This window comes from Stenotrophomonas maltophilia complex sp. Om-AH-Sm3 (genome assembly GCF_059337855.1).
This window is the reverse complement of sequence record NZ_JBYBLQ010000013.1, coordinates 55,076-110,538: the sequence shown is the minus strand read 5'-3', so window position 1 is coordinate 110,538 and position 55,463 is coordinate 55,076. Positions and strand designations below refer to the sequence as shown.

At 66.8% G+C, this 55,463-nt stretch carries 51 protein-coding genes, 1 other RNA gene and 1 pseudogene (1 of these 53 cut by a window edge); 25 read left to right on the top strand and 28 right to left on the bottom strand.

Annotated features, from left to right (window positions below; all coding sequences use genetic code 11):
• Window positions 1–148 precede the first annotated feature (148 nt).
• The 3 genes from AC10QF_RS15740 to AC10QF_RS15730 form a co-directional block, all read right to left on the bottom strand.
• Window positions 149–1,714, bottom strand: a complete 1,566-nt coding sequence (locus tag AC10QF_RS15740; protein ID WP_197598880.1) for a protein adenylyltransferase SelO — start codon at window positions 1,712–1,714, stop codon at window positions 149–151.
• Window positions 1,715–1,746: 32 nt separating this feature from the next.
• Entirely contained in the window at window positions 1,747–2,436 is a 690-nt protein-coding gene (locus AC10QF_RS15735) for a glutathione S-transferase family protein (protein WP_053500891.1), read from the bottom strand.
• A gap of 155 nt (window positions 2,437–2,591) precedes the next feature.
• Entirely contained in the window at window positions 2,592–2,801 is a 210-nt protein-coding gene (locus AC10QF_RS15730; RefSeq protein ID WP_005416210.1) for a cold-shock protein, read from the bottom strand.
• A 302-nt stretch (window positions 2,802–3,103) separates the two neighbouring features.
• Between AC10QF_RS15730 and AC10QF_RS15725 the strand changes: the two genes are divergently transcribed.
• The gene (locus AC10QF_RS15725; RefSeq protein WP_111097299.1) at window positions 3,104–3,592 is read left to right on the top strand and encodes a YaiI/YqxD family protein; all 489 of its coding nucleotides are present in this window, start codon (window positions 3,104–3,106) and stop codon (window positions 3,590–3,592) included.
• Window positions 3,593–3,605: 13 nt separating this feature from the next.
• On the opposite strand, the gene AC10QF_RS15720 is transcribed toward AC10QF_RS15725, so the two are convergent.
• On the bottom strand, window positions 3,606–4,475 hold the full coding sequence (locus tag AC10QF_RS15720; RefSeq protein ID WP_494542483.1) for a pseudouridine synthase: 870 nt from the start codon (window positions 4,473–4,475) through the stop codon (window positions 3,606–3,608).
• Between the two features lie 124 nt (window positions 4,476–4,599).
• Between AC10QF_RS15720 and AC10QF_RS15715 the strand changes: the two genes are divergently transcribed.
• From AC10QF_RS15715 to AC10QF_RS15705, 3 genes are all read left to right on the top strand, one after another.
• Window positions 4,600–5,148 (top strand): YaeQ family protein, encoded by a 549-nt coding sequence (locus AC10QF_RS15715; RefSeq protein WP_058981770.1) that lies wholly within the window; start codon window positions 4,600–4,602, stop codon window positions 5,146–5,148.
• Window positions 5,145–6,329 (top strand): BaiN/RdsA family NAD(P)/FAD-dependent oxidoreductase, encoded by a 1,185-nt coding sequence (locus AC10QF_RS15710; protein ID WP_005416206.1) that lies wholly within the window; start codon window positions 5,145–5,147, stop codon window positions 6,327–6,329. The genes AC10QF_RS15715 and AC10QF_RS15710 overlap by 4 nt, the downstream gene beginning before the upstream one ends.
• A gap of 91 nt (window positions 6,330–6,420) precedes the next feature.
• Window positions 6,421–8,490 (top strand): EAL domain-containing response regulator, encoded by a 2,070-nt coding sequence (locus AC10QF_RS15705; protein ID WP_005416205.1) that lies wholly within the window; start codon window positions 6,421–6,423, stop codon window positions 8,488–8,490.
• Between the two features lie 108 nt (window positions 8,491–8,598).
• Here the strand turns inward: AC10QF_RS15705 and fabV are convergent, their stop codons facing one another.
• From fabV to tgt, 5 genes are all read right to left on the bottom strand, one after another.
• Window positions 8,599–9,858: an enoyl-ACP reductase FabV gene (gene fabV / locus AC10QF_RS15700; RefSeq protein WP_353074947.1), complete on the bottom strand. Its 1,260-nt coding sequence runs from the start codon at window positions 9,856–9,858 to the stop codon at window positions 8,599–8,601.
• Window positions 9,859–10,590: 732 nt separating this feature from the next.
• Window positions 10,591–11,571 carry a protein translocase subunit SecF gene (secF, locus tag AC10QF_RS15695; RefSeq protein WP_049413603.1) on the bottom strand — a complete coding sequence of 327 codons (981 nt, stop codon included), beginning with the start codon at window positions 11,569–11,571 and terminating at the stop codon, window positions 10,591–10,593.
• Between the two features lie 16 nt (window positions 11,572–11,587).
• Window positions 11,588–13,444, bottom strand: a complete 1,857-nt coding sequence (secD, locus tag AC10QF_RS15690) for a protein translocase subunit SecD (protein WP_072168294.1) — start codon at window positions 13,442–13,444, stop codon at window positions 11,588–11,590.
• 61 nt (window positions 13,445–13,505) lie between these two features.
• Complete coding sequence (gene yajC, locus AC10QF_RS15685; protein ID WP_005416201.1) at window positions 13,506–13,850, bottom strand: preprotein translocase subunit YajC; 345 nt, start codon at window positions 13,848–13,850, stop codon at window positions 13,506–13,508.
• Window positions 13,851–13,982: 132 nt separating this feature from the next.
• Window positions 13,983–15,113 carry a tRNA guanosine(34) transglycosylase Tgt gene (gene tgt, locus AC10QF_RS15680; RefSeq protein ID WP_014646826.1) on the bottom strand — a complete coding sequence of 377 codons (1,131 nt, stop codon included), beginning with the start codon at window positions 15,111–15,113 and terminating at the stop codon, window positions 13,983–13,985.
• A 166-nt stretch (window positions 15,114–15,279) separates the two neighbouring features.
• Between tgt and AC10QF_RS15675 the strand changes: the two genes are divergently transcribed.
• On the top strand, window positions 15,280–16,353 hold the full coding sequence (locus tag AC10QF_RS15675) for a type VI immunity family protein (protein ID WP_494542482.1): 1,074 nt from the start codon (window positions 15,280–15,282) through the stop codon (window positions 16,351–16,353).
• Between the two features lie 174 nt (window positions 16,354–16,527).
• Here the strand turns inward: AC10QF_RS15675 and queA are convergent, their stop codons facing one another.
• A complete protein-coding gene (gene queA, locus AC10QF_RS15670; protein ID WP_065185185.1) occupies window positions 16,528–17,595 on the bottom strand; it encodes a tRNA preQ1(34) S-adenosylmethionine ribosyltransferase-isomerase QueA in 1,068 nt (355 codons plus the stop codon).
• Between the two features lie 210 nt (window positions 17,596–17,805).
• Here queA and AC10QF_RS15665 point away from each other — a divergent pair, with 210 nt between their 5' ends.
• Window positions 17,806–19,302, top strand: coding sequence for an aminotransferase class III-fold pyridoxal phosphate-dependent enzyme (locus AC10QF_RS15665; protein WP_005416198.1), 1,497 nt, complete (start codon window positions 17,806–17,808; stop codon window positions 19,300–19,302).
• Window positions 19,303–19,484: 182 nt separating this feature from the next.
• Entirely contained in the window at window positions 19,485–20,078 is a 594-nt protein-coding gene (locus AC10QF_RS15660) for an LOG family protein (protein WP_005416197.1), read from the top strand.
• 19 nt (window positions 20,079–20,097) lie between these two features.
• On the opposite strand, the gene AC10QF_RS15655 is transcribed toward AC10QF_RS15660, so the two are convergent.
• A complete protein-coding gene (locus tag AC10QF_RS15655; RefSeq protein ID WP_494542481.1) occupies window positions 20,098–22,938 on the bottom strand; it encodes a bifunctional diguanylate cyclase/phosphodiesterase in 2,841 nt (946 codons plus the stop codon).
• 247 nt (window positions 22,939–23,185) lie between these two features.
• Between AC10QF_RS15655 and AC10QF_RS15650 the strand changes: the two genes are divergently transcribed.
• The 5 genes from AC10QF_RS15650 (at window position 23,186) to AC10QF_RS15630 (ending at window position 27,363) form a co-directional block, all read left to right on the top strand.
• Window positions 23,186–23,704 (top strand): RNA polymerase sigma factor, encoded by a 519-nt coding sequence (locus AC10QF_RS15650; RefSeq protein ID WP_229298559.1) that lies wholly within the window; start codon window positions 23,186–23,188, stop codon window positions 23,702–23,704.
• A complete protein-coding gene (locus tag AC10QF_RS15645; RefSeq protein ID WP_494542480.1) occupies window positions 23,701–24,696 on the top strand; it encodes a hypothetical protein in 996 nt (331 codons plus the stop codon). The genes AC10QF_RS15650 and AC10QF_RS15645 overlap by 4 nt, the downstream gene beginning before the upstream one ends.
• 40 nt (window positions 24,697–24,736) lie before the next feature.
• Window positions 24,737–25,333 carry an IMPACT family protein gene (locus AC10QF_RS15640; RefSeq protein ID WP_494542479.1) on the top strand — a complete coding sequence of 199 codons (597 nt, stop codon included), beginning with the start codon at window positions 24,737–24,739 and terminating at the stop codon, window positions 25,331–25,333.
• The gene (locus AC10QF_RS15635) at window positions 25,326–27,098 is read left to right on the top strand and encodes an ABC transporter transmembrane domain-containing protein (protein WP_494542478.1); all 1,773 of its coding nucleotides are present in this window, start codon (window positions 25,326–25,328) and stop codon (window positions 27,096–27,098) included. The genes AC10QF_RS15640 and AC10QF_RS15635 overlap by 8 nt, the downstream gene beginning before the upstream one ends.
• Before the next feature lie 70 nt (window positions 27,099–27,168).
• Complete coding sequence (locus tag AC10QF_RS15630; RefSeq protein WP_005416191.1) at window positions 27,169–27,363, top strand: hypothetical protein; 195 nt, start codon at window positions 27,169–27,171, stop codon at window positions 27,361–27,363.
• 259 nt (window positions 27,364–27,622) lie between these two features.
• Here AC10QF_RS15630 and AC10QF_RS15625 read toward each other — a convergent pair whose 3' ends face one another.
• The 3 genes from AC10QF_RS15625 to AC10QF_RS15615 all read right to left on the bottom strand — a co-directional run bounded on the left by AC10QF_RS15625 (window position 27,623) and on the right by AC10QF_RS15615 (window position 31,477).
• Window positions 27,623–28,747 (bottom strand): prephenate dehydrogenase, encoded by a 1,125-nt coding sequence (locus AC10QF_RS15625; protein ID WP_494542477.1) that lies wholly within the window; start codon window positions 28,745–28,747, stop codon window positions 27,623–27,625.
• Window positions 28,744–29,652, bottom strand: a complete 909-nt coding sequence (pdxY, locus tag AC10QF_RS15620) for a pyridoxal kinase (RefSeq protein ID WP_111177245.1) — start codon at window positions 29,650–29,652, stop codon at window positions 28,744–28,746. The genes AC10QF_RS15625 and pdxY overlap by 4 nt, the downstream gene beginning before the upstream one ends.
• Window positions 29,653–30,277: 625 nt before the next feature.
• A complete protein-coding gene (locus AC10QF_RS15615; protein ID WP_494542476.1) occupies window positions 30,278–31,477 on the bottom strand; it encodes an MFS transporter in 1,200 nt (399 codons plus the stop codon).
• Window positions 31,478–31,549: 72 nt separating this feature from the next.
• On the opposite strand from AC10QF_RS15615, the gene AC10QF_RS15610 reads away from it, so the two are divergent.
• Entirely contained in the window at window positions 31,550–32,347 is a 798-nt protein-coding gene (locus AC10QF_RS15610; protein WP_494542475.1) for an AraC family transcriptional regulator, read from the top strand.
• Between the two features lie 122 nt (window positions 32,348–32,469).
• Here AC10QF_RS15610 and dnaJ read toward each other — a convergent pair whose 3' ends face one another.
• The 4 genes from dnaJ to hrcA form a co-directional block, all read right to left on the bottom strand.
• Complete coding sequence (gene dnaJ / locus AC10QF_RS15605; RefSeq protein WP_021202054.1) at window positions 32,470–33,591, bottom strand: molecular chaperone DnaJ; 1,122 nt, start codon at window positions 33,589–33,591, stop codon at window positions 32,470–32,472.
• A 154-nt stretch (window positions 33,592–33,745) separates the two neighbouring features.
• Window positions 33,746–35,668 carry a molecular chaperone DnaK gene (dnaK, locus tag AC10QF_RS15600; RefSeq protein ID WP_005416183.1) on the bottom strand — a complete coding sequence of 641 codons (1,923 nt, stop codon included), beginning with the start codon at window positions 35,666–35,668 and terminating at the stop codon, window positions 33,746–33,748.
• Between the two features lie 180 nt (window positions 35,669–35,848).
• Window positions 35,849–36,364, bottom strand: a complete 516-nt coding sequence (gene grpE / locus AC10QF_RS15595; protein WP_005416181.1) for a nucleotide exchange factor GrpE — start codon at window positions 36,362–36,364, stop codon at window positions 35,849–35,851.
• Window positions 36,365–36,427: 63 nt separating this feature from the next.
• Window positions 36,428–37,492, bottom strand: coding sequence for a heat-inducible transcriptional repressor HrcA (hrcA, locus tag AC10QF_RS15590; RefSeq protein ID WP_005416180.1), 1,065 nt, complete (start codon window positions 37,490–37,492; stop codon window positions 36,428–36,430).
• 115 nt (window positions 37,493–37,607) lie between these two features.
• Here hrcA and recN point away from each other — a divergent pair, with 115 nt between their 5' ends.
• Entirely contained in the window at window positions 37,608–39,269 is a 1,662-nt protein-coding gene (recN, locus tag AC10QF_RS15585; protein ID WP_069137859.1) for a DNA repair protein RecN, read from the top strand.
• A gap of 110 nt (window positions 39,270–39,379) precedes the next feature.
• On the opposite strand, the gene AC10QF_RS15580 is transcribed toward recN, so the two are convergent.
• The gene (locus AC10QF_RS15580; RefSeq protein WP_069137860.1) at window positions 39,380–40,297 is read right to left on the bottom strand and encodes a LysR family transcriptional regulator; all 918 of its coding nucleotides are present in this window, start codon (window positions 40,295–40,297) and stop codon (window positions 39,380–39,382) included.
• A 97-nt stretch (window positions 40,298–40,394) separates the two neighbouring features.
• Here AC10QF_RS15580 and AC10QF_RS15575 point away from each other — a divergent pair, with 97 nt between their 5' ends.
• Window positions 40,395–41,651 carry an SGNH/GDSL hydrolase family protein gene (locus AC10QF_RS15575; RefSeq protein WP_494542474.1) on the top strand — a complete coding sequence of 419 codons (1,257 nt, stop codon included), beginning with the start codon at window positions 40,395–40,397 and terminating at the stop codon, window positions 41,649–41,651.
• Between the two features lie 63 nt (window positions 41,652–41,714).
• Here AC10QF_RS15575 and fur read toward each other — a convergent pair whose 3' ends face one another.
• The gene (fur, locus tag AC10QF_RS15570) at window positions 41,715–42,122 is read right to left on the bottom strand and encodes a ferric iron uptake transcriptional regulator (protein WP_005409235.1); all 408 of its coding nucleotides are present in this window, start codon (window positions 42,120–42,122) and stop codon (window positions 41,715–41,717) included.
• A gap of 103 nt (window positions 42,123–42,225) precedes the next feature.
• On the opposite strand from fur, the gene AC10QF_RS15565 reads away from it, so the two are divergent.
• Window positions 42,226–42,618, top strand: coding sequence for an outer membrane protein assembly factor BamE (locus tag AC10QF_RS15565; RefSeq protein WP_005409234.1), 393 nt, complete (start codon window positions 42,226–42,228; stop codon window positions 42,616–42,618).
• 34 nt (window positions 42,619–42,652) lie between these two features.
• On the opposite strand, the gene AC10QF_RS15560 is transcribed toward AC10QF_RS15565, so the two are convergent.
• A complete protein-coding gene (locus tag AC10QF_RS15560) occupies window positions 42,653–42,910 on the bottom strand; it encodes an RnfH family protein (protein WP_494542473.1) in 258 nt (85 codons plus the stop codon).
• Window positions 42,911–42,913: 3 nt separating this feature from the next.
• Window positions 42,914–43,339, bottom strand: coding sequence for a type II toxin-antitoxin system RatA family toxin (locus AC10QF_RS15555; protein WP_005416175.1), 426 nt, complete (start codon window positions 43,337–43,339; stop codon window positions 42,914–42,916).
• Window positions 43,340–43,396: 57 nt separating this feature from the next.
• Here AC10QF_RS15555 and smpB point away from each other — a divergent pair, with 57 nt between their 5' ends.
• Together smpB and AC10QF_RS15545 are read left to right on the top strand one after the other, a co-directional pair.
• The gene (smpB, locus tag AC10QF_RS15550) at window positions 43,397–43,900 is read left to right on the top strand and encodes an SsrA-binding protein SmpB (RefSeq protein ID WP_005416174.1); all 504 of its coding nucleotides are present in this window, start codon (window positions 43,397–43,399) and stop codon (window positions 43,898–43,900) included.
• The gene (locus AC10QF_RS15545; RefSeq protein ID WP_138953728.1) at window positions 43,897–44,328 is read left to right on the top strand and encodes a GNAT family N-acetyltransferase; all 432 of its coding nucleotides are present in this window, start codon (window positions 43,897–43,899) and stop codon (window positions 44,326–44,328) included. The genes smpB and AC10QF_RS15545 overlap by 4 nt, the downstream gene beginning before the upstream one ends.
• A gap of 28 nt (window positions 44,329–44,356) precedes the next feature.
• On the opposite strand, the gene AC10QF_RS15540 is transcribed toward AC10QF_RS15545, so the two are convergent.
• Window positions 44,357–44,929, bottom strand: coding sequence for a hypothetical protein (locus AC10QF_RS15540; protein ID WP_329844461.1), 573 nt, complete (start codon window positions 44,927–44,929; stop codon window positions 44,357–44,359).
• A 221-nt stretch (window positions 44,930–45,150) separates the two neighbouring features.
• Between AC10QF_RS15540 and ssrA the strand changes: the two genes are divergently transcribed.
• Window positions 45,151–45,504, top strand: a transfer-messenger RNA (tmRNA) gene (ssrA, locus tag AC10QF_RS15535).
• 158 nt (window positions 45,505–45,662) lie between these two features.
• Complete coding sequence (locus tag AC10QF_RS15530) at window positions 45,663–46,148, top strand: hypothetical protein (RefSeq protein WP_494542472.1); 486 nt, start codon at window positions 45,663–45,665, stop codon at window positions 46,146–46,148.
• A 14-nt stretch (window positions 46,149–46,162) separates the two neighbouring features.
• Here AC10QF_RS15530 and AC10QF_RS15525 read toward each other — a convergent pair whose 3' ends face one another.
• Window positions 46,163–46,624, bottom strand: a complete 462-nt coding sequence (locus tag AC10QF_RS15525; protein WP_494542488.1) for a methyltransferase family protein — start codon at window positions 46,622–46,624, stop codon at window positions 46,163–46,165.
• A gap of 146 nt (window positions 46,625–46,770) precedes the next feature.
• Here AC10QF_RS15525 and AC10QF_RS15520 point away from each other — a divergent pair.
• A pseudogene (locus AC10QF_RS15520) lies at window positions 46,771–48,792 on the top strand (esterase/lipase family protein).
• A 17-nt stretch (window positions 48,793–48,809) separates the two neighbouring features.
• On the opposite strand, the gene AC10QF_RS15515 reads toward AC10QF_RS15520, so the two are convergent.
• On the bottom strand, window positions 48,810–50,033 hold the full coding sequence (locus AC10QF_RS15515; protein ID WP_494542471.1) for a cytochrome P450: 1,224 nt from the start codon (window positions 50,031–50,033) through the stop codon (window positions 48,810–48,812).
• Between the two features lie 379 nt (window positions 50,034–50,412).
• On the opposite strand from AC10QF_RS15515, the gene hchA reads away from it, so the two are divergent.
• The 3 genes from hchA (at window position 50,413) to AC10QF_RS15500 (ending at window position 53,092) form a co-directional block, all read left to right on the top strand.
• Window positions 50,413–51,285 carry a glyoxalase III HchA gene (gene hchA / locus AC10QF_RS15510; protein ID WP_053499139.1) on the top strand — a complete coding sequence of 291 codons (873 nt, stop codon included), beginning with the start codon at window positions 50,413–50,415 and terminating at the stop codon, window positions 51,283–51,285.
• A gap of 4 nt (window positions 51,286–51,289) precedes the next feature.
• On the top strand, window positions 51,290–51,994 hold the full coding sequence (locus tag AC10QF_RS15505; protein ID WP_111176665.1) for a PA1136 family autoinducer-binding transcriptional regulator: 705 nt from the start codon (window positions 51,290–51,292) through the stop codon (window positions 51,992–51,994).
• 240 nt (window positions 51,995–52,234) lie between these two features.
• On the top strand, window positions 52,235–53,092 hold the full coding sequence (locus AC10QF_RS15500; RefSeq protein WP_134955709.1) for an endonuclease/exonuclease/phosphatase family protein: 858 nt from the start codon (window positions 52,235–52,237) through the stop codon (window positions 53,090–53,092).
• A gap of 19 nt (window positions 53,093–53,111) precedes the next feature.
• On the opposite strand, the gene AC10QF_RS15495 is transcribed toward AC10QF_RS15500, so the two are convergent.
• Window positions 53,112–53,375, bottom strand: a complete 264-nt coding sequence (locus tag AC10QF_RS15495) for a hypothetical protein (protein ID WP_049414598.1) — start codon at window positions 53,373–53,375, stop codon at window positions 53,112–53,114.
• 142 nt (window positions 53,376–53,517) lie between these two features.
• Between AC10QF_RS15495 and AC10QF_RS15490 the strand changes: the two genes are divergently transcribed.
• Window positions 53,518–53,895, top strand: a complete 378-nt coding sequence (locus AC10QF_RS15490) for a VOC family protein (protein ID WP_005416164.1) — start codon at window positions 53,518–53,520, stop codon at window positions 53,893–53,895.
• Between the two features lie 43 nt (window positions 53,896–53,938).
• Here AC10QF_RS15490 and AC10QF_RS15485 read toward each other — a convergent pair whose 3' ends face one another.
• Together AC10QF_RS15485 and AC10QF_RS15480 are read right to left on the bottom strand one after the other, a co-directional pair.
• The gene (locus AC10QF_RS15485; RefSeq protein ID WP_494542470.1) at window positions 53,939–55,360 is read right to left on the bottom strand and encodes an efflux transporter outer membrane subunit; all 1,422 of its coding nucleotides are present in this window, start codon (window positions 55,358–55,360) and stop codon (window positions 53,939–53,941) included.
• A protein-coding gene (locus AC10QF_RS15480; RefSeq protein WP_033833092.1) for an SDR family oxidoreductase crosses the window boundary here: on the bottom strand, window positions 55,354–55,463 show its final stretch. Its footprint extends 628 nt past the window's final position; only the last 110 of its 738 coding nucleotides appear in the window; its start codon lies beyond the right edge, outside the window; its stop codon occupies window positions 55,354–55,356. The genes AC10QF_RS15485 and AC10QF_RS15480 overlap by 7 nt, the downstream gene beginning before the upstream one ends.

Below are 55,463 nucleotides of genomic sequence, written 5' to 3'. Positions count from 1 at the left end.
CATGGATGCGGCTGCCAAGCCTACACGGACGTACTTGCAGCGTCCCCGCACTCCGACACCGCCCCGCCAAACCACGGAATCCAGCTTTTGCTCTGGCTGTTGACCTGGCCTCTGCGGGTGCAGGGCGCAGCCCTGCCGAAACCCACCCTCAGGAACTGCAGGACAGCATCGAGCAACCGGCGCGGTTGTCGGCCCACGCCGGGCGCTTGCCAGCGAAGTGCTCGAGTCCTGCGCGCTCGGTGTATGGGTCTCGCAGCACGTCCTGCAGCGCATGCACACCGCCGAGGTCACCCTGCTCTGCGCGGTCGATCGCTTCCTGCGCCAACCAGTTGCGCAGCACGTACAGCGGGTTGGCCGCTGTCATCTTCGCCACGCGTTCGCTGGCCGGCAGCGGATCGCTGCGCAGGCGCTCCGCGTAGTCCTGCAGCCAGTGCTGCAACGGTGCCTGCACTGCCTGTCGCCGCGCCTCGTCGTAGTACACCGCGTCCAGAACCGTAGCGTCCGCTGCCGACGGGTCGATGCGCATCAGTGCGCGCCAGGCCAGGGTCATGTCCATGGCACCCTCCTGCATCAGCTGCTGCCAGCGCTGGTAGAGCTGCAGGTCGTCATCGTCGGCCGCGGCCAGCCCCAGCTTTGCCGCGGCATCGCGACGCGTGCAGGCCACGAAGGTGGACTGGAAGGCCGCCAGGCCCGCCTGCAGCGGTGCGACATCGGCGAACAGCGGCGACAGCGCCTGGGCCAATCGGCTCAGGTTCCAGTACGCCACCTGCGGCTGGGTGCCGAAGCGGTAGCGGCGCCCCTGGGCGTCGGTGGTGTTCGGCGTCCAGTCCGGATCGAAATCCTCGACCCAGCCATAGGGGCCGTAATCCAGTGTGAGACCGAGCACGGACAGGTTGTCGGTGTTCATCACGCCGTGCACGAAGCCGACACGCATCCAGTGCGCGATCATCTCGGCAGTGCGCACCGCGATCTGCGCGAACCAGTCGCCGTACAGGGCCTCGCCCTGCCCTTCAAGCTCGGGGAAGTCGCGCGCGATGCAGGCATCGACCAGCTGCTGCAGCAGGGCGGTTTCACCCCGCGACGCCGGCAGTTCGAAGGAACCAAAGCGCAGGAACGACGGCGAGACCCGGCACACGATGGCACCAGGCTCGGCACGCGGGTGGCCGTCATAGAACATGTCGCGCACCACCTCCTCGCCGGTACCGACCAGCGACAACGCGCGCGTGGTCGGCACGCCCAGGTGGTGCATCGCTTCGCTGCACAGGAACTCGCGGATCGACGAGCGCAGCACTGCCCGTCCATCGGCACCGCGCGAGTAAGGCGTCGGCCCGGCCCCCTTCAGCTGCAGCTCCCAGTGGCGGCCATCGGGTGCCACCAGCTCGCCCAGTGAGATCGCACGCCCATCGCCGAGCTGGCCGGCCCAGTGACCGAACTGATGGCCACCGTAATTGGCGGCCCATGGCTGCATGCCGGCGTACAGCGCGTTGCCGCCGAATACATCGGCGAAGCCTTCGCTCTCGATCTCGGCAGCATCGAAGCCGAGCATCGTGGCAACCTCAGGCGACCACGCCAGCAACGTGGGCGCCACCACCGGGGTCGGCATCACCGGCGACCAGGCGGCACCCAGCACTTCGCGCCTGCGCGGGCCGGATTCGGGGTCACCCGGCAGGGCATGCAGCAGGCGGTTGTCGAAACGGGGGCTGTCGGTATCCATGACTCTGGAGGTGGGGGCGACCGCCGCCGGCCTCAATTGCCGCTGAGCGCCTGCAGATGGCCACCGTGGGCCTCGGCGCGCTGGTAAGCAGGCCGCTCGCTGATGCGCTTGAGGAAGCCACGCAGCGCCGGCTTGCCGTCGAGACCGCCACCGCGCGCGGCAGCAGCCTGGATCGGGAAGCTCATCTGGATGTCGGCCGCACTGAAGCGCTCGCCAGCAAACCATGGGCTTTCGGCCAGGCGGCGCTCCATCCAGTCCAGGTGCAGGCGCCGCTGTGGCCCAACGAAGCCCCGCTCGGCCTTGTCGGCAATGCTGCGTGCAATCGGGCGTGCGAAGAATGGCATGGGCGCATTACGGATGCGGCCCATCACCAGGGTCAGCAGCAGCGGCGGCATCGCCGAGCCTTCGGCATAGTGCAGCCAGTAGCGGTACGCGATGCGTTCGGTGCCGTCGGCCGGCATCGGTGACGGCGACAGCTGGCGTTGCGTGTCGTAACGGTCAGCGAGGTAGTCGAGGATCGCACCGGACTCGGCCAGTACCAGCTCGCCATCCTGCAGCACCGGCGACTTGCCGAGCGGATGCACGTTGCGCAGCTCCGGCGGCGCCAACAGCGTCTTCGGATCGCGCGGATAGCGGCGCAGTTCGTAGTCCAGCCCCAACTCCTCCAGCATCCACAGCACGCGCAGGGAACGGGAGTTTTCCAGGTGATGAACGATGCGCATGCGGACGATCCTTGGGAAGGCCGCCATCCTACCGCGCCGGCTGCATGCCCTTTGTAGAGTCGAGCCACGCTCGACTCTACAAAAAACAGCGGGCAATAAAAAACGCCGGAAGCTCTCGCCTCCGGCGTTCTGGCTACCCAACGGTAGCAGACGGATTAGACCGCCTGCACCTGGTCAGCCTGCATACCCTTCTGACCCTGGACGGCGATGAAGGTAACCTTCTGGCCTTCCTGCAGGGTCTTGAAGCCGGTGCCCTGGATCGCGCGGAAGTGCACGAACAGGTCCGGGCCGCTTTCCGGGGTGATGAAGCCGAAGCCCTTGGCGTCGTTGAACCACTTGACGGTGCCGGTCTGACGTTCAGACATTTTACTAACTCCTGAAACACATGTTGAAAAAAATCGCAGCCACCGGGTATCGGGGCCGAGACTGAGTTGCAGGCGTTGGTAAAGCGGATCGATGAGCGGATCGTGAGATCAACTGCACCAGGCCACGATTCACGGTGACCCTAGCAAACACAGTGGGTCGCACGATACGCGTGTTTTCCGCAAAAAGCGATAGTCCCGACGTTCATGGGATCAGGTCACCCGCTAGGCGTGACAAGGGTTGGCAGCCGTTCGCGGCTAACCCCGAGCCCCCATTCAGGTTTTTCCTACCCTACACTGGGGAAATGACTGAAGCTGAAACCCCCGCTGAATACGCGCCCCCTCGCATCTGGGTGGACGCGGACGCCTGTCCCACTGTCATTCGCGACATCCTGTTCCGTGCGGCTGAACGGGTGGGGATCGAATTGACCCTGGTCGCCAACCAGTGGATCCGCACCCCGCCCTCACGCTGGCTGCGCTCGATCCAGGTGCCTCAGGGGCTGGATGTGGCCGACAGCGCCATCGTCGAGCGGGTCGCCGCCGGAGACCTGGTCGTCACCCAGGACATCCCACTGGCTGCGCTGGTGCTGGAGAAAAAGGCCGTGGCGCTGAACCCGCGTGGCCAGCTGTACACCCCGAACAACATGGCCGAGCGGCTGTCGATGCGCAATTTCATGGAGGAACTGCGCGGCGCCGGGGTCCAGACCGGCGGACCGCCGCCCCTGGGACCCCGCGACCGGCAGCTGTTCGCCGCCGAGCTGGACCGCTGGCTGGCGCGACGCCCGGCCCGCTGAGCGCCTGGCCGCGTTAAGCCGGAAGGCTCAGGCTGCGGCCGCTGCTGAACGCCCGTCGTTCGCCGCTCAATGGGTCGTCGAAGGCCAGGGCCCGCGCCAGCAGCTGCAGCGGCGCCTCGGCGACGTTCGGCGGACGTTGCCAAAGCTGCGGGTACAGGTCGTCACCCATGATCGGCGCCCCCAGCATGGCCATGTGCACGCGCAGTTGATGCTTGCGGCCGGTCTCCGGCAGCAGCCGGTAGCGCCAGATCGGCCCTTCGGCCTCGATCAGCTCGATCCGGCTGCGCGCATTGGGCTCACCGGGCACTTCGGACATGCGGAAGAACGGCTCGCCCGGCACCAACCGGCTGTCCCGCTGCAACGGAAACGCCAGCCCCGGCAGCGCCGGTGCCAGGGCCTCATAAGTCTTTTCGATGCGCCGCTCACGGAACAGGCGCTGGTAAGCATCGCGCGACGCTCGCTGGGTCGAGAACAGCACCAGCCCGGCCGTCAGCCGATCCAGCCGGTGCAGCGGTACCAGATCGGCATTGCCGGTGCGGGCGACCAGCCGCGCCAGCAGCGTCTCGCGCACATGCCCACCCGCAGGTGTCACCGGCAGGAAATGCGGCTTGTCGGCCACCAGCAGGTGCGCATCCAGATGGACGATGGTCTCGACAAAGGGAATCACCGGTTCGTCGGCCACCTCGCGGAAGTACTGGATCTCCCGCCCGACCTGCCAGGGCATGTCCGCAGTGAGCGCCCTGCCCTGCGCATCCAGCACACGGCCACGCGCGAAGCGATCCTGCCATTGCGCGGGCGCGATGCGCGGGAAACGTGCACACAGGCCATCCAGCAGGGTGGCCCAGGGGCCGGGCGGCAGCTGCAACCGGCTGGGCAGGCTCATGGCGTCCACTCCGGCCACAGGAAAGACCTCAAGAGTGCCACCGTTGACGGCATGCAGACAGCCCAGCCACGGACACCCCCGGAGCAAACCTCTATCATTGTCGTCTTTAGTCCACGGACCCCCCATGGCTCTTACCGCCACCATCCGCAAGGCCGAACTGCAGATCAGCGACATGGATCGCGGCTATTACGCGACCCACAACCTGACCCTGGCCCAGCATCCGTCCGAGACCGACGAGCGCCTGATGGTGCGCCTGCTCGCCTTCGCACTGAACGCCGGCGACCGCCTGGAGTTCGGCCGCGGCCTGAGCACCGATGACGAACCCGATCTGTGGGAACACGACTACACCGGCGACATCCTGCAGTGGATCGACCTGGGTCATCCGGACGAATCGCGCATCCGCAAGGCCAGCAACCGCAGCCGCCAGGTGCAGGTGGTCAACTATGGCGGCAACGCCTCGGAGATCTGGTGGGGCAAGCAGGGCAAGGGCCTGGCGCGCTTCGACAACCTCTCGGTGGTCGACCTCGACGGTGCCTTCGTAGAACTGTGGGGCCAGCAGATCCAGCGCGCGATGCGCTGGAGCGTGCTGATCCAGGACGGTGAAGTGCAGCTGCTCAACGATCAGATGCAGCTCGACGTGATCCCGAACTGGCGCAAGCGCGCCAAGGCATGAGCACGATCCGTTGTGACGTGGTGGTCATCGGCGCCGGCGCAGCCGGGCTCATGACCGCGATCACGGCTGGCCAGCGCGGCCGCCAGGTGCAGGTGATCGACCATGCCAACAAGGTCGGCAAGAAGATCCTGATGTCCGGCGGTGGCCGCTGCAACTTCACCAACACCGGCACCACCCCGGCCAACTTCCTGTCGGCCAACCCGCACTTCTGCAAGTCGGCGCTGGCCCGCTACACGCCCTGGCACTTCATCGAGTTGGTGCACAAGCACGGCATCGCGTATCACGAAAAGGAACTGGGGCAGCTGTTCTGCGATGTCTCCTCCAAGCAGATCGTGAAAATGCTGGTGGACGAATGCCAGGCGGCCGGCGTGCAGATCCGTACCGACTGCAGCGTGCAGCGCATCGAGCACGGCAGCGATGGTTTCCGCGTGCACACCACGCACGGGCTGTTCCATTGCGCCTCGCTGGTGGTTGCCACCGGCGGCCTGTCGATTCCCAGCATGGGGGCCAGCGGCTTTGGCTATGAAGTGGCCCGCCAGTTCGGCCACCAGGTGCTGCCGACCCGCGCCGGGCTGGTGCCGCTGACCCTCAGCGGCAAGCATCAGGAACGGTTGGCCGACCTCAGCGGCGTGGCGCTACCGATCGAGGCGCGCTGCAACGGCAAGAGCTTCCAGAACTTCATGCTGCTGACCCACCGTGGCGTGAGCGGTCCGGCCATCCTGCAGATCTCTTCGTTCTGGCGGCCCGGCGATGCGCTGGAGCTGGACCTGTTGCCGGGCCAGGATGCGGGCGAGTGGCTGCGCCAGATGAAGCGCGACCGCCCCGCCGCCGAGCTGCGCACGGTGCTGGGCGAGGTACTGCCGAAGCGGCTGGCGCAGCGCCTGTGCGAGCACTGGCTGCCCGACCGCCCCGTGCGCCAGCTGGACGAGCCGGTGCTGCGCCAGGCTGCGCAGCTGCTGGGCGCATTCCCGCTGGTGGCCAGCGGCACCGAAGGCTACCGCACCGCCGAGGTCACCCTGGGCGGCGTGGACACCGCCGAAGTGTCATCCTCAACGATGGAATCCAAGCGCGTCCCCGGCCTGCACTTCGTTGGCGAGGTGCTGGACGTGACCGGCTGGCTGGGCGGCTACAACTTCCAATGGGCCTGGGCCAGCGGCCACGCAGCGGGCGGCGTGGTGTGAACCACTTCGCCGTTCCATGCGCGCGAGGGGTACGCGCATGGACGGTTCGCCGCGCATCGTGTATCTAGATTCGCAGATTGGGGAGCAGTGCATGCAGAACGCGAACGACATCACCATCCGCCTGCTGATCGTCGATGACAGCGGCGAGAATGCCGAAGCCATCGTCAGCACCCTGCGCAACAGCGGCATCGCGGTACGCCCGTGGCGCCCGCAGGATGCGGCCGAGCTGGCCCAGGTGCTGACCAGCCAGGCCATCGACCTGGTGCTGGCCTCGCCGTCGCAGGGCATTCCGCTGCAGCTGGCAGCCCAGCACATCGCTGCCAGCGGCAAGGACATCCCGCTGGTGCTGCTGGCCGAGCGCATCGACGAGGACGAACTGGTGCAGGCCAGCAGCCATGGCATCCGTGCCCTCGCCCTGCGCCAGCGCCCCGAGCACCTGCTCGCCGTGGTCCGCGACCAGTGGGTCGACCTGCAGGCACGCCGCGGCCTGCGCCGCATCGAGGCGCAGATGCGCGAGACCGAGCGCCGCTGCGACGCGCTGATCGCCTCCTCGCGCGACCCCATCGCCTACGTGCATGAAGGCATGCACATCCGCGCCAACGACGCCTATCTGGAGATGTTCGGCTACGAGCAATTCGACGACATCGAAGGCATTTCGCTGCTGGACATGGTCGCTGCCCAACACGTGGAGGGCTTCAAGCAGCTGCTGAAGGGCCTCAGCCGTGGCGAGGCGCCGCCGCCGCAGTACCAGCTCGACGCGCGCCACCAGGACGGCAGTGCGTTCCCGGCGACGATGGAATTTGCGGCGGCCACCTACGAAGGCGAGTCCTGCCTGCAGGTGGTGCTCCGCCGCCGCATGGAGTTCGACCCCGAGCTGGCACGCGAGGTCGAGGACCTGCGCCAGCGCGACCAGGTCACCGGCCTGCTCAATCGCCCGACCTTCATGCTGCAGCTGGAAAGCGCGGTGGCCCAGGCCGGGCGCAGCGAGGGCCAGTTCGGCCTGCTGCTGATCGAGCCGGACCACTACGCGCGCCTGCTGCCGGATATCGGCCTGGCCTCGGCCGATACCCTGATCGGCGCCCTCGCCGCCCTGCTGGCCGAAGTGGTTGGCGAGGACGCGCAACTGGCCCGTTTCGGCGAACACAATTTCGCCGTGCTGCAGGCCGGACCCTACGCACAGACCGTGGCGCTGGCCGAGCGCATCCGAGAAGCCTACGCCGCGCACGTCTTCAGCATCGGCGCACGCTCGGCCACGGTGACGGTCAGCATCGGTGGCGTACAGGTCGGTGAGAAGATCGCCAGCATCGGCCAGGTGCTGGCGCGCGCCAGCGAATGCACCCAGGCTGCAGCCGAGCTGGGTAACACCTGCCGCATCTTCGACCCCGCTGCCGCCGACCGTGTCGAGGAAGAGCGTGTGCAGCGCTGGGTGGCGCGCATCCGCGAGGCGCTGGCCGGCGACGGTTTCCAGCTTCACTACCAGCCGGTGCTGAACCTGCAGGGCGAACCACTGGAGCTGTACGAAGCCTATCTGCGCCTGGAAAACAATGGCGAGCTGCTGAGCCCGACCGCGTTCCTGGGCATCGCCGAGGAACACGGCCTGCTGGCCGACATCAACCGCTGGGTGGTCTCGCAGGCGATCGCGGTGCTGGGTGAACGCGCACGTGCGGGTCATGCCACCCAGGTGCTGGTGAAGGTCACGCCGGAATCGTTCGATGACCCACAGATGATCGCCACCCTGCACCGCGAACTGCAGGCACAGGGCGTGCCCGGCGAACGGCTGTGGCTGCATGCACCGGAAGCGAAGGTGTTCACCCACCTGCGCAGTGCACAGCAATTCCTTGCCGAAGTGGCGCCACTGGGCTGCCGCATCGGCCTGGAGCAGTTCGGTTCCGGGCTGGACTCGTTCCAGCTGCTGGCCCACTTCCAGCCGCAGTTCCTCAAGCTGGACCGGGGCTTCACCAGCGACCTGGCTGCCACCCGCGAGAACATCGACCGCATCAGCCAGATCACTGCGCGTGCTCAGGAAGCGGGCATCCGCACCATCGCCGAATTCGTCAGCGATGCCAACTCGATGACGCTGCTGTTCAGTGCCGGCGTGGATTACGTGCAGGGCGACTTTGTCGGCCCGGCGTTGCCGGAGATGGGGTTCGAATTCGGGTAACCGAGGGTAGTGCCGGCCGCTGGCCGGCAGCCTCAGGTACCCGGGGTTGCCGGCCAGCGGCCGGCACTACCAAACGAGAAGGCCGGCTTTCGCCGGCCTTCTGCCTGATCAGGTCATGTCGACCAGGTTGCCGATCTTCACGTCCGGGTTGACGTCGGCCTCGTAGTCGACGCCCTCCACGCCAAAACCGAACAGACGCAGGAAGTCGGCCTTGTAACCGGCCAGGTCGCTGATTTCGTACAGGTTCTCGTTGGTCACCTGTGGCCACAGCGCGACCACCTTGCCCTGCACGTCTGCGGCCATTTCCTTGTAGTCCGCACGCAGGCGGCCTTCCTCATCGACCAGCGCGACGGTGTGGCCGTCGCCATCGACCAGGTCGTGGCGCAGGCGATCGACCGCCACGCCATCGGACTTGCCGCCGTAAAGGATGTCGTACAGCACGTCGAGCTGCTCGATGCAGCCTTCGTGGGTGCCCTTTTCCTTCATCACCTTGAACAGCAGCGACAGGTACAGCGGCATGGTCGGAATGGCCGAGCTGGCCTGGGTCACGACGGCCTTCAGCACCGACACGCGTGCGTCGCCGCCGATTTTCGCCAGCTTTTCGCGCAGGCCCAGCACCTTGGTGTCCAGGTCCTTCTTGGCCGCGCCGATCGAGCCATTCCAGTAGATCGCCTGGGTGATCTCTTCGCCCACGTAGGTGAAGGCCGTGGTGGTACAACCATTGGCCAGCACGCCGGCATCGGCCAGCGCATCGATCCACATCTGCCAGTCCTCGCCGCCCATCACCGCGACGGTGCCGGCGATTTCTTCCGGGGTGGCCGGCTGCAGGGTGGTCTCGGTGATCACTTCCTTGTCGGTATCCAGCCCGCGCAGGGTGATCGGCTCGCCGATCGGCTTCAACGTGGAGCTGATGATCTCGCCGGTCTTCGGGTGCTTGCGGCGCGGCGCTGCCAGGCTGTAGACAACCTGGTCGACCTGGCCCAGATCGGCCTTGATCATTTCGATGGTCTTCGCCTTCACTTCATCGGAGAAGGCATCGCCATTGATGCTCTTGGCGTACAGGCCGGCTTCGTCGGCGTACTTGTGGAACGCGGCCGAGTTGTACCAGCCCGCGGTACCCGGCTTGGTCTCGCTGCCCGAGCGTTCGAAGAAGATGCCGAGGGTGGCAGCACCACTGCCGAAGGCAGCGGTGATGCGCGCAGCCAGGCCGTAGCCGGTGGACGCGCCGATCACCAGCACACGCTTGGGACCGTTCTGGATCGGCGGGCGCGCACGGATGTAGTCGATCTGCTGCTTGACCGCGGCCTCGCAGCCGGTCGGGTGGGTGGTGACGCAGATGAAGCCGCGGACGCGCGGTTTGATGACCATGGATACCTCGGGTTGGCAGATGCGGCGCGCGGGGCGCTCAGCAGGAGTAAGGGCGCGCACGCGCGCGAACCGCAGGATCGTAGTGCGCGGGGGAGGATTGCACAACCGACGCTGGCGTAGGGTGGGGTTTCTTTTGCAGGGTTGCACCCTGCACCTGCGGTAGTGCCGGCCGCTGGCCGGCAACCTCAACAGCAACGTCAAAAGCCGGGCTACTGAGGGATGCCGGGGTGGGTCCGGTTGCGGGGGACGCCGTTAACCCGTCCATGGGGGCTTGGCCGCGGCATCCATGCCGCGGACACCCCCGCAACCGGACCCACCCCGCCTTTGACAGTCTTCCGCGATCTGTCGGAACAGCTCTTGGGGTCAGATCCGTTTTCTGAAGGAAAACGGATCTGACCCCAGAATTGTTTCGATATCTGACAAATGTGTCGACCAAGGTCGACACCTACCGACAGCCGCAGGAATCTGTCGAAGGTGGGGCGGTGTCGGAGTGCGGGGTGTCAGCCGCATGGATGCGGCTGACAAGCCTACACGGACGTACTTGCGGCGTCCCCGCACTCCGACACCACCCCGCCCACCCACGGAAGGCACGCTCTTGCTGTTGCTGTTGCTGTTGCTGTTGCTGTTGCCGGCCAGCGGCCGGCACTACCGTGGGTGCAGGGCTGCAAGCCCTGCAACACAAAAAACCCCGCTTGCGCGGGGTTCTCTGTGGGTTGCGTGCAGCGCGAACGCTTACGGGCGACGGGCCAGGGCCTCAACGTCCTTCGCCTTCGGCAGCAGGTCCTGCTTGCTCACGCGCAGGACACCAATCGTCAGCATCGGCACCGCCACCAGGATCGAGGACAGCACCACGATCACCGCGCCGATCATGTGCGTCTCGGCCAGGCCTTCCATCGAGCTGCCGCCGTACAGGTACAGGGCAAGCGCCGACAGGAAGAACATCACGGCAGTGATCACCGTACGCGACAGCGTCTGGTTGATCGAACGGTTCAGCACTTCCATCGAATCCACACGCAGGCTGCGGAAGTTCTCACGGACGCGGTCGAAGACCACGATGATGTCGTTGATCGCAAAGCCCATCACCGACAGCAGGCCGGCCAGCACGGTCAGGTCGAACTCACGGCCCAGCAGGGACACGTAAGCGACCGTCACGATCAGGTCGAACATCGCCACGATGCTGGCGGTGACCGCGAACTTCCACTCGAAGCGCACCGCGATGTAGATCAGGAAGCCGGCCAGCATGAAGATGGTGGCATACAGGCCATTCATCGCCAGGTCCTTGCCGATCTGCGGGCCCACGAACTCGTTGCGGAGCACGGTGGCCTGATTGTCGGCAGTGGACAACGCCTTCACCACGGCAGCGGCCGTGGCCTTGTCCTCGTGGGCGGCGTCGCCGGTACCCGGAGCATGCTCGCCGTGCGGGGCCAGGCGGATCAGCAGGTCGGTGTTGCCACCGACGCTCTGCACCTGGGCCCCTTCGAAGCCACTCTGCTCGAGCTTGGTGCGGACCTGCTCAACATCCACCGCCTTGTCGAAGCGGGCTTCGATCAGGGTGCCGCCGGTGAAGTCCAGCGCGTAGTTGAAGCCCTTGATGCCGATGATGGCGACCGAGGCCAGGAACACCACGATGGTGACTGCCATGGCGACATGGCGCCAGCGCATGAAGTCGATCTTGGTGTCGTTCGGGAGGATGTGCAGCGGAAACAGTTTCATTGTGCGTGTCGTCCCGTCAGATGGCCACGTTCTGGAGCTTCTTGCGACGGCCGTAGATCAGCGTCGCCAGCGCACGCGACACGGTGATCGCGGTGAACATGGAGGCGAAAATACCGATGATCATGGTCAGCGCGAAGCCCTTCAGCGGACCGGTACCGAATGCAAACAGCGCCACGCCGACGATCAGGCCGGTCAGGTTGGCGTCGAGGATGGTGCCCGAGGCACGCTCGTAACCGGTCACGATCGCCGTCTTGCCCGGCACACCGGCTCGCAGCTCTTCACGGATACGCTCGTTGATCAGCACGTTGGCGTCCACCGACAGGCCAACCGACAACGCCAGGCCGGCAAAGCCCGGCAGGGTCATGGTGGCACCGAACAGCGACATCACCGCCACTACGATCAGCAGGTTGAACAGCATCGCTGCCGAGGTGATCACACCGAACATGCGGTAGTACACGCTGAAGAACACCAGGGTGAACAGGAACGCGAACACCACCGCGCGCATGCCGTTCTTGACGTTCTCGGCGCCGAGGCTCGGGCCGACCACGCGCTCCTCGACGAAGTCCATCGGCGCAGCCAGCGAACCCGACTTCAGCAGCTTGGCCAGGTCTTCGGCTTCCTTCTTCTGCAGGCCGGTGGTCTGGAAGTTCTTGCCGAACACGCCGTTGATGTTGGCCACCGAGATCACTTCCTCGTTGACCTTGAAGCCACGCACTTCCTGGCCGTCGACGACGGTTACGGTCGGCACGCGCTCGGTGTAGACCACCGCCATCGGCTTGTTCACGTTGGCGCTGGTGAAGTCGAACATGCGCTGGCCACCGACGTTGTTCAGCGTCACGCTGACCGCCGGCGAGCCGCTGTTCGAATCGGTCACCGCCTGCGCACCGACCATCTGGTCGCCGGTGACGATCACGCGCTTGTTCAGCAGGATCGGGCCGCGGCCGTCACGCTGCTGGTAGACCTTCGCTTCCGGCGGAATGCGGCCGGAGTTGATGGCGTCCTGCGCATTGCCTTCAACCACCGCACGGTACTCCAGGGTGGCGGTGGCACCGATCATGCGCTTGGCTTCGGCGGTGTCCTGCACGCCCGGCAGCTGCACGACCACACGGTCGGCACCCTGGCGCTGGATGATCGGCTCGGCCACGCCGAGCTGGTTCACGCGGTTGCGCAGGGTGTTGATGTTCTGCTCGATGGCGCCGTTGGCGATCTGCGTGATCTCGGTCTCCGGCACGGTGACCGTGATGCGGTTGCCGCTGACGTCATAGCCGAGGGTCGGCTGCGCCTTGACCAGCGCGGCGCGGGCGCGCTGCGCGGCGTCATCGCCGGCGGATGGGCTCAGGTTGGCCACGATGCTGTTGTCGGCGCGGCGTTCCACCGACTGGTAGGCGATGCGCGCGTCACGCAGGGTGCTGCGCACGTCTTCGGTATAGGCATCCAGGCGCTTGTCGAGGGCAGCCTTCTGGTCGACCTGCAGCACGAAATGCACGCCGCCCTGCAGGTCCAGGCCCAGCACCATCGGGCGACCGCCGAGGTTGGCCAGCCAGTCGGGCACGGTCGAAGCCAGGTTCAGCGCCACGGTGTACTTCTCGCCGACGGTGTCACGCAGGACGTCGCTGGCAGCGGACTGCGACTTCAGGTCCGACAGGCGGACGATCAGGCTTTCCCCTTCCTTTTCGGCACCGATGGTGGCGATGCCGGCCTTTTTCAGGTCGGCCAGCACACGGTCGCGCAGCGCATCGTCGATCTGCCCGCCACGGTTGGCGGTGATCTGGATGGCCGGGTCCTTCTGGTAGATGTTGGGCAGCGCATACAGCGCGCTGAGCGCCAGTACGATCAGGATGACGACGTACTTCCAGCGTGGAAATTCGAGCATTGCTTGGGTCCCGCGCGGCGCCATCCCCGGCGCCGCGGTTGTGCTTCGGAAAGGGAGTGGCTTACTTGGCCGAATCCAGGGTGCCGGTCGGCAGCACGCTGCCGACAGCGCCCTTCTGCACGCGGATGCGAACGTTGTCGGCCACTTCGACGGTGATGAAGTGGTCGCCAATGTCGGTGACCTTGCCGGCGATGCCGCCGTTGGTCAGCACTTCATCGCCGCGCTTGATCTTCTCCAGCATGGCCTTGTGCTCCTTCTGCCGCTTCATCTGCGGGCGGATCATCAGGAAGTACATGATGGCGATCAGGATGATCGGGAACAGCAGCGTGGTCAGGCCCATGCCCTGCGGTTGGCCGCCGGCGGCCTGGGCGTGGGCGGCGGGAATCAGGAAAGCAAGCAGGTTCATCGTTGGTCCTTTGGTTGGGCGGCGCTCCCGTCCCTTAGGGGCGGGGGTGTCGACCGCGGATCTGGGTCAGCCTTGAAGTATGCCACGGCCCCGGGCGTTCGTCCTTGGGCCGTTCGGCAGGGGGCGTCGGGGTTACAGCGGCGGGGCCACCGCTCCGCGTGCCGCGTAGAAGGACTCGCGGAAGGCCAGGAAGGTTCCCGCCTCGATCGCGGCACGGATGTCGGCCATGAGCTTTTCGTAATAGAACAGGTTGTGCAGGGTGCCCAGCATCGGCGCCAGCATCTCGTTGCAGCGGTCCAGGTGGCGCAGGTAGGACCGGGTGTAACCGCCGGTGCAGGCCACGCAGCCGCAGCCCGGCTCGATCGGGTCCATGTCCCGCGCGTACTGGGAATTGCGGATGCGAACGGTGCCGAACGAGGTGAAATAGTGGCCGTTGCGCGCATTACGGGTCGGCATCACGCAGTCGAACATGTCCACGCCGCGTGCCACGCCCTCGACCAGGTCCTCCGGCCGGCCCACGCCCATCAGGTAACGCGGGCGGTCGCCCGGCAGCTCCGGATCCAGGTGGTCGAGCATGGCGTTGCGCTCGTGCTCCGGCTCGCCCACGGCCAGGCCGCCGATGGCGTAGCCGTCGAAGCCGATCGCCTGCAGGGCGTCGGCCGAGCGGCTGCGCAGGTCGGTGTGCACGCCCCCCTGGACGATGCCGAACAAGGCCGCGTCGTTGCCCAGCTCGTCATGCGCGTTGCGGCTGCGCTGGGCCCAGCGCAGGCTCAGCTCCATGGAACGGCGGGCAACGTCTTCGGTGGCCGGGTACGGGGTGCACTCGTCGAAGATCATCACGATGTCCGAATCGAGCACCTTCTGGATCTTCATGCTCTCCTCGGGACCGAGGAACACCCGGGCGCCGTCGGTGGGCGAGGCAAAGGTCACGCCCTGCTCGGTGATCTTGCGTCGATGGGCCAGCGAGAACACCTGGAAACCGCCGGAGTCGGTCAGGATCGGGCCATCCCAGCGGCAGAAGCCGTGCAGCCCGCCGTGGTCGGCGATGATGTCCAGGCCGGGGCGCAGGTACAGGTGGAAGGTGTTGCCGAGGATGATCTCGGCGCCCAGCGCCCGCACCTGGTCCGGCAGGATGCCCTTGACCGAGCCATAGGTCCCCACCGGCATGAAGGCCGGCGTTTCCACCGTGCCACGCGGGAAGGTCAGGCGGCCACGGCGGGCACGGCCATCGCGGGTCTGGAGCTGGAACTGCAGTCGGGACATGGAGCGGTCGTTCAGGCAAATAGTCGCCCATTGTCTCCCAAAACCGGGGCGGCCGCCCATTCAGGCCTGAACAGGCTCCATCTGACACTTTACCTGTCGCAATTGGCCTTGGCGGCGGAACGTCTTCCTCCTAGGGTGACCAGCCCCACATGCTGGCACTCCACTCATGCCCACCCTGCGCGACCTTCCTCTGGAAACTGAATGGTTTCCGGACGCACAGGAGTCGCTGGAGTTTCCAGGCGACCTGCTTCTTCCGAGCGGCCCAGCGAACTACGTAGGCGCAGTGATGTGTCTACGCCTGACGCTGTACTTCAAGGACGCACATCTGGCCTGCACGAGAGAAAACCTGTGCCTTTGCTTCGACGCGTTCCGCGAGCACGCGGGAGGCGAATTGTCATGGCTCTGGCGCGAGAAACCAACGGATGGACGATCCCGGCAGCGCGTCAAGGACAGCAAAGCTCTGCGAGAAATGATCGAGCCCATGTTGGAAGACGACCATCTCAGCTTCTGCTACACCAGCGGTCCCAATGCTGAAGACGCCGGAGCCTGGCAGTTCCGTGTTTACGGCAAGCGCGGCTGGCAATCCCGAATGGGCAACGACATGAGTGTCCTTGAACTGTCGGTCCCGACTGGCCATTTCTCAGGAAAGGAATGCCAGTTCATTAAACTGGCGATCAAATGTGCACACTGGTTGAGGGCCGCACATGGGCATGCCGGCTACGCATTGAATCTGAGCGCAGTACGCCGAGAGCGCAATGAGCCCATTGAAGCAGTGCTGGCCCAGCGCCTTCCCGGCCTGGATGTGGGGGACGCCGCGCTCCTGGCGAACCGGGCGGAACTCAAGCATCTCAAGATCAAGACGGTGAGCTGGTTGACCCTACTGGATGACGCCCGGCTGGCAGCGGCTGGAGGGCTTGATCAGCTCCGCAGCGCTCTCCCCGAGCAGTATTTCAGGCTCCAAGGGTATGGCGGCGGCGTCTTGATCCAGGCTGGAGCGCGACCCCTCGCCTACGCTGATGCAGAAGATCCTCGCGCCCCTGAATATGTACTGCTCGACCATCAACTCCGGGGTCTGCGACCTGCGTCGGTCGGCAATCTCCATTCCAACCCAAAGTCCACAGAACCGAGGCTGATCGGCCGGATCGCCGATCAGTGGATGCGTCGATTTGAAGTCGATCCTTCAGAGATCTCGATTCACGAAGCAAGGCTTGCGCAGCAGCATCCATGCACAATCGAATGAGCCAAGGCGAGCAAATGAACAAAATCCCTGGTGGAAAAATTGAGCAGAAAGCCGATCGAATCGCCCCGGGTACCAGCCCCGTAGCCGGACACGCATGGCGTGGATTCCACCTTCAGGCACAAGCGGTGCGCACCAACGGTGCGCACCCAGCACTATCAGGCAGAGGTCAGCCCCCTACTCCGCCTGCGGGAACAGCAGCATTGCGTCGCCGTAGCTGAAGAAGCGGTAGCGCTGCTCGATCGCGTGCCGGTAGGCCTCGAACACGCGGTCCTTGCCTGCAAACGCCGAGATCATCATCAGCAGCGTGCTTTCCGGCAGGTGGAAATTGGTCACCATCGCGTCGACGCTGCGGATGCGGTAGCCCGGGGTGATGAAGATCTGGGTCTCGCCGGCGAACGGCAGCAGCTCGCCATCGCGCATCGCGCTTTCCAGCGCGCGCACCACGGTGGTGCCGACGCCGATCACCCGGCCGCCGCCGGCGCGCGTGCGCCGCACCTGCTGCACCAGTTCGGCGCCGACGTTCAGCCACTCGCGGTGCATCACGTGGTCCTTCAGGTCATCGGCGCGTACCGGCTGGAAGGTGCCCGCGCCCACGTGCAGGGTGACGTGGCCGAACTCCACGCCCTTGTCCTTCAGCGCCGCCAGCAGCGGTTCGTCGAAATGCAGGCCGGCGGTCGGTGCCGCCACCGCGCCTACCTCGCGCGCGAACACGGTCTGGTAGCGCTCGCGGTCGTCCACGCCCGGCTCGCGCTGGATGTAGGGCGGCAACGGCAGGCGGCCGGCATGCAGCAGCCACTGTTCCAGCGATTCCGGCACATGGAACTGCAGCACGTAGAACTCGCCATCGCGGCCCAGCACCTCGGCTTCGCCACCGGCATCCAGCGCGATGCGGCTGCCGGCCTTCGGCGACTTGCTGGCGCCGACCTGCGCACGCGCCTGCTGACCGCCGAGCAGACGCTCGATCAGGATCTCCACGCGGCCGCCGCTGGCCTTCTGCCCGAACAGGCGCGCCGGAATCACCCGGGTGTCGTTGAACACCAGCAGGTCGCCCGGCTGCAGCAGCGACGGCAGGTCACGCACCTGCAGGTCGGTGAAGGCGGCAGGTGCCGGCGGTACCAGCAGCAGGCGGCTGGCGGAGCGTTCGGCCAGGGGAGCCTGCGCGATCAGTTCAGCCGGCAGGTCGTAGTGGAAATCGGACTTCTTCAAGGCGGTGGGCGGCAACAGGTCGACAATGGCGCGCATTGTACGTCCAGCGTCTGCGAGCCGGCGCACTTCGCGGCGAACGTCGCGCAAAATGCTGCTATGCAGCAGGTTTCTGCGGGGTTATCGCGCAAAAAAACAAGTGCTAGCATCGAACCGGAAGTCCGCTGCACGAGCCTGCCCCAAGCGCGCGTGATGACGCGCGTTTTGCTTTTGATGGCCCGTGCGACCCATTGTTTCAGGAGATCTGCAATGAGCTTCATCGAACGCCTCGCCCCCCTGCGCAACCAGCCCGGCACCCGCCTCACCACTGGCCTGGACGATGCCACCCTGACCGCCCTGTCCGCCAACCACCCGCAGCTGATCGCCGCAGTGGACGCCGCCGCCGAGGAATTCGCGCGCGTGCAGGCCGACCTGGGGCCGCTGCTGGCGCAGGACGAACAGGCACAGATCGACGCGATGCAGGACGGATTCGTCAATTTCTATGCCGATGACGCGGTGACCCCGTACGTGGCGCTGGCCGCGCGCGGCCCATGGGTGGTCACCCTGAAGGGCGCCGTGCTGTACGACGCCGGCGGCTACGGCATGCTCGGCTTCGGGCACACCCCGGACGCCGTGCTGGAGGCCATGGCGCGCCCACAGGTGATGGCCAACATCATGACCCCCAGCCTGTCGCAGCAGCGCTTCATCACCGCCCTGCGCGCCGAGATCGGCCACCGCCGTGGCGGCTGCCCGTTCGCCCGTTTCATGTGCCTGAATTCCGGCTCCGAAGCCGTCGGCCTGGCCGCGCGCATCGCCGACGTCAACGCCAAGCTGCAGACCGATCCTGGCGCACGTCACGCCGGCGCTACGATCAAGCGCGTGGTGGTCAAGGGCAGCTTCCATGGCCGTACCGACCGCCCTGCCCTCTATTCGGATTCCAGCCGCAAGAGCTACATGCAGCACCTGGCCAGCTACCGTGGCGAGGACTCGGTGATCACCGTGGCGCCTTACGACGAGGCCGGCCTGCGCAAGGTGTTCGAGGATGCTGCACGCAACCAATGGTTCATCGAAGCCGTATTCCTGGAGCCGGTGATGGGCGAAGGCGACCCGGGCCGTTCGGTGCCGCCGTCGTTCTATGCCGTTGCCCGTGAGCTGACCCGTGCGCATGGCAGCCTGCTGCTGCTCGACTCGATCCAGGCCGGCCTGCGCGCGCATGGCGTGCTGTCGGTGGTCGATTACCCGGGCTTTGAAGGCCTTGACCCGCCGGACATGGAGACCTATTCCAAGGCGCTCAACGCCGCGCAGTACCCGCTGTCGGTGCTGGCGGTGACCGAGCATGCTGCGCAGCTGTACCGCAAGGGCATCTACGGCAACACCATGACCAGCAACCCGCGTGCGCTGGACGTCGCCTGCGCCACCCTGGCACAGCTGACCCCACAGGTACGCGCCAACATCGCCGAGCGCGGTGCCGAGGCCGTGCGCAAGCTGGAACAGCTCAAGAGCGAGCTGGGCGGCCTGATCACCAAGGTGCAGGGCACCGGGCTGCTGTTCTCGTGCGAGCTGGCCCCGCAGTTCAAGTGTTATGGCGCCAACTCCACCGAGGAATGGCTGCGCCAGCACGGCATCAACGTGATTCACGGTGGTGAGAACTCGCTGCGCTTCACCCCGCACTTCGGCATGGACAGCCAGGAGCTGGACCTGCTGGTGGCCATGGTGGGCCGTGCCCTGCGTGAAGGCCCGCGCCGCGAGCAGGCCGCGGCGGCGTAAGCCATCGCTTACGTAGAGCCGAGCCCATGCTCGGCTGGCCTTTGCCGTGATCTGGACGAAGCGCAGCCGAGCATGGCTCGGCTCTACAGAAGGGGCGATAATTTACCTGCACCCCGCCCGCAACCGCTGACCCGGTTGCCGGCGGGGCGTTTTCGTTTCCGCACCAAGAGACAAGACCCCCCATGAAGTCGATCTGTGTGTACTGTGGTTCCAACGCTGGCAGCAAGCCGGCCTATACCGAACGCGCCATTGCACTGGGCGACCGCATTGCCCGCGATGGCCTGCGCCTGGTGTATGGCGGCGGCAACGTTGGCCTGATGGGTACCGTGGCCAACGCCGTGCTCGCCGCTGGCGGCGAGGTGACCGGCGTGATCCCGCGCCAGCTGGCCGACTGGGAAGTGGCCCACCGCGGCCTGACCGAACTGGAGATCGTCGGCTCGATGCATGAGCGCAAGTCGCGCATGTTCGACCTCGCCGATGGCTTCGTTGCCCTGCCCGGTGGCTTCGGCACCATGGAAGAGATCTTCGAGATGCTGACCTGGCGCCAGCTGGGCATCGGCAACAAGCCGTGCGCGTTCCTCGATGTGGAAGGTTTCTACGCGCCGCTGATCGGCATGATCGACCGCATGGTGGAAGAGCGTTTCCTGCATCCGGACCAGCGCCAGGACCTCTGGTACGGCTCGGACATCGAGGAAATGCTGGTGTGGATGCAGAACTACCAGCCGGCCCAGGCCTCGAAGTGGATCGACGAGAAACGTCGCTCGGCTCTGCGCTGAAGCGAACCGTCGCGGTGGCTCACGCCAGCGTCCGTGCCCACGGTGCGGGACGGCCCAGCAGGTATCCCTGGCCATAGTCGCAACCGAGTTCGCGCAGTGTCTGCCGCTGCGCCTCGGTCTCGATGCCTTCGCCAATGGTTTCGATGCCCAGGGTGCGGGCCAGTGACAGCACGCCTTCGACCAGCGCGCGCGTGCTCTGCACTTCCGGCCCGTGCAGGCCGGCGATGAAACTCTGGTCGATCTTCAATGTACTGATCGGGAATCGGTGCAGGTAGGACAGCGCAGAGAAGCCGGTACCAAAGTCGTCCAGCTGCACCTGGATGCCACGCTCGCGCAGGCCCTGCAGGATGCGCAGCGTGTGCGGCGCATCGTCCAGCAGCGCGACCTCGGTAATCTCCAGCCGCAGCCGGCGCGGATCGGCGCCACACGCGTCGAGCAGGCCGAACAGGCGGTCGCTGAACTCGGCCGAGCGGAAATGGCGCGGCGAAACGTTCACCGAGACATAGCTCTGCCCACCTTCGGCCAGGCGCGCGATGACCTGCTCGTAGATCAGCCAGTCGACCTGTTCGATCAGGCCGCTTTCCTCTCCCAGCTCCAGGAACGCGCCGGGCAACAGCAGGCCACGACGCTCGTGCTGCCAGCGGAGCAATGCCTCATGTCCCACCACTTCGCCATCGGACAGGCGCACGATCGGCTGGAAGAACGGAACGAAATCACGGTTGTTGATCGCGCGGCGCAGATCGGCTTCCAGGTCGAGGCTGCGCATGGCCTGTTCACGCATGTCCTCGTCGAAGATCGCGCAGCGGTCATGGCCCTGAGCCTTGGCCCGGTACATCGCCGCGTCCGCATCACGCAGCAGCTCCTCGCCGGTACGGTAGCGCGGATTCCACAGCGCGATGCCCAGGCTGCCGGACGGGAACAGTTCGCGGCCGGCGATCCACATCGACTCCTGCAGTGCCAGCAGCAGGCGCTGGCCGAAATCCAGTGCCTGTGCCAGGCCCTGCGGGCATTGCAGCAGTACCGCGAATTCATCACCGCCCAGCCGTGCCACAACATCATCGGCACCGGCCATCGATACGATGCGCTTGGCCACCTCCACCAGCATGCGGTCACCCGCGGCGTGGCCGATGCTGTCGTTGACCAGCTTGAAGCGATCCAGGTCGAGGAACAGCACGGCGAACACCGGCCCACCCTCGCGCTTGGCCAGCGCCAGCGCATCCTGCAGGCGATCGAGCAGGTGCAGCCGGTTGGGCAGGCCGGTCAGCGCATCGTGCATGGCCTGATGGGTCAGGCGTTGCTCGGCCCGCAGGCGCTCGCCGATCTGGCCGAGCAACTTCTCGTTGACCTCGGCCAGCTCACGCGTGCGTTCCTCCACGCGCTTTTCCAGTTCGGCATGCGCCAAACGCAGCCGTTGCTGGTCGCGCTGGCGCGCCAACCCGGTTCCGATGTTCTGCGCAACGAACGTCAACAGCCGCTGATCGTGCACGCTGAACGTACTGTTCTCGCTGTAGCTCTGCACCACGATCGCACCGACCACCTCGTCATCGCGCAGCAGCGGCACGCCCAGCCAGCAATGCGAGCGCGCGCCGGATTCACGCACCTCGCCACTGGCCAGCAGCGCATCGATCTGGGCGCGTGAGGCCAGTAGGGGCCGCCGGTTGCGCACCACGTATTCGGTCAGGCCGCGACTGAACGGACGAGGTGCACGGCTGGCATTGTGCTCGTCCACCGAATAGACGAAGTCCAGGCCGTTGCCGCTTCCGTTCACCAGCGCGATATAGAAGTTGCGCGCATCGAGCAGGCGCCCGACCACGCCATGCACCTGCCCGTAGAACTGGGCCAGGCTGTCGGCCGACATCGCCATTTCGGCAATGTTATACAGCGCGGTCTGCAGTTGCTCGGCGCGCCGGCGCTCCGCCACTTCATCCTGCAGGCTGTGGTTGGCGCGCTGCAGTTCCAGCGTACGCCGCTCCACCTGTCGCTCCAGCCGGACCTGCGCCTGGCGCCGATCCATCGCAGTCTGCACGTGCTGCGCGACAAAGCCCAGCAACGCCCGCTCGGCCTCGCCATAACGGGCCGCCAGCTCATAGCTCTGCACCACGATCGCGCCGCATACCCGGCCATCGCGCAGCATCGGCACACCCAGCCAGTCCAGGCTTTCGGGGCCACGCTGCGGGTCGTGCTCCTGCTCGACCACGCGCGCCAGCAGTTCGCGCGAGGGTCCGCTGAGCGGCTCGCCATGGCGCAGCAGCGCGACGGTCAAGCTGCGCGGCATCTCGGCGGCGTCATGGCTCTGCGTCGGGTCGGCGACGAAATCGTCGACCTGGTCGGCGAAGTACAGGAAGCGGATCTGGTCACGCACATCATCGTATTCAACGATGTAGCAGTTCTCGGCATACATCAGCGTGCCGAGCACGCCGTGCACGTGACGCAGCATCTCCGACATTTCCAGATCGGCGCCGGCCAGATCGGCGATCTGGAACAGCGCCTGCTGCAACCGTTCAGCTTCTTCCAGCGCCTTGATCTGCCCGGCCTGGCGGCCACGCTGCAGTGCCAGTTCCATGGCCTGACGGGCCAGCCCCCACCACGCCGCGGAAGGCACGGCGCCTTCCACCGACAGCTGCAGGCGTGCACCGTCATGTTCCCAGCCATGGGAGCCCTCGCCGATGCCCGGCGCAGTGAACGCGCCTGCCGCCCCGCCGGCCGGCCACCCGCCCTGACCACGCCCGAGCTGCGGGTCGTCCCAGCCGACGCGGACCAAGGCCGTTTCCGGCAAAAGCGCATGCAACGCGCGCACCAGCGCCGTGCTCAGCACGGCCTCGTGTGGTGGCTCTTCCGCCGGTTCAGCATGCGTGGACAAATGACAATCTCTTGGCGCCGTCGATGCGTCGCCTCCCCTGAGCCGACGAGCATAGCGCGCCACCCGGGGGGCAATGGAAGCCCGTAAACCCCGAATCGTGCGCCCGTACGTTTTTCCTGCCGTCCGCAGCCCCTTCCGAGCCATGACCCTCGCCCTGCCCGCCCCTGCCACCGGCTATGCGCCATCGCCTGCAGGCCTTACCCTGTACGCCGTGGAAGCCAGCGCACTGCCAACCGATGAAGCCTTGATGCTGGCCTGGGCCGGCGGCGACCTGCACGCGTTCGAAAGCCTGTATGCGCGCCATCGCAAGCGACTGTTCGGTTTCCTGCTGCGCCAACTGCGCGACAACGCGCTGGCCGAGGAGATCTTCCAGGACGTCTGGCAGCGGGTGATCAGCGCCCGTGCCGGGTGGCAGCCCGAAGCAGCGTTCAGCACCTGGCTGTTCCGCATCGCCCACAACCGCCTGAACGACCATTGGCGCGCCGCCCGCCATCGCCCTGCAGCGCCGGCCGACGCCGATCTGCGCCTGGCCGCGATCGAGGACGGGCAGACCCCGGAAGCCGAACTTTCCGAATTCGAACAACGTCGCCGCATCCAGCTGGCGATGGAGCAATTGCCGCCCGAGCAGCGCGAAGTGCTGCAACTGCGGCTGGATCAGGAACTGAGCCTGGAGGAGATCGGCCAGATCACCGGCGTAGGCCGGGAAACCGTGAAATCGCGGCTGCGCTATGCGATGGACAAGCTGCGTGCGGGATTGAACGCATGAACCGAGACGAACCGCTGACGCCGGAAGAACGCGAGCTGGCCCGGCTGCTCGGCCGTCGCGCCGAGCAGGCACCACCGGCCGCACTGGACGCCGCCATCCTGGCCGCGGCGCGTGCCGCGGTTGACGCTCCGGGTACCGATGTTGCTGCCTCTCCCGAGGCGCCGCGCAAGCAGCGCACAGGCCCGCGTTGGCCGGCGGTGTTCGGCATCGCCGCTTCGATGGTGTTCGCCATCGGCATCGCCTGGCAGCTGCGTCCTGAACCGCCACCGGTTCCGGCGGGCGAGACTGCTGTTGCCGCAGCACCGGCTGCGGCAGAAGACGTCGCGGCTGCCGATCAGGCCGCTGGAAGTGGTTCAGCCGACAGCGCAGTGGCGGTTGCGGAACCAGCCGCTGCTCCGGCAGCACCCGAGTCCGCCCCTGTTTCCGCTGCCCCGGCACCGGCCATCGCGCGTGCGCACAAGCCTGCGCCGGCCAAGACCGCTGAAGCGCCGGCCCAGGCTGCACGGTCCATGGCCGCGGATGCGCCCGCCGACACCTCCTTTGCGGCGCTCCCGCCCGCTCCGGCTGCAGCACCGCCAGCGCCACCTGCACCGGCCGCCTACTCGGCACCCGCACTCGCACCGGCATTCGCGCCAGCAGCGTCCGGGGCAATGAAAGCACGCACGGCCGCGGCACCGGCAACCAATGCCGCCGAGGCCGAGCGGACGCAGGCGCTGGATCGGGTGGAGATCACCTCGATGAAGCGTGAGGCGCCCAGCCGTTCCGCACCGGGCATCATGCGCCGCGGCAGCGATGCGGGCCTGAGCGCGGATGCCGTGCAGGCCGAGGTGGACGCCGACGCGCGACTGCCGCGCCGGCAGTGGCTGCAGAAGATCCGCGCGCGACGCGACGACGGCCAGCGCGATCTGGCCCGCGCCAGCCTGGAGCGCTACGTGCAGCAGTATCCGGAAGCCCGCCTGCCGCGCGACCTGCGCCCGTTGCTGGACGACTGAAGCAGAACGTGACCTCCGGCGACCCCGTAGAATGACGGGAATGCTCGATACCCTCGCCCAGCCTGTCAGCCACACGCTGGAAGTCAAACACAGTCGTTTCATCGTCCATGCTGCGCCGATCGACAGCGCCGCAGCGTCCATGGCGATCCTGCAGCAGGTTGCAGCAGCCGACGCGACCCACAACTGCTGGGCCTACCGGTACGGCCAGGACTACCGCTCCAGCGATGATGGCGAGCCCGCTGGAACGGCCGGACGACCGATCCTGGCGGCAGTCGATGGCCAGGGTTTCGACCGTGTGATGGTGGTGGTGACGCGCTGGTTCGGCGGCATCAAGCTGGGCGCCGGTGGACTGGTGCGCGCCTACGGTGGCGCTGCCGCCGAGTGCCTGCGCACCGCCCCCCGCCTGCCGCTGGTGGCGATGGCCCGGCTGCAGCTGCTGGCCGGCTTCGAGGATCTGGGCACCCTGCACGCCACCCTGCCCGCCTTCGGCGCCGGGAAACTCGATGAACAGTTCGATGCCAACGGCGTGTGCCTGCGGGCCGAATTGCCGGCCGATCAGGTCGATGCATTGAAAATCCGCCTGCGCGACGCCACCCGTGACCGTATCCGCATACAAGACGACAACCAGGATGACTGACAAGGACGACGCCCCTGCCTCGACCCCGCCGCTGCGCCGCCTTGGCAGCCTGCGGACGTTGTGGCCGTTCGTGCGCCGCCACAGCGGGTTGTTCACCGCCTGGCTGCTGGCCCTGGCGGTCTCTTCGGCCGCCACGCTGAGCCTGCCCCCCGCCGTGAAGCAGATGATCGACCACGGCTTCACCAGCGGTGGCCAGATCAACCGTGCCTTCGCCCTGCTGATGCTGGTGGCGGTGGTGCTGGCACTGGCGACGGCCGCACGGTTCTTCTTCGTGTCGCTGCTGGGCGAGAAGGTCGTCGCCGACCTGCGCAGCCGCCTGTATGCACACCTGATCCAGCTCGGCGCCGGTTTCCACGACCGCAGCCGCAGCGGCGAACTGGTCTCGCGCCTGACCGCCGACAGCGAACTGCTGCGCAGCGTAGTCGGCTCGACCATGTCGGTCGCCCTGCGCAGCAGCGTAACCGTGGTCGGCAGCCTGGCGATGCTGTTCGTCACCAGCCCGCGGCTGGCCGCGTGGTCACTGCTCGGCATCCCGCTGGCGGTGCTGCCGATCATCGTCGGCGCGCGCAAGCTGCGTACGGTTGCGCGCAGCAGCCAGGACCGCATCGCCGATGCCAACAGCCTGGCCAGCGAGACGCTGGGCGCCGTGCGCACGGTGCAGGCGCATGCGCGCGAGCCCTATGAGCGCGGGCGCTTTGACAAGGCGCTGGGCGATGCCATCGGTGCCGCACGCCGGCGCATCGGTGCGCAATCGCTGGTTACCGCCAGTGCCATCCTGTTGGTGTTTGGCGCCATCGTTGGCGTGCTGTGGCTGGGCGCGCACGATGTCATCGACGGCCGCCTCAGTGCCGGCACGCTGGGCCAGTTCGTGTTGTACGCGCTGATCGGCGGCGGCTCGGTGGGCGCCCTGGCCGAAGTGTGGAACGAGCTGCAGCGTGCGGCCGGTGGCATGGGCCGTATCGGCGAGCTGCTGCAGGAAGACATCGAGATCCGTGCGCCGGCGCAGCCGCGCGCACTGCCGCAACCGCTACGCGGCGAAATCCAGTTCGACGACGTGGTGTTCCACTACCCGCAGCGCCCGGACCAGGCCGCGCTAGACCACTTCAACCTGCATGTCCGCCCGGGTGAGACCGTGGCCCTGGTCGGCCCGTCGGGCGCAGGCAAGAGCACGGTGCTGTCGATGCTGCTGCGCTTCCACGATCCGGCCAGCGGCCGCATCTGCGTGGATGGCATCGACGTGCGCCAGGTCGATCCGGCCGAGCTGCGCGCGCAGCTGGCACTGGTACCGCAGCAGCCGACGCTGTTCGCAGCCAGTGCACGCGACAACATCCGCTACGGCAGGCTGCAGGCCAGCGACGCCGAGGTCGAGGACGCCGCACGTGCAGCAGAGGCCGATGGCTTCCTGCGGGCATTGCCGCAAGGCTACGACAGTGAACTGGGCGAGCGCGGCGCACGCCTGTCCGGTGGCCAGCAGCAGCGCGTGGCGATCGCCCGCGCGTTGCTGAAGGATGCGCCGATCCTGCTGCTCGATGAGGCCACCAGCGCACTGGATGCGCAGAGCGAGCATGGCGTGCAGCAGGCACTTGAGCGGCTGATGGCCGGTCGCACCACGCTGGTCATCGCCCACCGCCTGGCCACCGTGCTCAAGGCCGACCGCATCGTGGTGATGGACCAGGGCCGCATCGTCGCCGAAGGTACCCATGCGCAGCTGCTGGCCGAAGGCGGACTGTACGCTGAACTGGCACGACTGCAGTTCATCGATTGATGACGGCCGGCTAACATCGGCAAGACCAAGCTGGCCCCGCACCCGCAGCATCCGCTGAAGGAGGTACGCGATGTCGTTCCGTCAGTTCCCCGCCGTCGACAGTAATGGCGAAAGCCACATCATCATCGAATTCAAGCCCGAGGCGAACGGCAGCGGGCACCACTCCGAAGCCACGCCGCGCTATGAGCTGGATGACGGGCGCCAGCTGGTGCGCAATGGGCGCGAGTTCACCACCAGTGGTGGTGAACTGCGGTTGACGATTTGAGGTTCGCCGGGCACGACCCGGCGCTACCGCATTCGTGCTGCTCCGCGCTCGCGCTACCGGATCTCCATCCTCCGCTCTGGCAGGTTTCGACCTTGGTCGACGCGCTTTTGGCCAAAAGCACCCGAGCATGGTTCGACCCTACAAAAAAGCGTGGCCAATTTTTCGCCAGGCATCTTGACAGCCTTTGCCAGCAAGGGCTGAGAGAGGTTATCCACACGTTTGCTCAGGATCCATCCACACCGCCTGTGGATGAATGTGGTCAGCCGAGCACCCGCCCGATGCCGCTGGCGTCCACTTCCGCGGCCGCCCGGGTGATCGCTGCCGGATCACTGCCGGCGATGAACCCGATGCGGAAGTGCACTTCGCCACCAGGCGTACGTGAGGAATGGATCGAGGCCAGGCTGATGCGATGCTGCTCGAACACGTTCAGCAGCTCGCGCAGCGAGCCGGGCCGATCTTCCGGCAGGTGTACTGACAGCGCGTTGCGCTCGGTCAGGTCAGCCAGCAGATAGCCCACGCGTTCGAACGTGTAGTTGCCTTCCGCCAGCGCCTGCTCGCCGAAGGCAGTGCGATTGGCCGACAGCAGCTGCTCGCGGAATGCACCACGTGCACCGTCGTCACCCTGCACGACCTGCGCCTGCAATGCCTGCAGCTGGCCCACCAGCCGCTCCAGCATCGGCGCCACGTACGGGTTGCCGAACTGGATGTCTTCGTAGATCGCAGGGTTGAGCGACAGGATGCGCGAAATGATCGCCGTATCCAGCTCGAACGATGCCGAACGGTACGGCATCATCGCAGCCAGATCGCCCAGCTGCGGCTGGTACTGGCGCAACACGCCGGCCTGGGCCAGATGGGTGGCATGCACCATCGCCTGCACCAGCGCCATCATCTGGTCGTGGTGCTGCGGCGTGGCCCGCACGCACTCGGCCTGCAGCGCGGCGCACAGCGTATCGACCCACGCCTGCCAAAGCTGCAGCCGCGCTTCGCAGACCACCATCACTCTGCCCTTCAGGGTCGGCGCCTTCGGCGGCGCGGTCATCGGGTGCAGGCCGACCACTTCGGCCCGCGACGCCAGCATCGCCTGCACCGGCGCCTCCTTTACCGAGGTCACATCCAGCCACAGCCTGCCCTGCTCGCGGCCCGCCGATTGCCGCACGTACTCGGCGATCAACGCCGGGGTGTGCCGGATCGGTGCCGAGAACACCAGCACATCGGCCTGCGCCAGCAGGTGTTCCGGCGTGTGCGAACCTGGGTCGGCCGGATCGTGGCCGATCACCTGCAACTGCAGGTGCTGCTGGAAGAAGCGGGTCAGCCAGCGCCCGTAGGCGCCAGCGCTGCCGATGATGCCGACCGTGCGCGGCGTGCGTGGGTCCAGGCCGCTCATGCCACGCGTTCGGCGCGGAAGCGCGTGCCTTCGGCCAGCGCCGCCGGCGCGGCGGCGACCACGTCGAATTCCTCGAAGCCGTTGTCCAGGGTCGCCTCCAGCGCCGCATGGGTGCCGGCAATCGCACGCGAAATCGCCTGCTGCATCGATTCGCCGCGCAGCAGGAACGACACCACCAGCGACATCAGCACATCGCCGGTACCCGCCACGTCCACCGGCAGCAGCGGCGAGGTCCAGCGCCAGGTTTCCTCGCGGCCGACGGCCAGGGTCACCAGTTCACCCGGGGTGCCGCCCACGCTGTGCGCGATCACCCAATGCGGGCCGCGATCCAGCAGCGTGCGCGCGGCGGCGATGGCATCGGCCTCGGCCAGCGCCGGCATGCCGGTCAGGCGATTCAGTTCGAAAGCGTTCGGCGTCACCAGCCAGGCATGCGGCAACAGGCGCTCGGCGAAGATCGCTTCCAGCCCGGGTTCCACGTAGGGGCCGGTGTGCGTATCGCCAATCACCGGGTCCAGGCAATAGCGCAGCTGCGGGCAGGCCGGCAGGATCCCGTCCAGCCAGTCGGCGAAGGCGGCGCCGTTGGCGGTGCTGCCGAAGTAGCCGGAGACCAGCATCTTCGCCCGTTGTGGCAGGCCACGCTCGTGGCTGCCCAGCAGCAGGTCGGCGAACCAGTCGACCGGCAGCACGCGGCCACGCGTGGTGTCGTAGAACGGCGCGTTGCTGAGAAGCACCGTCGGAATGCTTGCCACGCGCACGCCCAGCGCGCGCATCGGCGGTACGGCAGCGCTGTTGCCGGCGTGGCCGTAGACAAGTTGCGACTGGACCGAGATGACATCGATCGGCGACGGGCCGTCGGGCCGCTGGCGGCGGCCGTGGACCAGGTGGTTATCAAGGGATTCGCTCATGGCCGCATTCTACGCCCGGTGGAGTGTTCGGCAGGGCTTGCAGCCCTGCACCTGCTCAATGCAACGGCAAGAGCCAAAGCCAGAGCGGCATTCCGTGGGATGGCGGGGCACTGTGGGTTTGCGGGGACGCCGTAAACCCGTCCATGGGGGCTTGGTCGCCGCATCCATGCGGCTCACACCCCGCCAACCCACAGTGCCCCGCCTTCGACAGGTTCATGCGGCTGTTGGTAGGTGTCGACCTTGGTCGACACATCTGTCAGATATCGAATGAATTCATCCACGCATGGCATGGGTCTACCGTGTCGACCAAGGTCGACACCTACCAGAGCAGTACACCGTTCCGACAAATCGCAGGACACTGTCGAAGGCGGGGTGGGTCCGGTTGCGGGGGCGTGAGCCGCATGGACCCGAGGCATGCCTCGGGCGGGTTGGGCAGGACGCCCAACCCCGGTCTTGCCGTGTGCGCAGGACAGCGCACACGAGCAAGCGGCGACCGGGCCTACATGGACGTATTTACGGCGTCCCCCGCAACCGGACCCACCCCGCCAATCCACGGATAGCGCGCTTCGGCTGTTGCCGTTGCCTCTGCGGGTGCAGGGCTGCAAGCCCTGCAAACCAAACCCCCTCAGTGAGCAGCAGGCCGCGACGGCGGCAACCACGCCGCCACGATGCCCAGCAACGGCAGGAACGCGGTCAGCTGGTAGACGTACTCGATGCTGGTCCTGTCCGCCAGCAGGCCGAGCACGGCGGCACCCAGCCCGCCCATACCGAACGCGAAACCGAAGAACAGGCCGGACACCATGCCGATGCGGTGCGGCATCATCTCCTGCGCATAGACCACGATCGCCGAGAACGCCGAAGACAGCACGAAGCCGATCAGCACCGCCAGCACCGTCGTCCACAACAGGTCGGCATGCGGCAGCATCAGCGCGAACGGCGCCACGCCGAGGATCGAGGTCCAGATGATCGGCTTGCGGCCGATCCGGTCACCCAACGGGCCGCCGAGGAAGCCGCCAGCGGCGGACGCCACCAGGAACGCGAACAGGTGCAGCTGCGCCTGCGCCACCGGAATGCCGAAATGGTGGATCAGGTAGAAGGTGAAGTAGCTGCCGATGCTGGCCATGTAGAAGTACTTGCTGAAGATCAGCACCAGCAGGATCGCCAGCACCTTGGCCACCGTGCGTGGTGGATGGCGCGGCGCCATCGAGGCGGTACTGGCCGGGCGCGGCGTGCCCAGATGCAACGCGTACCAGCGGCCAACATAGGTCAGCAATGCGATGCCGATCAGGGCCGCGCCTGCGAACCACGACGCGGCATGCTGGCCGTACGGCACGATCACTGCCGCCGCAATCAGCGGGCCCAACGCGGTACCGAAATTGCCCCCCACCTGGAACACCGACTGTGCGAAGCCATGACGGCCGCCCGAGGCGAGCCGCGCGATGCGCGAGGCCTCCGGATGGAAGATCGCCGAGCCGATGCCGACCATTGCCGCTGCCAGCAGCACCATCGCGTAGTTCGGCGCGAAGCCGAGCAGCAGCATGCCGCACAAGGTCGAGGCCATGCCGATCGGTAGCGAATACGGTGCCGGGCGGCGGTCGGTGGCTACACCGATCAACGGCTGGAAGATCGACGCAGTGAGCTGGTAGGTCAGCGTGATCAGGCCGATCTGGGTGAAGCTGAGATTGAAGCCGCCCTTGATCACCGGATAGATGGCCAGGATCAGCGACTGCATCATGTCGTTGACGACGTGCGAGGTGGAAATGGCGGCCAGCACGCCGGGGGCCACCGGGCGTGAGGTGGTTGCGGGAGAAGCCAGGGTCGACATGGATACAGTCAGGTTGGGGGCGAGCCACGCATGCTACGGTGAACTCCCCCTCCCTTCTGCCGCGTTCGGGTCATGGCATATCGCAAAAAGGACATCCCCTGCCAGGTCCGCGAGACTGCGCCGTGGAACGAGGTTCCGGTGCACCGCCCAGTGACCTGCCGCGCCCGCCATTACAAGCCCGGGACCCACATCGCGCCCCACCGGCACCGGCGTCACCAGCTGGTGTTCGCCATGTCCGGACTGATGGTGGTGCGTGCAGACGGCGGCCGCTGGGTAGTGCCTTCAACCCGCGCGATCTGGGTCCCGGCCGGCACGGCCCATGCGGTGGACTGCATCGCCGAAGTACACATGCGTAGCCTGTACGTGGAGCCGGACTTCGCGCCGCAGCTGCCGGACGAAGCGTTCGCGGTACAGGTGGCGCCGCTGCTGCGCGAGCTGCTGCTGGCCGCCAGCCTGATCGAGACCGCGCATGTGGACGACAGCCGCGACGGCCGCGTGGTGCGCCTGCTGCTGGACGAGCTGCACCGCATGGACGTGCTGCCGCTGCACCTGCCCTCGCCCACCGACCCGCGCCTGCAGCGGATCTGCCAGCACATCCAGAAGCATCCCGGCGACGACGCCACGCTGCAGGATTGGGCGCAGGCCCTGCAGGTGGACGTGAAAACCATCCAGCGCCATTTCGCCAGCGAACTGGGCATGACCTTCGGGCAGTGGCGACAACAGGCGCGGCTGCTGGCCGCACTGGAACGGCTGGCCGTCGGCGACAAGGTCATCGATGTCGCGCTGGCGACGGGCTACGACAGCCCCAGCGCGTTCACCAGCATGTTCAAGCGCCAGCTGGGGCAGACACCTGCGGCGTTTTTCCGGTAACGCCGTCCACGCATGGCGTGGATCCACCATCGCGGCGCATGCCCGGCGGAAACCATCGCGGATCGCAAACGAGAACGCCGGGCATGGCCCGGCGCTTCCGCTCAACGCTTCGGTTGAAAAACTCAGGACGTCATCCGGTCCCAGAAGCCCTTCACGCCGTCGATGAAAGTGGCCGATTTCGGCGAATGCTTGCGCGCTTCCTCGCCGACGAAGGTGGCTTCGAACTGTTCCAGCAGCTTGCGCTGCTCGTTGGTGAGGTTCACCGGCGTCTCCACCACCACGCGGCAGTACAGGTCGCCTTCGCTGCGGCTGCGCACCGAACGCACGCCCTTGCCGCGCAGGCGGAACAGCTTGCCGGTCTGGGTCTCGGCCGGGATACGGATCTCCGCTTCGCCGCCAAGGGTGGCCACGCGCACGGTGTCACCCAGTGCCGCCTGCGAGATGCGGATCGGCACTTCGCAGTGCAGGTCGTCGCCATCGCGCTGGAAGATCGCATGCTCGCGCACGCGCACTTCCACGTACAGGTCACCCGGCGGCGTACCGGCCGGACCGGCTTCGCCCTCGCCCTGCAGGCGGATGCGGTCGCCGGTATCGACGCCGGCCGGCACCTTCACCGACAGCACCTTGTCTTCCTCGACGCGGCCGTTGCCGTGGCAGGTCTTGCAGGGCTTGGCGATGATCTGGCCACGGCCGCCGCAGTTGTGGCAGGCCTGCTGCATGGCGAAGATGCCGCGCTGGATGCGCACCTGGCCACGGCCATGGCAGACGTTGCAGGTCTCGACCTTGCCGTCCTCGGAGCCACTGCCATCGCAGTCGCTGCACTCGGCCAGGGTCGGAATCTCGATGCGGCGCTCGACGCCGCGCACGGCTTCTTCCAGGTCCAGCTCCATCACGTAGCCGATGTCGGCGCCGCGACGGGCCTGGCGCGGACCACCGCCGCCACCAAAGATGTTGCCGAAGATATCGCCGAAGATATCGTTCATGTCCGGGCCGCCCGGACCACCGCCGCCCATGCCGTGCTCGAACGCGGCGTGGCCGTGGCTGTCGTACATGCGGCGCTTGTTGCCGTCGGACAGCACTTCGTAGGCTTCCTTGCACTCCTTGAAGGAGGCTTCGGCCGCCGTATCGCCCGGGTTGCGGTCCGGGTGGAACTTCATCGCGCAGCGACGGTAGGCCTTCTTCAGCTCTTCGTCGGTGGCGGTGCGGGCAACGCCCAGCACTTCGTAGTAATCGCGCTTGCTCATATCGTGAATCGGGTTCCGGAACGTCGGGATTCGTCAAAGCGGAAGAGCGGAACCAGGTCCGCTCTTGCGTCGGGCGCCCCGACACGCCGGTAGGCGGTCAGGACCCTGATGCGGCAACGGGACGCTGGTGGCCAGCGTCCCGCGTCGGTCCGGATCAGGACTTCTTGTCGTCCTTGACTTCGGTGAACTCAGCGTCGACCACGTCATCCTGCGCCTTGCCGGCATTGCCGGCGTCGGCACCCGGGGCACCGCCCTGGTCGGCCGAAGCAGCGGCGAACAGCGACTGGCCAGCTTCTTCCAGTGCCTTCGACTTGGCTTCGATCTGTGCCTTGTCGTCGCCCTTCATCGCGGTTTCCAGGTCGGCCAGCGCCGCCTCGACCTTGCCGATGACATCGCCGCCGACCTTGCTGCCGTGCTCGGTGATGGCGCTGCGGGTGCCGTGGATCAGGGCGTCGGCCTGGTTGCGGGCCTGCACCAGTTCCTGGAACTTCTTGTCTTCCTCGCGGTTGGCTTCCGCGTCGGCAACCATGCGCGCGATCTCTTCCTCGGACAGGCCCGAACCGGCCTTGATCTCGACCTTCTGTTCCTTGTTGGTCTTCTTGTCCTTGGCCGACACGTGCAGGATGCCGTTGGCGTCGATGTCGAAGGACACTTCCACCTGCGGCAGGCCACGCGGGGCCGGCTCGATGCCGGACAGGTCGAACTTGGCCAGCGACTTGTTGAAGCGGGCCTGCTCGCGCTCACCCTGCAGCACGTGCACGGTCACGGCCGACTGGTTGTCCTCGGCGGTGGAGAACACCTGCGAGGCCTTGGTCGGGATGGTGGTGTTCTTCTCGATGATCTTGGTGAACACGCCACCCATGGTTTCGATACCCAGCGACAGCGGGGTCACGTCCAGCAGCAGCACGTCCTTGACGTCGCCGCCCAGCACGCCGCCCTGGATCGCCGCACCCAGTGCCACGGCTTCGTCCGGGTTGACGTCCTTGCGCGGTTCCTTGCCGAAGAACTCGGTCACCGCCTGCTGCACCTTCGGCATGCGGGTCTGGCCGCCGACCAGGATCACTTCGCTGATGTCGCTCGAACGCAGGCCGGCATCGTTCAGGGCGACGCGGCACGGCTCGATCGACTTCTTGATCAGGTCGTCCACCAGTGCTTCCAGCTTGGCGCGGGTCAGCTTGATGTTCAGGTGCTTCGGACCCGACGCGTCAGCGGTGACGTACGGCAGGTTCACTTCGGTCTGCTGGGCGCTGGACAGCTCGATCTTGGCGCGCTCGGCAGCATCCTTCAGGCGCTGCAGGGCCAGCGGATCCTTGCGCAGGTCGATGCCCTGGTCCTTGTTGAATTCTTCAACCAGGTACTCGATGACGCGGTTGTCGAAGTCTTCGCCACCCAGGAAGGTGTCGCCGTTGGTGGCCAGCACTTCGAACTGCTTCTCGCCGTCGACATTGGCGATCTCGATCACCGAGACGTCGAAGGTGCCGCCGCCCAGGTCGTACACCACGATCTTGCGATCCTTGTTGTCGCCCTTGTCCAGGCCATAGGCCAGCGCAGCCGCGGTCGGCTCGTTGATGATGCGCTTGACGTCCAGGCCGGCGATGCGACCGGCGTCCTTGGTCGCCTGGCGCTGGCTGTCGTTGAAGTAGGCCGGCACGGTAATGACCGCTTCGGTGACCTTCTCACCGAGGAAGTCCTCGGCGGTCTTCTTCATCTTCTCCAGCACCTTGGCCGAGATTTCCTGCGGGGCCATCTTCTTGCCGTCGCTGGTGGCGACCCAGGCATCGCCATTGTCATGGGCCAGGATGCTGTACGGGACGTGGGCGATGTCCTTCTGCACCTCGCCATCGGTGAACTTGCGGCCGATCAGGCGCTTCACCGCATAGAAGGTGTTCTTCGGGTTGGTCACGGCCTGGCGCTTGGCCGAGGCACCGACCAGGACTTCGCCGTCCTTGGTGTAGGCGACGATCGACGGGGTGGTGCGATCGCCTTCCGAATTCTCGATGACGCGGGCCTTGCCGCCGTCCATGATCGCCACGCACGAGTTGGTGGTGCCGAGGTCGATACCAATGATCTTGCCCATGGGGGAGACTCCTGAGGATGCTTGTTGGGGTCAGTCCGGCCGTTCGGCCGGTGGATGAATACGATGTGGGGGAGGCCCGTGGAACATTCAAGCCACCTCCCGAACGCTGTGTTTCCGACGATCCGGCGCGTTCAGCGTCGGGTCGGGTGACGGGTCTGTCCGCCGCCCGGCCCTGCCGGATCAGTCGGCGGCCACCACCACCAGCGCCGGCCGCAGCAGGCGCTCGTTGAGCAGGTAGCCCTTCTGGAACACGGTCACCACGCTGCCCGGGGCAGCGCCCGGGGTCGGCACCTGGCTGATGGCCTGGTGGTGTTCCGGGTTGAACGGCTGGCCGATCGGATCCAGCAGCGCCAGGCCGTTGTCGGCGGCGACCTTGAGCAGCTGCTTGTAGGTCAGCTCCAGGCCTTCGCGCAGCGGGTGCGGGTCGTCGCCGGCGGCCTTCAGGCCGGCATCCAGGCTGTCGAACACCGGCAGCAGCTCGCCCAGCAGCTTCTCGTTGGCGAACTTGCGGGCCTGCTCGATGTCACGGGCAACACGCTTGCGCTGGTTTTCCAGGTCGGCGCGCTCACGCAGCGCATCGGCCTTGACCTGCTCGACTTCGGCGCGCAGGCGCTCGACTTCGTCGTTGACGCCGGCGGTGGCAGCCGCATCGGCGGCACTCTGCTGGGATTCGATATCTGGATGTTCGTGGTTCATGTCTGGGTCCCTGGCGGTCACTCTCCGCCTCCACCCACCCTAGTGTGGGCGGGATGCTGCGTTTCAAGCGTCGGATGTTCCCGGCGTGCGTCCGGCCGGTGAAAAGGCCGCGCCAAGCACATCGGCGGTGGCCTGGACCAGCGGGATCACCCGGTCGTAGGCCATCCGCTTGGGACCTATCACGCCCAGCACGCCCAGCACCTGGCCATTGGCGGTGTACGGGGCAGTGACCAGCGAGACGCCCTGCAGCGGCATCATTCCGGTCTCTTCGCCGATGAAGATGCGCACCCCCGGCGCCTGGATGGTCCGCTCCAGCAGCTGCAGGATCTCGCGCTTGCTGGAGAACAGCTCGAACAGTTCGCGCAGGCGCTCCAGGTCGGACAGGTCCTGCACTCCCATCAAGCGGGTCTGCCCGGCCACCAGCATGTCGTCGGCCGCCGGCTGCAGGGCCTGCTCGGCCAGTTCGATGCTGTGGGCCAGCAACTGCTCCAGTTCGGACCGGGCGTCGCGCAGCTCCAGCAGCAGGCGGGTACGGATCTCGGCCATCGGCAGGCCGGCGAAATGCGCATTGAGGTAGTTGGCGACCTGCTCCAGCTGGCCTGGCGCAAACTCCTGCCGGGTCTCGATCACCCGGTTCTGCACCTCGTTGTCGGCAAATACCAGGATCGCCAGCACCCGGCGCCCGTCCAGCGCCACGAAATCGATCTGGCGGAAGGCGAACTGCTCGCGCCGCGGTGCGCTGACCACTCCGACGAAGTGGCTCATCGCCGACAGCAGCTCCGAGGCGCTGCCGAGCAGGGCCTGGGTGCTGCCGCCACCGGCCAGTTCCTGGCGCAACCGGGCCAGCTCGCCCTCGCCCGGCGGCTGCATCTGCAGCAGGCTGTCGACGAACACCCGGTAGCCATGCGCGGTCGGGACGCGGCCGGCCGACGTATGTGGCGAGGCCAGCAGGCCCAGATCCTCCAGGTCGCCCAGGATGTTGCGGATGGTGGCCGGGCTGACCTCCAGGCCGGCCACGCGCGCCAGCGTCTGCGAGCCGACCGGCTCGCCGTCCTGGATATATCGCGCGATCAGCGTGCGCAGCAGGTGGCGCGCACGCGGGGCAAGCTGGTCGGGAGAACCGTGCATGGAATCAACCTGTGAGACACGGACACTAGATAATGGCGGCGCATCGCCTTGGCAAGTCATTGGACCTCCCGCGCCCGCGTGCTAGCGTTGCGCGGCTGCTGACACCCCCTTACCCATGCTCAGACATCTTTCGATCAAGGATTTCGCCGTCGTCCGCGCCACCGAACTGGAGTTCGGGCCAGGCATGACCGTGGTTTCAGGCGAGACTGGCGCCGGCAAGTCGCTGATGGTCGACGCACTGGGCTTCCTGTCCGGCCTGCGCGCTGACAGCGGCGTGGTCCGCCATGGTGCCGCACGCGCCGAGCTTTCCGCCGAGTTCGCGCTGGAGCAGCTGCAGGCCGCCCGCCAGTGGCTGGCCGACAACGAGCTCGACGACGAGGACCAATGCCAGCTGCGCCGCGTGATCCGCGCCGACGGCGGCTCGCGGGCCTGGATCAATGGCCGCCCGGTGACACTGGCACAGCTGGGCGACCTGGCCTCGCTGCTGGTGGAGATCCACGGCCAGCATGAACAACAGGCGCTGCTGGCGCGCCCGTCGCAGCTGGCCCTGCTGGATGCCTATGCCGGCAACGAGAACGAGCGCCGCCAGGTGCGCCACGCCGCCGCGGCCTGGCAGGCACTGGTCGATGAATCGCTGGCGTTGTCGCAACAGGGCGACGTCAGTGACCGGATCGGCTTCCTGGAGCACCAGCTGCGCGAACTGGACCGCGAGGACCTTGAGCCGGAATCGATTGCCGCGCTTGGCGCCAGCCACCGTCGCCAGGCCCACGCCAGCGCCCTGCTGAGCGCCTGCCAGGCAGCCAGCAACCAGCTCAACGGCGATGACGGCAGCTCTGCGCTGGACCTGCTGCAGCAGGTGCGCCACGAGCTGTCGCGCCTGATCGAGCACGACCCGCGCCTGGGCGAAGTGGACGGCCTGATCGAGAACGCCTCGATCCAGCTGCACGAAGCCCTGTCGCTGCTTGATCGCGTGCACGACGATCTGGATGCCGACCCGGAACAGTTCGAGGAGAACGAGCGCCGCCTCGGCCGCCTGCACGACCTGGCCCGCAAGCACCGCGTGCCGATGGACGAACTGGGCGCACAGCGCGAGCGCATGCATGCCGAAGTGGAGCAGCTGCGTGGCGCCGACGAGCGCCTGCAGCGCCTGGCCGGCGAGATCGACAAGGCCGCCGCCGCCTGGCGCGTACAGGCTGAAGTGCTGACCGCCAGCCGCCGCAGCGCTGCTGCCGAACTGTCGGCCACCACCACCGGCATCATCGCCGAGCTCGGCATGGGCGGCGGCCAGTTCCTGATCGAACTGGAGCCACAGGACAGCGGCAAGCCCGACCCGCAGGGTGCCGAGCGCGTCGAGTTCCTGGTGGCGGCCAACGCCGGCCAACCGCCGCGCGCCCTTCGCAAGGTGGCCTCGGGCGGTGAACTGTCACGTATCTCGCTGGCCATCGAAGTGGCCGCGCTGGACTTGGATGCGGTGCCGACCATGGTGTTTGACGAGGTCGACTCCGGCATCGGCGGCGCGGTGGCTGACATCGTCGGCCAGAAGCTGCGCGCGCTCGGCGAGAAGCGCCAGGTGCTGTGCGTGACCCACCTGCCGCAGGTCGCCTCCAAGGGCCACGCCCATTACCGGGTCAGCAAGGCCCCGGTGGAAGGCATGACCCAGAGCGCCGTGGAAAAGCTGGACAACAAGGCGCGCGAGGAAGAGCTGGCGCGCATGCTCGGCGGCGTGGAAGTGAGCAAGGAAGCGCGCGCCGCCGCCCGCAAGCTGCTGCAGGTGTAACGCCGCCCGAGCCGGGCATAGGCCCGGCTTCCGCGCGGTAGTGCCGGCCGCTGGCCGGCAACCCAACACGGGTGGGCGAAGATCGTGAGGTTGCCGGCCAGCGGCCGGCCCTACCCCCGTGGCTGCGTCAGGTCGACGTTCTCCACCAGGAAATCGAGGAACGCGCGCACCCGCAGCGGCAGGTAACCGCCCTGCCCCAGGAACACCGCGTGCACCTCTTCCAGGTCGCCGGGATTGGCCTCTTCCAGCACCGGCAGCAAGCGCCCGGCAGCAATGTCCTCCTGCACCTGGAATGCCGCCAGCCGCGCCATGCCCAGCCCGCCCAGCACCAGCTGGCGCAGCGCATCGCCGTTGCTGGCGCGGGCATTGCCACTGGGCAGCAGCATCCGCTCGCGCCCCTCCTGCAGCAACGGCCACCCCTGCATCGCACGCGCGTGGCCGATGTCCAGCCGGTTGTGCGACTGCAGCTCCTCGGCAGTGCGTGGCAGCCCGTGCCGCTGCGCGTAGGCCGGTGCAGCCACGATCATCATCCGCGTCGCGCCCAGCCGTCGCGCCACCAGACTGGAGCTCTTCAGCGGCCCGGCCCGCACTGCCACGTCGGTGCGCTGCTCCAGCAGGTCGATCACCTCGTCGTTGAGGGTCAGGTCCACGCCCACCTGCGGGTTACGCTCAAGGAACGCCGGCAGCAGCGGCAACAGGAAATGGCGGCCAAACGGCACGTTGGAGTTGACCCGCAACCGCCCGCGCGGCTCGGCATGGGCGCTGGCACAACGCTCGGCCTCGTCCAGGTCGGCCAGCACGCGCAGGCCACGCTCGTAGAACGCGCAGCCTTCCGGGGTCAGCTGCAGCTGGCGGGTGGAGCGTTGCAGCAGGCGCGTGCCCAACCGTTGCTCCAGCCGCGCCACCAGCTTGCTCACCGCCGACGGGGTCATGTCCAGCGTTCGGGCGGCGGCGGAGAAGCCACCGGTCTCGATCACCCGCACGAACACTTCCAGTTCGCCGGATCGGTTGATGTCGGGTCGCGCCATGGCGATGAATCCAGTTCACAGATGATTGTCCGTGCGCAGTCTAGTTCACAGATAAGCACGGAATCACCATGGCGGTCCCTCCACTCGGGACTGCCCGATGAACCGCTTGAGCCAGCTCACCACCACCGCCCTGCTCGCCGTGTCCGGCGCCGCCAGTGCCGCATCCGCCCCGCACTGGGTCGCCAGCTGGCAGGCCAGCCCGCAGCCGGTCTGGAACGCGGATTTCCTGTTCCCGACCCTGGTCCCGGCCACGCTGCAGGACCAGACCTTCCGCCAGACGGTGCGTGTCAGCCTGGGCGGCCCGCGGCTGCGGGTGCGGCTGAGCAATGCCTACGGCACCCGGCCGCTGCGGATCGGGGCGGCCAGCGTGGCCGCACGCGCGGGCGCCATCCCGCAACCGCTCAGCTTCGGCGGCCAGCCCGGGGTGTTGATCGGGCCCGGTCAGGAACAGCTGAGCGATCCGCTCCCGCTGGCCACGGATGACCACCAGGCATTGCAGGTCAGCGTCTTTGTGCCGGGGCCGGCAACCGTTCAGACGTTCCATTGGGAAGGCCGCCAGACCAGCTGGATCGCCCCCGGCGACCAGAGCCGGGCCCAGGCCCTGAGCGCAGCCAGCAGCACCACCGCCCGCCTGCTGCTGACCGGAATTGACGTCGAGGCCGACGCCGACGCGCGCAGCGTAGTAGTGATCGGGGATTCGATCACCGACGGTGCCACCGCCAGCCTCGACCAGGACCAGCGCTGGACCGATCATCTGGCCGCGCGCCTGGCAGCGCGGGGCATAGCCGTGGTGAACGCCGGCATTTCCGGGGGGCGGCTGCTGCGCGACGGCATGGGTGAATCCGGCCTGGTCCGCTTCCGGCGCGACGCGCTGGACCAGCCTGCGGTATCCAGTGTGATCGTGCTGATCGGCATCAATGACATCAGCTGGCCAGGTACCGCATTCGCCCGCAACCAGGCCCGGCCCACGCTGAGCGAGCTGCAGGCGGGGTATCGCACGCTGGCAGAACAGGCCCGCCACCGTGGCGTGCGGATCATTGGCGCTACCTTGCCACCGTTCGCTGGCGCCCTGCCCGGCACGCCGCTGGACGACTACTACCATCCGGACAAGGACACCCTGCGCCGCCAGCTCAATGTCTGGCTGCGCACGGACAGCCCGTTCGACGCGGTGATCGACCTGGACGCGGCGCTGCGCGACCCGGCCGATCCCTCACGGATGGCCGTGGCCTACGACTCCGGCGACCACCTCCACCCGGGTGATGCCGGCAACCGGGCCATGGCTGAGGCGGTGGACCTGGAGATCCTGCTGGGCCGCAAGGGGTCGGATCCCTTTCCTGAACGGAAAGGGCTCTGACCCCATCAACGGAAAACCCCGGGCAGGCCCGGGGTTTCATCGCATCCAGCTGGCCGGAACGGCTTACTTGCGCTTCTTGCGCACGTACAGTACCAGCGAGTGCTCTTCCAGCTCGTAGCCATGGTCTGCGGCGATCTTGCGCTGCAGCTCCTCGATCTCGTGGCTTTCGAACTCGATGATCTTGCCACTGTCCACGTCGACCATGTGGTCGTGGTGGCCGCCACGGTCCAGTTCGTAGACCGCCTGGCCGCCCTCGAAATTGTGCTTGAGCACGAGGCCGGCGGCCTCGAACTGGGTCAGCACCCGGTACACCGTGGCCAGGCCGATCTCGTCGCCGTGCTCCAGCAGCTGGCGGTAGATGTCTTCGGCGGTCATGTGGTGCTGGGCATTGCGCTGCTCGAGCAGCGCCAGGATCCGCATCCGCGGATGGGTCACCTTCAGGCCGACTTTACGCAGGTCGTGGGTTTCCATAGGTCTCCGTTCATTGGCGATTTAGCGCCAGCTGCCTCGGATTGGGTCGCGGTGGCACGCCGGGAGTGTATCATCGGTTTGATTTCCCCAACCGCCAGTCCCGATGCGCAATCTCCTGTTGGTCGCCGCCGTCGCCCTGTCCACCACCGGGTGCGGCATCATCTACAAGCAACCCATCTATCAGGGCAACCTGATCCGGGAAGATGCCGTGGCCAAGCTGCAGGTCGGGCAGAGCAAGCAGCAGGTCACCGCGCTGCTGGGCACCCCGTCCATTCCCGACCCGTTCCACGCCCAGCGTTGGGACTACACCTCCAGCCAGCGCGTGAACCGCCTGGGTCGTACCGAAGTGAAGAACTTCGTGGTGTTCTTCGAGAATGACACCGTGACCCGCTGGGAAGGCGATTACTTCCCGGGCAACGACAAGGCCCTGGCCCAGCAGACCGTGCGCCAGTTCGGCCGCAACCTGCCGAAGGACAAGAAGAAGAAGGGCCGCTGAGCCCCCTGCCCGTCCGCCGGTACGGCTGCCGGAATCAACCGCCGAGCGCGCGACGCCGGCGGTTATCCTTCGGATCTGCCAGCAGCGGGCGCAGCAGTTCGATGCGGTCGCCGTCCAGCAGTGCCTGGTGCGGGCGTGCCAGTACGCCATGCACGGCGACGGCGGGACAATCGGCACTGCCTTCCAGTGCGGCCGCCGCGACAGCATCGGCGACGGTGGCCCCCTCTTCCAGCTGCAGGCGGCACGACAGCACCTGCTGCGGCCAGGCCAGTACCACCTCGACCTCGATCATCGCTCAGCCCTCGTCGGCGACGCGGACGAAATCGTTGACCATGCGATCGGCCAGCCCCTGGAAGCCGATCGCCAGCGCCGGACCGAGCAGGCGCGAGCTGGGTTCGAACTCCAGGGTCAGGGTGACCTTGCAGGCATCCTCGGCCAGCGCATGGAATTCCCAGCGGCCGTGCAGCTGCTTGAACGGGCCATCGCGCAGCTGCATATCAATGCTGTGCGGGCGCTGCAGGGTGTTCTCGGTCTGGAACCATGTGCTGAACGAGCCCAGGCCCAGGTCCAGTCGCGCCACCAGGCGGTCCTCGCCCTCCTCAACGATCTGGGCAGCAGAACACCAGCGGAAACGGCGCGGATAGGCCTGGACATCGTTGACCAGGTCGAACATGCGCGCGGCCGAATGTTCGACCAGGGCGCTGCGGCGGATAGTAGGCATGAATACAGGACGTTTCGGCAATCGACCGGGCGGGCCCGAATCGGAGACAATACGGAAATGAGCAAGAACAGCGGCAAGGATAAAGCAAAGAGCGCGACGGCCAACAAAACCATCGCGTTGAACAAGCGTGCCCGCCACGAATACCACATCGAAGAGCGCTTCGAGGCCGGCCTCGCCCTGCAGGGCTGGGAGGTCAAGTCGATCCGCGCAGGCCGTGGCAACATCATCGATGCCTACGCCTATGTGAAGCGCGGCGAGATCTACCTGATCGGTGCACAGATCACCCCGTTGATCCAGGCCTCCACCCACGTGGTGGCCAATGACCGGCGCGAGCGCAAGCTGCTGCTGCACCGGAACGAGATCGACAAGCTGATCGGCAAGGTCGAGCGCGATGGCTACACGATCGTGCCCACTGCGATGTACTGGAGCAAGAACAAGATCAAGCTCGAAGTCGCGCTGGCCAAGGGCAAGCAGACCCACGACAAGCGCGATGCCGCCAAGGACCGCGACTGGGCGATCGAGAAGCAGCGCGTGATGCGTCGCGGCAACCGCGACGCATGATCACTCCCATCGGCGCCATGGCGACTGCCAGCGCCGATGAAACGCGCACGTTGTGCGCGCGCCTGCTGGCCTTCAACCAGGCCCACGGCGGCGATGCGTTCGATGAGACCCCAGTCCGCCTGGCCTGGCATGACGAGCACGGCACGCTGCGCGGCGGCGTGCTGGCCGACGTCTGTGCCGGCTGGCTGCAGGTGCATGTGCTGTGGGTGGACCCGGAACTGCGCGGGCAAGGCATCGGCCAGCGCCTGCTGGCGGAAGCAGAAGCCGCCGCGCGCCAGCTTGGCGCCCGCAGCGTGATGCTGGATACCTTCGACTGGCAGGCCGAAGCCTTCTACCTGCGGCAGGGCTACACCGTGTATGGGCGACTGCCCGACTGCCCACCCGGTCACGAGCGGATCTACCTGCGCAAGGCGTTGTCGGGGTCGTAGTCGTGTCGGCGCTGGAGTTGCCTGCCGGTCACCCCGCCAGCACGCCCTGCCCGCGCATGCGCGGTGCCAGCGCCGCGTGCATCACGGCCAGGTGCATTACGACCGCCAGTTCCGGGGCATGCCGGTCATCGCCGGCGCGCCACCGCTGCGCCAGCTGGGCTGCGTCGGCCGGCAGCAGGGCCAGCAACTGGGCGTCATCCATCGAATCGGCCGCGCCCTGGAGCTGCTGCGCCATCTGCCGCGACTGCCACACATGCACGCCGATGCTGAGGCTGGCCAGCGACATCAGGACCACGGCCAGCCCGTGCTCGAACCACTGCGACAGCACTTCCGGCCCCCACAGCAGGGCCGCCAACACCGCCAGGCCCGGCAGGCGCCAGCCCAGCCAATGGATGCGACCGCGCTGCGACCAGTGCACCACCACCGCACTGGCGACCAGTGCTGCGGCCGCTGTGGCCGGCAGTTCGGTCAGGCAGGTGGCCGCCAGCAGCGCGCCCAGCACGGCCCAGACCCAGCCAGGGGGCAATGCCCGTCGCTGGTAGTCGGCACCGACCGGCCCGATCAGTTGCCGCAGGCTGCGTTGTTGGCTTGCATCGGTCACCCACAGTCTCCGTGTCTGTCCTGGCCCGGATGGTCGCCGCCAGTGTGTCGCAAATTCGTGCCCATGACGTTACCAATCCGCTATGACGGAGGCTCTACAACTTGTTGTAGATTGCCCAAGGTGACTGTTCAGCTGTTTTGCCGTAGCATTGCCACTGTTGGGCAGGCACTGACCGTGGCGACACGAAACAGGCCTTGTACCTTGCAGAACTTGAAGAAACCGGGGGTGCATTGGTTTCGACGGGGGTTGTGAAGTCGCCTGGCGCATGCCGAGGGGGTAGCTTTCCTCGTAAATCCAGCTGCAAAACTCTAGTTGCCAACGACGACAACTACGCTCTGGCCGCTTAAGGCCTAAGCCTCGAAACCGCTTGTGTCCATGCTCGCGGTGTAGAGTCACTATCATGGAATCGCGCTGGACGGCTGCCTGTCAGTCCGGCACTAGAACACAACAGGCTGGTTCCCGGATGCGCTTTGCGCACCGTGCTGTTCGGGGACGAGATCCAACGGTGAGCTAAGCATGTAGTGCTGGGGATGGAGTGCCTTCGGACGGCGGTTCAATTCCGCCCACCTCCACCATCTGTATGGCCTGTCGAGGCCGCAAGAAGCCGGATCTCCCGTCAACTGGGGTTCCGGCTTTTTTGTGCCTGCACGTCGCGCAGGACGTGTGGCGCATAATCGGGATGACACCGCCAACACAACAGTCCCTCCATCCGCGACCGCCAGAAGGATCTGCAATGAAAATCGCCACAACCACGCTCGCCCTGTTCCTCACCGCGCTCGCCGCCGCCCCAGCCACGCACGCCGCAGCCCCGGCCATCGCGCCGCCCGGCACCGCCACGCTGGAAGCGCTGCTGGCCTGCAAGGCGGGCTCGGATTTCAGTGCGGCCGACGCCATCGATGCCCTGCAGGCGGCCGGCCTGGCCAAGAAGCCGGGCGGCACCTTCGAGCCGGAGGACAAGCCGGTCGCGCTGTTTGGCGGCATGGTCAACAGTGCCGATGTGACTGTGGCCGAAGGCGAGAAAGGCCTCTTCGTGTACCTGAACGGTGTCGACGCCAAGCGCCTGGCCAGGGACTGGTCGGTGACCGAGGTCAACGAGCATGCCAATACCGAAGAACCTTCGTACGTGAAGCGCATCGACAAGCACCACACCCTGCACGTGATCGCAGGCGACGACTACGAGGGCTATTCGGCGGCGGTGAAGTGCCAGATCAGCCGCTGATGGCGTAGCCGACGCTACAGCCAGCGTGGCACGCGATGACGGTACTGCGCGTACGCCTCGGGAAAGCGGGCCATCAGTGCCCGCTCCTCCGGCAAGATCTGCAGCCAAGTGATGTACGCCACGAACAGCGGCACCGCCAGCAGCGCGATCAGGTTCTGCAGGTACACCATGGCACCAAACAGGACCAGCGCCTGGCCGAGATACATCGGATTTCGGGTGCGGCGGTAGATTCCGCTGGTAACCAGCGCGCTCGACGCCGAAGGTCGCAGAGGATTGACGGTGGTACCGGCGCGCCGGAAAGAGACCTTGGGCAGCAGGTTGAGCACGACACCCAGCGTCACCGTCACCCCTGCCAGCAGAACAGGCATCGGTACCCGAAGGTGCAAACCCTGCCACAGCCAGCGTGCTGCAAAGCCCGCAGCGGCGAACAGCAGCATTACCACGGGCGGGGGAATGCGGGTTTCCAGCCAGGCCATCGCGATCACCGTGTCCTTTCCATTCGCCGCAGTGTCACACGGAAATGGCTGAATCGCCCCAAGCGGCCAGGCGCAAACCGACCGTCCGGTCTATTCCGCTTTGACAGGCCGGCCGCTAGAGTGGCGCCACCGCGCAGGAGGATCGCATGGCTACCACGGGCTTGGGCTTCATCGGCCGCACGACCCTCATCATCACCGTGCTGCTCACCCTGGGCGGCTGCGCGACGCTGCGCCAGTTCGGGCCGTCGGTGCAGGTTGCCTCGGTCACGCCCGGCCAGTACATCGCGCTCAAGCGCGGTGACATCCTGACCTCCGGCAAGCTCAGCGCGGCGACCATTGAGACCCTGCGCGTGGCCGGGCTCGATGAGGGCGTCTGTGCCAAGCCCGGCCTGCCCTGCATCGAGGCCATGGAAGGCAGCATCGTGGTGCGCGAGGAAGACAAGCGCTCCAGCCTGGCCGAGTTGTGGCTGCAGTATGCGATGACCCTGCCGGCGCCAAAGCGCGAGTACTCGGCATCCGGCCGCGCCAAGACCGCAGTCACCGAGCTGGATGCCGACTTCCAGCCACGCCTCGATGCGTGGATGCAGGTCGCGCGCCAGGCCTATGCCTATCTGTTCTTCACCGAGCGCACCGCCAACCAGCGTGGTTTCGAAGACCGCCAGACCCAGGTGCGCGACTACTACAACCTGGCGGTGCAGGAAGCCTCGGTGCAGCTGTACAACGCGTATGCCACCGGCCGCGTGCACGGCCAGGCCAGCCATTTCCAGCTGGGCCGCTGGACCTTCGTGCTGGCCCCTTCAGACCAAGCATCGGCGCTGGACCAGCGTACCCCCAGCGAGCTGGTACCCGCCGCCTCGCTGTCGTTCACCGGTACGCTGCGCAGCGTGCATCGCCGCGATGGCTTCGGTGCCGAGCTGGTAGCGGTGATGGATGACCCGGCCGGCAGCACGGCCACCACGCCTCGGGCAGCGGCGCAGGCAACGCAGGCCAGCACTTCGGCCACGCAGAGCTGGAGCGAGATGCCCTCGCCATCGATGACGGTGCTGCTGCACTTCTCGGGGAACAACCTGTGGGAGGTGCTGCACGATGACGAGCCGGAGCTGGAGATCCACGATCCCTAACAGGTTTCGGAAGTGACCCTGCACGGCCAGCAGGTGCCACTGGCGGCCAACTTCACTGCCGGCTATGCGCTGTGGCTGGCCCGCTCCAACTTCAGCCGACAGTCGTTGCGCACGCTGTTCGGTGGTAAGGGCGGCATCGACACGCCGCATCTGTACATGATGCAGCCCTACGACCCGAACCGCCGCGTGCTGCTGATGATCCATGGCCTGGCCAGCAGTCCGGAAGCCTGGGTCAACGTGGCCAACGAACTGCTGCGCGACGACGAGATCCGCCGGGAGTTCCAGGTCTGGCAGTTCTATTACCCGACCAACATGCCCATCGCGATGAGCCACGATGCGATGCGCCACACGCTGGCTGAAGTGTTCAAGCACTTCGACCCCAGCGGCAAGGCGCAGGCCTCGCATGACATGGTGCTGGTGGGGCACAGCATGGGCGGGGTGATCGCACGGTTGATGATCTCCTCCTCCGGCGACCACCTGGTCGACACCCTGCTGGCCACCGCGCAGATGACGCCCGCCCAGCGCGAACTGCTGCGCACCAAAGGCGCACCGGTGCTGACCTTCCTGCCAGAACCGGAAGTGTCCCGCGTGGTGTTCATCGCCACGCCGCATCGCGGTACCGACGTGGCGGGCACCCGCCTCGGCCGGTGGATCGGCCGGCTGGTGCGGTTGCCACTGACCGTGCTGGAAGACGTCGCCACCATCGCCAACGACGGCCAGATCGACCGCAATGACGGCAAGCACGGCTACCAGATGAACAGCATCCAGAACCTGGACAAGGACGACCCGTTCGTCCGCGCCGTGGCTGACCTGCCGATGTCACCGAAGGTGCACTACCACTCGATCATCGCCCGCGCCAAGGCCGATGGCCCACTTGAGAAGACCGATGACGGGCTGGTGCCCTACTGGAGTTCGCACCTGCCGCACGCGGATTCGGAGAAGGTGATCGTGTCCGGACACAGCGTGCAGGAAGCTACGCCGGCCATCGTCGAGCTGCGGCGGATCCTGCATGAGGACATGCAGGCACACGGGCGAACGGGAAAGTAAGCCGCCGTCCCGACAGATCAGGCACCGGCCGTACGCCGCGAGAACGTGCCATGCAGCGCCGCCGGAATCGCAAAGCCCTCCATGCGCACCTCGGGCCGATAGTCGGCGCTGGGGGTGAAGCGGAACTCGCGTGCCAGCAGCGCGCACAGCAATACCAGCTGTGCATTGCCGACCGCCGATCCCACGCAGGAACGCGTGGGGAAGCCATAAGGCACATAGATGCCGGCGGTACGCTTGCGCCGTTCGGGCAACCAGCGATCGGGATCGAACTGCAGCGGGTCATCCCAGTACTTCGCCGAGCGGTGCTGGATGAACGAGCTCAGCTCGAAGACCGTACCTTCGGCGATGGCCTGCCCTTCCACCTGCAGATCGCAGGCAGCCACCCGACGGTTGTTGAAGGGCGTGGAGTACAGCCGCATCACTTCCTTCAGGAAGCGCATCGTGCAGGGAATCCTGGCCATCGGCAGCGCGTGGATCTCCGCCTCCGAGAGCGGCGCGAATTCCTCCTCGATGCGCTGGCGCCAGTGTGGATGCATCTGCATCGCCAGCAGCAGGCAGGCGGCCATCATGCCGGGCACGCCGGAAATGGCGATCAGCTGCACGGTAACCAGGTAGGTGACCTTGTCCAGGCCGATGCGCTCTCGCAGGCTCAGCAATGACTGCGCGTAATCCAGCGCCGAACGTCCGCTGCGGACACGGTGCTTGAGTTCGGCGGCAATCGCCCGTGATTCGGCACGGCCGATGAGGAAGTTGCGCAGCAGGTGGCGCCGATGGATGACCTGCTCGACCTGGGTGGTGTAGCGCAGATGCAGGGCGCGTTCGATGGCTGCGGTGCCGCGGGCATCGAGCCCGTCGATCACCAGCGGGATCAAGGGGTGGGCCATCACTTTCCACACCGCCGGCGTGGCATCCAGCGCATGCCCGCACACCCCATCCAGAGCTTGCCTCATGCGCGACTGCAGTGCCTCCAGGGTCTGTGCTCCGGTGAGCTCAGCACTACAGGTGGCGATCAGGCTGCGCACTTCGGTCCAGCGCACGCGCTCGTGACGGCGGAACAGGTCGGCCAGCGACTCGACCACGAACAGGTGCTCGGAATTCTCCTTATCGACCTTGCCGGCCAGTTCCGGGCAGAACACCCCGATTCCACCGGTTTCCAGCTTCAGCACAGGCCCTTCGCGCTCCACGCGCGCAGCCAGGCGCTCGGCAGCAATGGCGCTGCCTTCATTCGACATCCCTTGCATGCAGTGCGTCTCCGGCAGGAAGGGACTCGAAAGACGAGTCCCTTCGTCTTGCTACCGCTCAATCGCGGGTTTGGCCCGCAGGATCAGAATTCGACCCACAGAGGCCAGGTATTCCACACGCTGCTCTTTTCGTTCGGATGAATATTCAGAGTGACGCGCAATGCTCGGGCGAATCTTTTCATTTTCATTCCTTTGCTTGCTGTGTGGTTATGCCGGGATTATCCCGGCACTGGCTAGATAACACGACATAATCCCACTGTCCAACCGGCCGGGTGGCGCGCTGCAGCATCCGGGTTGCGGCCGATTGAGGGGAATCCCTCATCGCGCCTGCGCACGCAGCCTCCTATGCTGGGCTCACTTTCCCCCAACGGAGGTCTGCATGAACACGCAAGAGCCCAGCCGCCAGCCCAGCCCCGATCCGGCCGAGCGCGATGCCTTCTTCCCGTCGCCGTATTCGCTGTCGCAGTTCACCTCGCCCAAGAGCGACCTGTCCGGCGCCGACTATCCGGATGCGCGCCGCGATGGCCGCTGGAAGGTGCTGATGATCGCCGCCGACGAGCGCTATCTGCCGACCGCCAATGGCCACCTTTTCTCCACCGGTAACCATCCGGTGGAAACCCTGCTGCCGATGTACCACCTGGACAAGGCCGGCTTCGACATCGACGTGGCGACGCTGTCCGGCAACGCCGTCAAGTTCGAATGGTGGGCCTTCCCACACGAGGACAGCGAGATCGGCGCCCTGTACGAACGCTACCAGGAACGCTTCCGCCAGCCGTTGCAGCTGGACCAGGTGGTGGCCGGCCTGGGCGCCGATTCGGACTACGCCGCCGTCTTCATTCCCGGTGGGCACGGCGCGTTGATCGGCCTGCCGGAGAGCGCGGCGGTGAAGGCCGCGCTGCAATGGGCCATGGCCGAGCAGCGCCACATCATCACCCTCTGCCATGGCCCGGCGGCGCTGCTGGCGGCGGGCGTCGACGACGCCGAGGGTGCCTCGCTGTTCCGTGGCTACCGCATCTGTGCCTTCCCCGACGCGATGGACCGGCAGACACCGGGGATCGGCTACATGCCCGGGCAGCTGCGTTGGTTCTTCGGTGAACGGCTGGCCCAGCAGGGGGTGCAGATCGTCAATGAGGGCATCGATGGCAGCGTGCTGCAGGATCGCCTGCTGCTGACCGGCGACAGTCCGCTGGCCGGCAACGCGTTGGGCAAGCTGGCCGCGCGTACGCTGCTCGATGCGCTGGCGGGGCGCTGAGCCAATGCCTGCGCTGGTGCCCGCGCTGCTGGAACTGGAACAGGCGCGGTCATTGCCGGCGGTGGGCGGCGTGCTGCGCGCCGCCGCCTCACCATTGGGCTACGACCGCCTGTTGGTGTTTGCCACCGGAACCGGGCTGGAGCGCGACGCACAGCGTGTGTACTGGATTGAAGGTGACTGGTTCGGCGACGGCAGCGATAGCGGACTCGCCCGCTACCTGCACGCCTGTCCGGTCAACCGCCATGTGCTGGACAGCAATGCGCCGTTCTTCTGGAGCAAGCGCCACGGCGTGCGTGGCGAGCGCTACCAGGTGGTGAAGCAGCCTCGCGGCGATGGCCTGCATGGGTTGCAGGTGCCGGTGTTCGGCCCGACCGGTCTGGAGGGTGCGGTCAGTTTCGCCGGCACCTCGATTGATGCGTCCGCCAGCGCGCGCCTGCTGCTGGAAATGGTCGGCACGTCAGTCTTCCGCGCGGCGCGGCGGCTTGCCGAAGCGCCGGCCGACATCCGCGCGGGCGCGCTGAGCGCACGCGAACGCGAGGTGCTGCGCTGGGTCGCCGCTGGACGGCGCCAGGCAGAGATAGCGGCCACGCTGGGGCTGTCTGCGCGCACGGTTGAGAACCACCTGCGGCGAGCGCGGCAACGACTGGGCGTGGCCACCACCGCGCAGGCAGTGCGCGCGGCAGGCCGCCGTGGCGAGATTGAAGATTGATCAGGATGGAGGCACTTCCTGCTGCCTGATCAGCGTGCGGCATACGCCCTGTGCATCTGCGCGATTGCAGAAGGCAGGCGACGGGATGAGCTACGACCCGTGATCGCCGGTGCGCGGTCCACCGGGCGGGGCGTTCATCGCCCGCCCGGCATCCGCGAGCCACCCATCCCTGCATAACGCTGCCCTCGCATTCGTGGCATGCTCTGTGAAACCGTTTTCATGGAATGGAGGGATTCCACGATGTTGTCGCGTTTCCGTCGCCCCGCGCTGTCTGCGCTGCTGGCGCTTGCCCTGCCTCTGACCAGCGCCTGGGCCGCAGCCCCTGCGCCGTTGAAGGTGATGTCGTTCAATGTGCGCACCCCGGCCGATACCGAACCCGGCAAGCGCTGGCCCGACCGTCGCGATGCGATGGTGAAGGTCATCCTCGACGCGCACCCAGCGGTGATCGGTACCCAGGAGCTGGTGCAGGAGCAGGCCGATTACCTTGCCCAGCACCTGCCCGGATACCGCTGGTTCGGCGAGGGCCGCCGCGGCGGCAGCGGCGACGAGCACATGGGCGTGTTCTACGACAGCAAGGTGCTGGCGATCGAGGAATCAGGCAACTTCTGGCTGTCTGATACGCCCGATGTGCCCGGCAGCATCACCTGGGGCAACCTGTATCCACGCATGGTCACCTGGGCGCTGTTCCGCCGCATCGATGACGGCCGCCGCTTCTATTTCATGGATACCCACCTGCCCTACCGCGACGAGGACGAACCACGCCGGGTGAAGGGTGCCGAGCTGATCGGCAGGCGCGTGGCCGGCCTGGCGGCCGACCTGCCGGTGGTGCTGACCGGTGACTTCAACAGCGAACCCGGCGGCGACACCTACAAGGCATTCACCCGCGTACTGCACGACACCCGTGCCCAGGTGAAGACACCGCAGGGCCCGCGACTGACCTTCCACGATTTCACTGGCAAGGCCACCGCGCAGCTGGACTGGGTGCTGGTGCGCGGTTTCCACGCGCGCAGCTTCCTGACCGATGACCGCCGCATCGATGGCGTGCTGCCATCGGATCATTTCCCGCTGGTGGTCGAACTGGACTGGCCGAAGCACTGACCCCGCACGGCAGCCGCAGCTACAGCGGCGGCTGCCGCGACAGCAGGCGATACAGGGCCTGATGCTGATCGCGCGCCTGGCAGATGCGGGCCCCTATCGCCAGGAACACCGCCACGCCGATCAGGCCCAGCCCCAGCATCGAATCCTGCAGGCGCAGGAAACCGACCGCTGCGGCCATCGTCGCCAGCACCAGCAGCACCACGACCGCCACTGACAGACCCGCACCCGGTGGACCCGGATCGCCGAACAACATCCGTTGGGTATCCCGCCTTCCGTCCGCCATTGCCTGTCCTCCCGAGTGCCTGACCCACTAGTTACACGGCGAGCCCGCAATCCGGCAGAGTCAGAAACGTCACGAAGGTGAAGACGTACGCGGAATGCACCGCGCTACCCTGCCGCGTACCCCTCGAACTGCGGAGCAGCACATGGCACACCAGAGCCGGCTGGCAGGATTCATCATCGACTGCCAGGACCTTCCCGCCGACGAAGGCGCCCGTTTCTGGGCCGCCGCGCTCGGCCTGCAGGCACAGGCGGCGCGTGCCGAAGGGGGCGCCGAGTATGCCGACCTGCTGGGCGCACCGGCGGGCCTGGACGTTGAAGTCCAGCGGGTCGATCACCCGTCACGGGTGCATCTGGACATCGAGAGCGACGACATCGATGCCGAGGCCGACCGCCTGGAGAAGCTCGGCGCGCGACGGATAGGCTTCGTCAAGCGCTGGTGGGTAATGGAAGCACCGACCGGCCATCGCTTCTGCATCGTGCGCATGCGCGAGCGCGAGGTGCCGGCCAATCAGTGGCCCTGAAAGAGCAAGGGGACGGAAGCCACGGCCTCCGTCCCCCCTGGAGTCATTGCACCTGCGCCACGCTCGGTTGCTGCGGTGATTGCCCCCAGCCGCCCAGCGCCTTGTACACGCCCACCACGCTGACGTTGACCTCGGACTCGGCCGCCGCCAACGCATCATCGGCTGCCAGCTGCGTGCGCTGCGCATCCAGCAGGGTCAGGAAGTCCTCCGAGCCCTCGCGATAGCGAATCTGCGCCAGCGATTCGGCACGCCGTGCCGCCTGCGCCTGCTCGACCACGATCGCCAACCGTGCCTGCTGCTTGGAATAGCGGGTCAGCGCGTTCTCGGTGTCTTCCAGGGCCAGCAGTACCGCCTGCTCATACTGCGCGGCCACGCCTTCGGCTTCAGCCTTGCTGGCGCGCAGGCGTGCACGCACGGTGCCGAAGTCGAATGCCGCCCAGCTCAGCGACGGGGTCAGCGACCAGGCCTTGTTGCTGCCATTGACCAGGCCGCTGGCATCGCCGCCGAGGAACCCGACGAAGCCGGACAGCGACAACCGCGGGAACAGGTCCGCCGTGGCCACGCCCACGCGTGCGGTCGCAGCCGCCAGTCGACGCTCGGCCACGCGCACGTCGGCACGCTGGCGCAGCAGTTCGCGGGTATCGCCCAGCGGCAGTGCCTTGGCGAAGGCCGGTACGTCGCGCGGCGCGAGCATGTCAGTCAGCACTTCCGGGCGCTGGCCGAGCAGCACGGCCAGCCGGTTGCGCGACTGCGCCTTGGCCACTTCCAGCAACGGGATGTCCGCCTCGATCGCCTTCAGGCGGGCACGGCTACTCTGCACATCCAGCTCGCTGCCGGCGCCCAGCTGCCAGCGCGCCTCGGTCAGCTTCTGCGTATCGCGCAGGTTTTCCAGCGTGTGCTGGGCCACCGCGATGCGCTTCTGCGTACCACGCAGCTCGAAGTAGTTGCGTGCCACTTCAGCGGCGATCAGGACCTGCGCATCGGCCAGGTTGGCCTGCTCGGCACCGAGGTCGGCGCGTGCGGCTTCAGCAGCACGGCGCTTGCGGCCGAACAGATCCAGCTCCCAGCCGGCGTCGAAGCCGAGCTGGTAGCTTTCACTGAACACCCGCTGCCCACCCAGCTGCGGATCGGGTTGCTTGCGGCGGTCATAGCTGCCGCCAGCGGTGACGTGCGGAGCCTGGTCGAGGCGGCTTTCCACGAACACCGCGCGGGCCTGGCTGACGCGGGCCACGGCCACGCGAAGGTCCAGGTTGTCCGACAGTGCGCCGTGCACCAGCTGTTCCAGCACCGGATCATCGAACTGCGCCCACCAGCTGGCGACCGGCGAAGCGGTACTGAACACCGGCTGCTGTGCGCTCTGGAGGACCACCGGCTCCTGCATCGGCGCCTTGTAGTTGGGGCCGACGCTGACACAGCCTGCCAGCACCAGGCTGGAGACGGCCACCGCCAACGTGCGGATCACCATGGCAGCACCTCGCCCAGGTAGGTGAAGCTGCCGCTGGCGCCGGATTCACCGATCAACGCCATTTCCACGCTGGAACGTGCGCCTTCGCTGATTTCGATTTCGC

Excerpts from the sequence above, each read along its gene's own strand:
- AC10QF_RS15635 (WP_494542478.1), top strand. The coding sequence starts at position 25,326 with ATGACTGACAAGGACGACGCCCCTGCCTCGACCCCGCCGCTGCGCCGC.
- AC10QF_RS15630 (WP_005416191.1), top strand. The coding sequence starts at position 27,169 with ATGTCGTTCCGTCAGTTCCCCGCCGTCGACAGTAATGGCGAAAGCCAC.
- AC10QF_RS15505 (WP_111176665.1), top strand. The coding sequence starts at position 51,290 with ATGCCTGCGCTGGTGCCCGCGCTGCTGGAACTGGAACAGGCGCGGTCA.
- yajC (WP_005416201.1), bottom strand. The coding sequence starts at position 13,850 with ATGAACCTGCTTGCTTTCCTGATTCCCGCCGCCCACGCCCAGGCCGCC.
- AC10QF_RS15665 (WP_005416198.1), top strand. The coding sequence starts at position 17,806 with ATGAGCTTCATCGAACGCCTCGCCCCCCTGCGCAACCAGCCCGGCACC.
- secF (WP_049413603.1), bottom strand. The coding sequence starts at position 11,571 with ATGAAACTGTTTCCGCTGCACATCCTCCCGAACGACACCAAGATCGAC.
- AC10QF_RS15565 (WP_005409234.1), top strand. The coding sequence starts at position 42,226 with ATGCGCAATCTCCTGTTGGTCGCCGCCGTCGCCCTGTCCACCACCGGG.
- AC10QF_RS15575 (WP_494542474.1), top strand. The coding sequence starts at position 40,395 with ATGAACCGCTTGAGCCAGCTCACCACCACCGCCCTGCTCGCCGTGTCC.
- AC10QF_RS15720 (WP_494542483.1), bottom strand. The coding sequence starts at position 4,475 with ATGAGCCTGCCCAGCCGGTTGCAGCTGCCGCCCGGCCCCTGGGCCACC.
- AC10QF_RS15490 (WP_005416164.1), top strand. The coding sequence starts at position 53,518 with ATGGCACACCAGAGCCGGCTGGCAGGATTCATCATCGACTGCCAGGAC.
- AC10QF_RS15710 (WP_005416206.1), top strand. The coding sequence starts at position 5,145 with ATGAGCACGATCCGTTGTGACGTGGTGGTCATCGGCGCCGGCGCAGCC.
- AC10QF_RS15495 (WP_049414598.1), bottom strand. The coding sequence starts at position 53,375 with ATGGCGGACGGAAGGCGGGATACCCAACGGATGTTGTTCGGCGATCCG.
- AC10QF_RS15615 (WP_494542476.1), bottom strand. The coding sequence starts at position 31,477 with ATGTCGACCCTGGCTTCTCCCGCAACCACCTCACGCCCGGTGGCCCCC.
- AC10QF_RS15610 (WP_494542475.1), top strand. The coding sequence starts at position 31,550 with ATGGCATATCGCAAAAAGGACATCCCCTGCCAGGTCCGCGAGACTGCG.
- smpB (WP_005416174.1), top strand. The coding sequence starts at position 43,397 with ATGAGCAAGAACAGCGGCAAGGATAAAGCAAAGAGCGCGACGGCCAAC.
- dnaJ (WP_021202054.1), bottom strand. The coding sequence starts at position 33,591 with ATGAGCAAGCGCGATTACTACGAAGTGCTGGGCGTTGCCCGCACCGCC.
- hrcA (WP_005416180.1), bottom strand. The coding sequence starts at position 37,492 with ATGCACGGTTCTCCCGACCAGCTTGCCCCGCGTGCGCGCCACCTGCTG.
- AC10QF_RS15675 (WP_494542482.1), top strand. The coding sequence starts at position 15,280 with ATGCCCACCCTGCGCGACCTTCCTCTGGAAACTGAATGGTTTCCGGAC.
- tgt (WP_014646826.1), bottom strand. The coding sequence starts at position 15,113 with ATGTCCCGACTGCAGTTCCAGCTCCAGACCCGCGATGGCCGTGCCCGC.
- AC10QF_RS15730 (WP_005416210.1), bottom strand. The coding sequence starts at position 2,801 with ATGTCTGAACGTCAGACCGGCACCGTCAAGTGGTTCAACGACGCCAAG.
- AC10QF_RS15650 (WP_229298559.1), top strand. The coding sequence starts at position 23,186 with ATGCTGGCCTGGGCCGGCGGCGACCTGCACGCGTTCGAAAGCCTGTAT.
- AC10QF_RS15580 (WP_069137860.1), bottom strand. The coding sequence starts at position 40,297 with ATGGCGCGACCCGACATCAACCGATCCGGCGAACTGGAAGTGTTCGTG.
- AC10QF_RS15555 (WP_005416175.1), bottom strand. The coding sequence starts at position 43,339 with ATGCCTACTATCCGCCGCAGCGCCCTGGTCGAACATTCGGCCGCGCGC.
- AC10QF_RS15640 (WP_494542479.1), top strand. The coding sequence starts at position 24,737 with ATGCTCGATACCCTCGCCCAGCCTGTCAGCCACACGCTGGAAGTCAAA.
- AC10QF_RS15545 (WP_138953728.1), top strand. The coding sequence starts at position 43,897 with ATGATCACTCCCATCGGCGCCATGGCGACTGCCAGCGCCGATGAAACG.
- AC10QF_RS15725 (WP_111097299.1), top strand. The coding sequence starts at position 3,104 with ATGACTGAAGCTGAAACCCCCGCTGAATACGCGCCCCCTCGCATCTGG.
- recN (WP_069137859.1), top strand. The coding sequence starts at position 37,608 with ATGCTCAGACATCTTTCGATCAAGGATTTCGCCGTCGTCCGCGCCACC.
- AC10QF_RS15735 (WP_053500891.1), bottom strand. The coding sequence starts at position 2,436 with ATGCGCATCGTTCATCACCTGGAAAACTCCCGTTCCCTGCGCGTGCTG.
- AC10QF_RS15660 (WP_005416197.1), top strand. The coding sequence starts at position 19,485 with ATGAAGTCGATCTGTGTGTACTGTGGTTCCAACGCTGGCAGCAAGCCG.
- AC10QF_RS15625 (WP_494542477.1), bottom strand. The coding sequence starts at position 28,747 with ATGAGCGGCCTGGACCCACGCACGCCGCGCACGGTCGGCATCATCGGC.
- AC10QF_RS15645 (WP_494542480.1), top strand. The coding sequence starts at position 23,701 with ATGAACCGAGACGAACCGCTGACGCCGGAAGAACGCGAGCTGGCCCGG.
- AC10QF_RS15500 (WP_134955709.1), top strand. The coding sequence starts at position 52,235 with ATGTTGTCGCGTTTCCGTCGCCCCGCGCTGTCTGCGCTGCTGGCGCTT.
- AC10QF_RS15530 (WP_494542472.1), top strand. The coding sequence starts at position 45,663 with ATGAAAATCGCCACAACCACGCTCGCCCTGTTCCTCACCGCGCTCGCC.
- AC10QF_RS15515 (WP_494542471.1), bottom strand. The coding sequence starts at position 50,033 with ATGCAAGGGATGTCGAATGAAGGCAGCGCCATTGCTGCCGAGCGCCTG.
- hchA (WP_053499139.1), top strand. The coding sequence starts at position 50,413 with ATGAACACGCAAGAGCCCAGCCGCCAGCCCAGCCCCGATCCGGCCGAG.
- fur (WP_005409235.1), bottom strand. The coding sequence starts at position 42,122 with ATGGAAACCCACGACCTGCGTAAAGTCGGCCTGAAGGTGACCCATCCG.
- secD (WP_072168294.1), bottom strand. The coding sequence starts at position 13,444 with ATGCTCGAATTTCCACGCTGGAAGTACGTCGTCATCCTGATCGTACTG.
- AC10QF_RS15560 (WP_494542473.1), bottom strand. The coding sequence starts at position 42,910 with ATGATCGAGGTCGAGGTGGTACTGGCCTGGCCGCAGCAGGTGCTGTCG.
- AC10QF_RS15715 (WP_058981770.1), top strand. The coding sequence starts at position 4,600 with ATGGCTCTTACCGCCACCATCCGCAAGGCCGAACTGCAGATCAGCGAC.
- AC10QF_RS15740 (WP_197598880.1), bottom strand. The coding sequence starts at position 1,714 with ATGGATACCGACAGCCCCCGTTTCGACAACCGCCTGCTGCATGCCCTG.
- grpE (WP_005416181.1), bottom strand. The coding sequence starts at position 36,364 with ATGAACCACGAACATCCAGATATCGAATCCCAGCAGAGTGCCGCCGAT.
- pdxY (WP_111177245.1), bottom strand. The coding sequence starts at position 29,652 with ATGAGCGAATCCCTTGATAACCACCTGGTCCACGGCCGCCGCCAGCGG.
- queA (WP_065185185.1), bottom strand. The coding sequence starts at position 17,595 with ATGCGCGCCATTGTCGACCTGTTGCCGCCCACCGCCTTGAAGAAGTCC.
- AC10QF_RS15705 (WP_005416205.1), top strand. The coding sequence starts at position 6,421 with ATGCAGAACGCGAACGACATCACCATCCGCCTGCTGATCGTCGATGAC.
- AC10QF_RS15525 (WP_494542488.1), bottom strand. The coding sequence starts at position 46,624 with ATGGCCTGGCTGGAAACCCGCATTCCCCCGCCCGTGGTAATGCTGCTG.
- dnaK (WP_005416183.1), bottom strand. The coding sequence starts at position 35,668 with ATGGGCAAGATCATTGGTATCGACCTCGGCACCACCAACTCGTGCGTG.
- AC10QF_RS15485 (WP_494542470.1), bottom strand. The coding sequence starts at position 55,360 with ATGGTGATCCGCACGTTGGCGGTGGCCGTCTCCAGCCTGGTGCTGGCA.
- fabV (WP_353074947.1), bottom strand. The coding sequence starts at position 9,858 with ATGGTCATCAAACCGCGCGTCCGCGGCTTCATCTGCGTCACCACCCAC.